Source organism: Kribbella sp. CA-293567 (assembly GCF_027627575.1).
Lineage (GTDB): Bacteria > Actinomycetota > Actinomycetes > Propionibacteriales > Kribbellaceae > Kribbella.
This window is the reverse complement of the sequence record NZ_CP114065.1, coordinates 4,622,503-4,679,689: the sequence shown is the minus strand read 5'-3', so window position 1 is coordinate 4,679,689 and position 57,187 is coordinate 4,622,503. Positions and strand designations below refer to the sequence as shown.

The following is a 57,187-nucleotide window of genomic DNA, read 5'->3' as shown; positions in this document are numbered from 1 at the left end:
CCAGCGTCAGCAGTCCGTCGTAGTTGGCCTGGTAGAGCGCCCGGAGCCCACCAGGGGTGATGGCGTCGCCGCTGTACCGGGAGTCCACGATCATCTCCCGGCGCTTGCCACGGTTGAGTCCCTGCAGGAACTCGATGTGCGACGGCCGGTACAGCTCGTTGGCCATCGGCGAGTCGTCGATGCTGCGGAACCACTGGTTCCGGCCGATCCAGCGGATGTCGGTGAAGCCGGAGCCGAGCAGCCGCAGGACACACTCGAGCCCGGTCTGCCCACCGCCGACGACGGCGATCGGCTCGGCCTTGTGGGCCTCCAGCTCGGGCATCCGGGCGCCGAGCTCGTCGGCGATGAAGGCCCGCTCGCGCGGCAGTCCACGGACGTACTCCGGCCAGACCGGCCGGGTGCCCAGACCGAGCACCAGGTGCTCGGAGACGGCGACCGGCTCGCCGCCGACGGTGACCTGGAAGCCCTCGTCGGTGATCGAGATGGTCTCCACCCGGGAGCTGAAGTTGACCACGCCGAGCTTCTCGGTGGCCCAAGCCAGGTAGCGCTCGTACTCGATCCGGGGGAGCGAGTCGAACTGGGAGTTGATCAGCGCGTAGAGCCGGCCGGAGGTGACCAGGTAGTTCAGGAACGTCAGCTCGTGCCGTGGGTCGACCAGCGACACCAGGTCCTTCATCCAGCCCGTCTGCATCCGCACACCCGGGTAGAGCAGCGGCGTGTGCCAGCCGGCCACCGGGCGGGAGTCGAACAGGGCGAGCTTCTCGGTCGTGACGTTCTTGTACAGGGCCGCCAGGGAGAGGTTCGAGGGACCGGCTCCGATGCCGATCGTGTGGTACCTGGGCGGGCTGCCGCTGGGTCGATCCGTGATGGTCATGCGCTTGTTCTCCGTCCGCGAAGTGGTGTTACGGGTGTCTTCACCGGTGGCCAAGGGCCCGAGCAGGTCGCTCGCCGCCGTCCGGCTGGCGGCCAGCGCGGTTTTCACGCTGCCGCCGGACCCACCGGTGAAAGTGAAGAGCCGATGTGTACTGCCGAGCACCGACCACAGGGTCAGGACCGGCGGATCGGCGTAGCAGTCGGCTGCGTTGACCGTCCTTGCGGTCTCCAGCAGCCTCAGGTGGGGCAGCCGGTCGCCGGCGATCCGGATGGCCTGGTCGGCCAGGTGCTGGATCGGCCGGCTGCTGCCGGGGGGAACGGACCAACGGTTGGAGTCGACGCCGAGCAGGAGCTCGCCGCCGGCCGTCGGCCGTCCGTACAAACCGCTGGTCTCGTCCACGAACATGGTCGGCAGTGCACCGTCGACCTTGTGAACGGCGACCTGGATCGCCTTGGTCCGGTAGGGCTCGGCCGGCAGTGAGCTCCCTGCCAGCAGGCCCGGCGTCCAAGGTCCCGCAGCCACCACCACGACGTCGTACCGGGAGCTGTCGCCGGGAGTGCGGCAGCTGACGGATCCGTCGGGGTGGGGCACCAGCCCGAGGACAGGCCCCGGGATGACGTTGCTGCGCTTGCCGTGCGCCAGGTACTCGACGATGGCGTTGCGCAGGTCGTCGGGCCGGATGAATCCGGCCCGCTTCTCCAGTACGCCGACAGTCCCGTCCGGCAGGCCGTGCCAACCACGGCGCCGCAGGTCCTGACCGTCGACGATCTCCGTCGATCCGGGGTGGAGGTTCTCCACCTCGGCGACGGCGGCTGCCAACCCCACGTGCTCCTCGAGCAGGTAGGTGCAGCCGGTCTCGGTGTAGTGCGCCTGCTCGAGCAGTGCCGGACTCTCCAGCAACTCGGCCAGGCTCTCGGTCGCCAGCCGGCGCTGGACCGGGTGAGTCTCGAAGGCGCGGACGCCGCCGCCTGAGGAGGCAGTGGCGTCCGCGCCGGGCAACCCCGTCACGAGGTCCACCGTGAGACCGGGGTAGCCGCTCAGCCGCCAGGCCAGCAGCGTGCCGGCGATGCCGGAACCGATCACGCAGACTCGCACGGCGTTACTCCTCGCCCGATCCGGTCAGCGCCCTGCGCAACGAACCCGTCTGGGCCCCGCCGGTGAGGAGAGTGATCAGGCTCCGGGCCGCCAGCGCCGGGTCGAACCCCGACGGCCGCAGGGCCGCTTCGCCGCGCGCCAGCTCGACCGCCGCCAGCGACGGGTGCAGTGGGTCGGTCACGGTGTGGGTGCCGTCCAGCAGCGGGCCGACCCGTTCGGCGAACGCCCGGAAGGCTTTCCAGGTGAAGTCGGTCTGGCTGTGGTCGGGCCGGTCCCAGGCGAGGAACAGCCGGACCATCGCGACGTCCTCACCGCGCAGCATGTCGTTCGCCCAGATCGCGTGGTTGCGGCTGGTCGAGAACTTCGATCCGTCCAGCGTGTAGAACTCGTTCACGACCGTTCCGGACAGCGGCAGCGGGCTCACTCCGGCGGCGGCCCAGATGGCTTGCCAGTAGACGGCGTACCAGTAGGCGTTGTCGAGGCCGAAGAAGTGCCACAGCTGGTTCACCCGGCCGAGCGCGGCCAGGTAGCCGGGCAGGTCGTCGGCGGCGGGATCGACGGCCTTGGCGATGTTGTAGAGGTCGGTGAGCGCGACCTCGGAGTACGGGCCGATGCGGAGTCCGGCCAGCGGGCCGTCGCCCTCGATACCCCAGTTGGTCGGGTAGGCGAGCGGGATCTCCGGCAGACCTTGCGCGAGTTGCCGGCCGATCAGCCCGCGGATCTGCGGCGGCAGCTCGGCGCGCAGCCACAGCTCGGTCAACGCGTCGCGGTAGTCCTCCATCCGCAGTACCGGGACTGTCGCCTGGAACGGTTGCGGCGGGCCACCACACCGGCCGCAGACCGGATCGATCATGGTGCTGACCTGGGTGAAGCTGCCGCACTGCTCGCAGGCACCACCGGCGGCCGGCGCGTGGCAGGCGCCGCACAGACCGGTCAGGTAGGACTCGTGCAGCGTCCGGCCGCAGTCCCCGCACGCGTGCAGGGTGAGCTCGCGCAGGGGAGTGGCGCCGGAGGCAACGAGGTGGTTCATCAGGCTGCGGACGATCGGTGCGTGCTCGTCGCCGAGCGGGTCACTGAACCGGTCGAACCCGATCCGGGCCAGCCGGTAGGTGCTCAGGATGTCGGCCTTGAAGTCGGCCATCATCGGGCCGACCTCGAGGTTCTCGTTCTCGGCCCGGGTCAGCACGTAGTTCTGGTGCACGTCCAGACCGCTCGTCACCACCACCCGCTCGCCGCGGGCCCGCGCCGCTCGGGCAGCGATGTCCGCCGCGATGTACGGCCCGGAGAGGTGGCCGACATGCAGCGGTCCGTTGGCGGTCGGCTGCGGGAAGGTGACGACCGTGACCTGTTCACCCATCGGTCGGCATCCAGTAGGCGCTGAAGATGGTCAGCTCCTGGTCGGCGGAGCGGTTCTGCACCACGTGGCTCTCGGTACTGCTCAGTAAGAAGGCGTTGCCGTGCTTGATCTCGTGTTCGGTGCCGCCCGCAAGTACATGGGCGGTGCCGGCAACGACGATCGACAGCTCGAGCTCGGGGTGGGTGTCGAGCGGGCTCTCCGAACCGGGTGGGACGGAGTACCACATCGCCTGGAACGGCATCTGCCGATCCAGCTCGTACTGCTCCCAGCGGACCACGCGAAGGTCTTTCACGAAGAGGCTCTCGCCGGTGATCAGGTCGAATGTACGCATGCTTCACTACCCTCCGTAGCCGGCCCAGGGCGCGGCTCAAGAAGTTGTTTGAAACAAAGGAAAGTACGGACCGGACATTTGCTTCAGCCTTGGATCATCACCGACGGACCACAGCGGCGAAAGCCCTTGTGGTGAAGGTGATTACCCCGGCGACCCCCCAGTCTCCGTGACCGGAAATATATGGAAGGTAGCGCTCTGAGTAAAGGGATGTACGCAACGAATTCCAGATCACCCGTAACCGCGCCGGAAATTATTCGTTATCTACTCGATTTCGCGCCATTAAGTGCCCGGCCGCACACGGTGGGCTACCGGTTCATACCGGATCGGCTCAGTTCGCGCCGGGAAAAGCGGCCGGCCCGCCACCCCAGCGGACCTGGGTCGCGGCGACCGCCAGCAGGTACTCGACGGCCAGCGCGCGGACCGGATCCTGTTCGGCGTTCTCGACCAGGTCGCCGTAGACGGCGGCCAGCCGTCGCTCGATCTGCAGGATCAGTGACGTTGCCGACACTGCGTTCGTCACTGCGAGCGGCAGGTCGTACGCCGGTGCCGCGGCGACCGGCTTCTCGCCGGCGGCGGTCAGCAGGTCGGTGAGCTTGTCCCGCCGCCTGCGGTGCTCCTCGTAGAGCGACTCCGCGGCTCGTGCCTTGGCGCCGGTCAGCTTGCCGCCCGCGACGCCCACGCCGTACTGGGCGGCGTGCTCACCGGCCAGGGCTGATTGGAGCGTTTGAACCTGGCTCATCGACCGGCCTCCTTCTTGACGGTCAAGAAGGAGGCCAGCTGGATCTCGGACGCGGCGACCATGGCCAGCAGACGCGCCGGTACGCCGGACAGCTTCGCCGCGGCGGCGGCATGGGCCACCGAGAGCTTCTGCTCCCGGCCGGCCAGGTCGGCGAGAGCTGCCGCGGAGCTCTTCGGCAGGGCCGGCAACTTCCCGACGGCAGCCGGAGCGACACCGGACAGCTCGTTGAGCTTCGCGAGATGCTGGGCGTGGTACTTCGCTGCGGTGGTGAGCTGGGCGCTGAGCGCGGGGTAGGCCTTGCTCGCCGCGGTGAGGCGTTGAGCTGCCTGAGCCGCCTGACCGGCTGCAGTGGAGATCGCAGCGACCACTGCGGGGTCGGTGCTCGGCTCCGGCTGGGTGGCGCCGTCCGGGCCTTTGGTGCCGCCGCCCGCCGTACCGGTGGCTCCCGGTCCTGGCTGAGCCGGGTCGTCCTTGCAGCCGGCCAGCAGGACCGCGGCTCCGGCTGACAGCGCCGCCGCCCGCAGTGTGGCGCGACGTCCGACCAGCGCCGCCGCGAGGCGGCCAGGGGGCTCAGGATGGTTCGGCACGGCCGAAACCCTATCCCGATCGGAGGCGCGTGCTGGGACACTCCACCGGGCCGGATAAGGTGGACCACTGCCCCTCGGCCGAATCGCCGGGGTGCGACAGGCGTACACAACTGCAGAGAGGCAGGTCCACCTGTGAGCCGGAGAATTGACCACTCGGACCCCGACAGCCTCGTGAAGTTCCTCCAGCCGATCGTGTCCCAGTTCGGCTGCGACCTGGAGGAGTCCGATGTCACGCCGATCGGTAAGAAGCGGCTGCTGCGCGTGCTGATCGACCGCGACGGCGGGATCAACCTGGACGACGTCGCCGAGGTGACCCGGGCGATCTCCAAGGCGCTCGACGCCGACGAGGTGATGGGCAACACGGCGTACACGCTGGAGGTCTCCAGCCCCGGTGTGGACCGGCCGCTGACGCTGCCGCGGCACTGGCGCCGCAACGTGACCCGGCTGGTCGAGGTCACCCTGGTGGCCGGCGGCAAGGTGAACGGCCGGATCACGTCCGTCACCGACGAGGGCGCCGAGCTGGACGTGAAGGGCCGGCCGCGGACGATCGCGTTCGCCGACATCACCAAGGCCAAGATCCAGATCGAGTTCAACCGGCCTGCCGGCAACGACGAACCTGCCGCTGACGGCACGGAGGAGAACTGATGGACATCGACATGGCCGTACTGCGGGCCCTGGAGCGCGAGAAGGACATCGCCTTCGAGATCGTCGTGGAGGCGATCGAGCAGGCGCTGCTGGTGGCCTACCACCGGACCGAGGGCGCCCAGCAGCAGGCCCGGGTCGAGCTCGACCGCAAGACCGGGCACGTCAGCGTGATGGCCAGGGAGCTGGCCGAGGACGGCACGGTGGCGCGTGAGTTCGACGACACGCCCGCCGACTTCGGCCGGATCGCGGCCACCACCGCCAAGCAGGTCATCCTGCAGCGCCTGCGCGACGCCGAGGACGACGTCCGGTACGGCGAGTTCGCCGGCAAGGAGGGCGACATCCTGTCCGGCGTCGTCCAGCAGGGCCGCGACCCGCGCTCGGTGATGATCGACCTGGGCAAGATCGAGGCCGTACTGCCGGCCCCGGAGCAGGTGCCGGGGGAGAAGTACGAGCACGGCTCCCGGCTGCGGGTCTACGTGGTCGGGGTCCGCAAGGGCTTCAAGGGCCCGCAGATCACCGTCTCCCGGACCCACCCGAACCTGGTCAAGAAGCTGTTCGCGCTCGAGGTACCGGAGATCGCCGACGGCACCGTCGAGATCACCGCGATCGCGCGGGAGGCCGGGCACCGGACCAAGATCGCGGTCCGGACGCTGAACCCGTCCGTGAACGGCAAGGGCGCGTGCATCGGCCCGATGGGGCAGCGGGTGCGCAACATCATGCACGAGCTGCACGGCGAGAAGATCGACATCATCGATCACAGCGACGACCCGGCGACCTTCGTCGGCAACGCGCTGTCGCCGGCCCAGGTCTCCTCGGTCGAGGTGATGGACGCCGCCGCGCGCGCCGCGCGGGTCGTCGTACCGGACTACCAGCTGTCGCTGGCGATCGGCAAGGAGGGGCAGAACGCGCGCCTCGCGGCCCGGCTGACGGGCTGGCGGATCGACATCAGGCCGGATACCGATGTGACTGGTGAGAGCGAGAAGGTAGACTGATCTCTCGGTCGGTCGACTGAGTCGTCACCACACCCTGAGGAACCGAAGATTCACACTGCAGACGCGCGCCCTGAGAAGGTTCAGGAACGTACCTGCATCGGGTGTCGGAAGCGAGCCAGTCCGGCTGACCTGCTGCGGATGACGGTGTCCGGAGGACTTGTCCTCCCGGATCCCGCGCATCGGGCACCCGGCCGCGGGGCGCATCTGCACCCGGTGACCGAGTGTCTCGACCTGGCAGAACGGCGAAAGGCGTTCCCGCGGGCCTTCAAGGTCCCGGGCCCGCTTGATACTTCGCAGGTTCGGGCACAGGTGGAGCGGTGAGCAACGAGTTGCACGAACAAGAGCGGCCACCCGGCCGCCCATGGCCTCGGCCGTGAAGCATCAGTTGAACTGGCATGAAGGCGGGTCATCGACTCATGACCACTCGATGAGTGTCGAACGATGAGTGCAATGCGATGAGCATGTACGTCAACTAACGGTCCGCGCCGCCCAGGCTCGGACCAGAGGGAGAGTAGTGGCAAAGGTCCGAGTCTACGAGCTCGCGAAAGAGCTCGGAGTTACCAGCAAGGTCGTTCTGACCAGGCTGAACGACATGGGAGAGTTCGTCCGATCGGCGTCCTCGACGATCGAGGCACCCGTCGTCCGGCGGTTGGCGGAGGAGTTCGAGAAGAACCCGCCGAAGAAGCGCGCGGCCAAGAGTGCCGCCGCCAGCACCTCAGCGGCGCCGCAGGCGACCGCTCCGGTTCCGGCTGCCCCGCAGGCTCCGGCCGCGGAGCGCAGCGCACCGGCCGCGCCGGTGCCGGCCGCACCGGTCAAGGCCGAGCCCACGGCGGTCGAGACCGCCGCGAGCGCGGGCACGTCCGGCGCCGAGGTCACCGAGTCGACTGCCCCGAGCAGCCCGGCCCCGGTCTCCAACGACGCGCCGGCCGCTCCGGCGACGCCGGCTCCGGCCGCGACACCCGGCCCGGCTCGTCCGGGCCCGCGTCCTGGCCCGAAGCCCGGTCCGCGCGTCGAAACCCCTGCTCCGGCCGCGACGCCGGCGTTCGAGGCACCCGCGGCCAAGGCCGCCGAGGCCCCGGCCGCTCCGGCTCCGGCAGCACCGGCTCCGGCCGTGCAGGCGCAGGAAACCCCCGCAGTAGAGGCTCCTGCCGCTTCCGCGGCGCCGTCGGCTCCGGCCGGTCAGCGTCCTGGTCCGGCAGCGCCCCGTCCGTCCGGTGACGGCTCCGCCCGTCCGGGTGCGCCGCGTCCGGCCACGCCGGGTGGCAACGCCCCGCGTCCCGGTGGCGCCCCGCGTCCGGGAGCACCCCGTCCGGGTGGTTCGCCGCGTCCGGGAGCTCCCGGTGGCCAAGGTGCCGCCGGTGGTCGTCCGGGTGCACCGCGTCCGGGCAACAACCCCTTCAGCTCGACCCAGGGCATGCAGCGCGGAGGCGCGCGTCCGGGTCCGGGTGGCGCTCCGGCGGCCCCGGCCCAGGGCGGCCAGGGCCAGGGTGGCAGCCCGGCAGGTATGCCGCCGCGGCCCCCGCAGGCTCGTAGTGGCGGTTCCGACCGTCCTCGTCCGGCCGGCGGCGGTGTTCCGGGCGCTCCGCGTCCGAACCCGGCGATGATGCCGAAGTCCTCAGCCGGTACCTTCACCGGCCGTCCGGCTGGTCCGGGTGGCGGCGGTTCGGGTGGCCCCGGCGGTGGCGGCCGTGGCCGTCCCGGCGGCGGTTCGGGTGGTCCCGGCGGTGCCGGTGGCGCTCGTCCGGGTGGCGGCGGCGGTGGCGGCTTCCGTCCGGGTGGTGGCCCCAGCGGTCCCCCCGGTGGTGGCGGTGGCGGTCGTCCCGGCCCGGGCAACCGTGGCCGTGGCGGAACGCAGGGTGCCTTCGGGCGTCCGGGTGGTCCGGCCCGTCGTGGTCGCAAGTCCAAGCGCGCCAAGCGCCAGGAATTCGACAACATGCAGGCTCCGGCCGTCGGCGGCGTGCGGGTCAAGCACGGTGACGGCGAGATCGTCAGGCTCGCCCGTGGTTCGTCGCTGACGGACTTCGCCGAGAAGGTCGGCGTCGACCCGGCATCGCTGGTCCAGGTGCTGTTCGCCCTGGGCGAGATGGTGACCGCGACGCAGTCGGTCAACGAGGAGACCCTGCAGCTGCTGGGTACCGAGCTGAACTACGACGTTCAGGTCGTCTCCCCCGAGGACGAGGACCGCGAGCTGCTGGAGTCGTTCGACATCGACTTCGGCTCCAACGAGGGCGACGACACCGACCTGGCCGCACGGCCGCCGGTGGTGACCGTGATGGGTCACGTCGACCACGGTAAGACGAAGCTGCTGGACGCGATCCGGCACGCGAACGTCGTGGCCGGCGAGGCCGGTGGCATCACCCAGCACATCGGTGCGTACCAGGTGACCACCGAGGTCGACGGCAAGCAGCGCGCCATCACCTTCGTCGACACCCCGGGTCACGAGGCGTTCACCGCCATGCGTGCTCGTGGTGCGCAGGCCACCGACATCGTCATCCTGGTGGTCGCGGCCGACGACGGCGTGATGCCGCAGACGATCGAGGCCCTGAACCACGCCCGGGCGGCGAACGTGCCGATCGTGGTCGCGGTGAACAAGATCGACGTCGAGGGCGCGGACCCGACCAAGGTCCGTGGCCAGCTGACCGAGTACGGCCTGGTCCCCGAGGAGTACGGCGGCGACACGATGTTCGTCGACGTCTCCGCGAAGGCCCGGTTGAACATCGAGGGTCTGCTCGAGGGTGTCGTGCTGACCGCGGACGCCGCGCTGGATCTCCGGGCCAACCCGGACATGCCGGCGCAGGGTCTGGCGATCGAGGCGCACCTCGACAAGGGCCGTGGTCCGGTCGCGACCGTGCTGGTTCAGCGCGGAACGCTGAAGATCGGCGACTCGATGGTCGCGGGTCCGGCGTACGGCCGGGTCCGGGCGATGCTGGACGAGCACGGCAACTCCGTCGAAGAGGCGCTGCCGTCGCGTCCGGTGCTGGTCCTCGGTCTGACCGCGGTGCCCGGTGCGGGTGACAAGTTCCTGGTGGTGGACGACGACCGGATGGCCCGGCAGATCGCGGAGAAGCGGGAAGCCCGGGCTCGTGCGGCGGCCAACGCCAAGCGGCGCGCGCGTCGTACGCTCGAGGACTTCATGGCTTCCATGGAGAAGGGGCAGACGCAGGAACTGCTGCTCATCCTCAAGGGCGACGGCTCCGGTTCGGTCGAGGCGCTGGAAGACGCGCTGGTCCGGATCGAGGTCAGCGACGAGGTCAACCTGCGGGTGATCGACCGTGGTGTCGGTGCGATCAACGAGAACGACGTCAACCTGGCGATCGCCTCGGACGCCGTCATCATCGGCTTCAACGTCCGGCCCGCGGGCAAGGCCGGCGACGTGGCCGAGCGCGAGGGTGTGGACATCCGGTTCTACTCGGTCATCTACCAGGCGATCGACGACATCGAGGCGGCCCTGAAGGGCATGCTGAAGCCGATCTACGAAGAGGCCGTACTGGGCCAGGCGGAGATCCGCGAGATCTTCCGCTCCTCGAAGGTCGGAAACATCGCCGGTTGCTGGGTCACCAGTGGCGTGATCCGCCGCAACGCCAAGGTCCGGTTGATCCGGGACGGTGCGGTGATCGTCGAGAACGGCGACCTGTCGTCGCTCAAGCGGTTCAAGGACGACGCGTCCGAGGTCCGCGAGGGCTTCGAGTGTGGTCTGACCGTGCAGAACTACAACGACATCAGGGTCGGCGATGTCGTCGAGGCGTTCGAGCTTCGCGAGAAGGCCCGCAGCTAGTCGAAGTACCAAGTGACGGCGCCGGCGGTCCGGGGAGTACCGGACCGGCCGGCGCCCGGCACTGACCTAGTAACGTCCGGGGTGACGGGTCTGCTGACCGTCACCCCGGACGTTACGCATGAGTGATGTGGACATAGAGGGAGTGAGCCCTGATGGGTCAAGCAAGGGCGAAGCAGTTGGCCGACCGGATCCAGGTCCTGGTCGCGGAGTTGCTGGAGCGCCGGGTCAAGGACCCGCGGCTCGGTTTCGTCACCGTGACGGACGCCAAGCTGACCGCCGATCTGGGCGAGGCGAGCGTCTACTACACGGTGTACGGCGGTGAGGAGGAGCGGGTCGCCACCGCGGCCGCGCTGGAGTCGGCCCGTGGGCTGATCCGCAGCGAGGTCGGCAAGTCCCTCGGCCTGCGCCGCGCGCCGACGCTGGCGTTCTACCTGGACGCCGTCCCGGAGACGGCCGGCCAGATCGAGGAGCTGCTCGCGAAGGCTCGCTCGGCCGACGCCGAGGTCGCCAAGGCCGCCGCCGGTGCCAAGCCGGCCGGCGACGCCGACCCGTACAAGCGCCGCGAGGACGATGACTCCGACGACGAGTGACGCGGTGGACGTCTCCGTCGCCGACGGAATCGTCGTCGTCGACAAACCGGCCGGGCTGACGTCGCACACCGTGGTGGCGAAGGTCCGCCGGCTGGCGGGGACCCGCAAGGTCGGGCACGCGGGCACGCTGGACCCGATGGCCACCGGCGTACTGGTGGTCGGCCTCAACCGGGCTACGCGGCTGCTGGGCCATCTGCAGTTGGCCGACAAGTCCTACGACGCGACCGTCTTCCTCGGCGCCACGTCCTCCACGGACGACGCCGAGGGGGAGATCGAGGTTTCTGCGACTGCTTCGGCTCTGGCCGGGGTGACGGCCGCAGTGATCGAGAAAGCCGTGGTCGCCTATCGCGGGCCGATCTCGCAGGTGCCTTCGAAGGTGTCGGCGATCAAGGTCGACGGGAAGCGCGCCTATGAACGCGTCCGGGCCGGCGAAGAGGTCGAGCTGAAGGCGCGGAACGTGACGATCAGCCGGTACGACGTACTGGCGGTCCGTGCTGTTGCCGACGGCATCGAGGTCGACATCTCGGTCGACTGCTCCAGCGGCACCTACATCCGTGCCCTGGCACGTGATCTGGGCGCCGACCTCGGCGTCGGCGGGCACCTCACCGCGCTTCGGCGTACGAGGGTCGGAGCTTTCGGCATGTCTTCCGCCCACACGCTGGAAGCGCTGGGCGAGTCCTTCGCCATGCTCCCGATCGCCGACGTCGCCGCGGACACCTTCCCGCGCTACGACGCCGACGAGGAGCAGGCAGCGGCCATCCGGACCGGCCGTCCGCTGCCCGGGCTGAAGCTCGCGGCCGATCAGCAGACGGCGATGTTCGGCCCGGACGGGACTTTCTTGGCTTTGTACGAGCCGCATGGCCCGCTGGCAAAACCCACTGCTGTTTTCGTTGGCTAAGAACTAGCTGGCCTGGCCGGTGGGCATGATGGTGATCTGCTGGAAGTTCACTCGCGGCGGCAGGCCGGCGATGAAGCCGACCGTCTCGGCGATGTCGCCGGGCGTCAGCCACTCGAGCTGGGTTTTGGCGTCTTCCAGCCAGTCGGTGATGCCGGGGACGGTCACGTGGCTCTGGAGTTCGGTGGTGGTGAAGCCGGGCTCGATCGCGGCCACCCGGACGTTCTTCGAGCCCAGGTCGGCGCGCATCTGCTTGGAGAGCTGGGTGACGTACGCCTTGGTGGCGCAGTACACCGCGAAGCTGGGGTAGGGGTTCTGGGCGCCGATCGAGGACGTGTTGATCAGGTCGGCCACGCCGCGCTCGGTGCCGGCCTTCACCAGTTGCGGGACGAAGGCGCCGATGACGTTCATCAGGCCGGTGATGTTGAGGTCGATCTGCTGCTGCCACTGGTCGGTGGTGACCTCGTCGATCGGTGCCGGCAGCATCACGCCGGCGTTGTTGAAGAGCAGGTCGGCGCCACCGAACTCGGCTGCCACCTGGTCGGCAGCGGCCCGTACGGCGGCGACGTCGGTCACGTCGGCGGCGATGGCCAGCGCGGTACCGCCGTCCTTCTCGATCCGGGCGACCAGGTCGGTCAGCCGGTCGGCACGTCGTGCCAGTACGGCGACGTGAGCGCCGAGGCCGGCCAGGTGCTCGGCCGTGGCTGCGCCGATGCCGCTGGAGGCGCCGGTGATGACAGCGACGCGGCCGGTGAGGGAGTTCGACATTGGAAAGCCTTTCAGAACAAGGAATTGATTCCGGAGATCGCGGTCGGAGGCCGCCTATCCAGAACACCAGTTTCGGAAGCCGTTTTGGGGCCTCGAGCAGGGGCTGTGCAGGCTGGTACCGGCAGGGCTACCCAGACCGGGGGATAGGTCGGCCCGATAGCCGACACTGGGTACATGGACCGCAGTGCAGAGCTATCCGACTTCCTGCGCTCTCGTCGCGCTCGGCTGAGCCCCGACGAGGCAGGCATCGCCGAAGACGGCCGCGCCCGGCGGGTGCCTGGCCTGCGCCGTGACGAGGTCAGCCGCCTCGCGGGCGTGAGTACGGAGTACTACACCCGGCTTGAGCAAGGCCGCGCCGGTTCGCCCTCACCGGAGGTCGTCGAAGGACTCTGCCAAGCACTACGCCTCGACCTGGCGGAGCGGGAGCACCTCAACGACCTGCTGGCCCGGCCCACGCCGGTACGGCGTACCGCGGTCGCGCCGCAGCGTGTCCGGCCAGGGCTGCATCTGCTGCTCCAGACGCTGGACCATGTCCCCGCCTTCATCGTGGGACGGCGTACCGACGTGCTGGCGGCCAACCGCCTGGCCTGTGAGGTCGTCACCGATTTCGAGGCGCTCCCGGTCCCGCAACGCAACCTGGCTCGCTACTACCTGCTCGACCCGGAGGCTCGTCAACGAGTCGGTGACTGGGAGCAGATCGCCGCCGAGACCGTCGCCATGCTCCGGCTGGACGCAGGCCGCTTCCCGAACGACCGGCGGCTGTCGGACCTCCTCGGCGAACTGACCCTGCGGTCGCCCGAGTTCCCGTCGTGGTGGAACAACCACCACGTCCTGCGGCGTACCCACGGCACCAAGCGGTACCACCACCCGGAGGTGGGGGAGCTGCACTTCTCCTACGAGGCGCTGCACCTGCCTGACGATACGGACCAGCTGCTGTGCGTCTACAACGTGGAGCCCGGCTCCGCGACCGCCGACTCCCTGCGGCTACTGGAAGCCTTCTCCGGACGGAACCAGCGAGCCTGATCGAGGTTCCCGCCGCCCATCACGGGGTCCTTATGCACTTCAAGCTCACAAGGAAACGCGGTCGGGATCGGCACACTCGGCCAGTTCGCGTACTACGACGCGCTGGTGATGCATGGCGACGGGCGCGGCCCCACGACGTTCAGCAGCATCCGTAACCGGACGCGCAGGTGGCGACTCCCGCCGAGGGTGAAGACGAAACGACGTACCTGCTCGCGCTTCTGATGCATGCGTGTGGACGATGAAGCAGGAGCTCGCGCACGAGGAGACCAGCCGTGTGGACAGATACCGCTCACCGGGTCTTTCTGAACAACGACAACTTCAACCTCAACACCCCGCGCAGCTGGCAAGTTTATGGGACCCCTTCCACATCGGCGGATGCGTAGTACCGAGGGCCACGGCAGACAGCTGCGGCCTTGGGACATGGACGTGATAGCTCTTGCGGGTGGCAAAAGTGAATCCCAACAGGCCCATCGAGTTGGCTGCGATTCGTGCGGTCACCGCATTGTTCGAGGACCACTCGCACATCGTGGGTCAGATCGCCGGCGTCAACGATCATGGTGAGGACCTGTTCGTCCGGTTCGTCGAGGACCTTCAAACCACTGGTCATACCATCGCGATTCAGGTGAAAGGCGGGAAAACGACGCGGGCGTCCGGTGGGTACCGGGTTCGTGTCGAGAACCACGCAGTGGACTGGTCCAACCCGACGGTGCCGGTGATCTGCGTCGTGCAGGACCCGGACTCGAAGCTCCTCTACTGGGCGAACGCCACCGAGCAACTGAAGAAAGACAAAGGTGGAAGATCGATCTTCGTGCCGTGGTCGGCGCAGTTGGACGGCGGCACCATCGCTGAGTTTGTCACGCGAACAGGGAGGTACCTGAACGAGCGGTCAGGGGTGCGGCAGGCATTGGCAGAACTGAGTGGGGCCAAGTTGGACTCGGCTGACTATCTCGGGTACTTCATGAACACGCACGGCGAGCATCTGATCTTCCGACAGCCTTGGAGGTCGGCAACGGCGGAGCTTCTGCACAGTGATCTCGGCTGGGAGCCGACACCGCTCGGGATCGACATGGTGGACCCAGCAACACGAGCCGAGCGGCTTGGAATCTCGACCATCGCCGAGCTCGGCACCAAGCTAGGGCTTCCGGATCCGTCTGAAGCATTCGCGAAGTTGGGAGTCACCTCGGCAGTGGACTTCTTCGAGCGATTTGTCCACGTCGGCGGTGTAATCCTGGACGTGCAGGAGCGGGCCTGGCTCAAGAATTGCTTCGCAGCCAGTGCCTGGTGGCGGGAGGATCCCACCTTGCTGGACCGTGGATAGGTCGCAGTACACGTCGGGGTGTTGAGAGCGGCTCACTAGCAGGGCTTGGAGTGATCTGCAGAAACGTTGTGACCGTGCGGGCGACAAGGGCGGTTCGTTCCAGGGCAAGGGGGAAGTAGCGTCAGCGAGAGTGCGGCTGCATTGGCAAAGCGGTACGAGGAGTTGCAGGGCAACTACATGCTCAGCCGTCAGTTATCGAAGCGGGCGACGCAGGAGCCCGCGCTTGGGGTGGGTGGGAGCTGGCGCCCGAGTGAGCGACGCAGGAGCGAGCGCCGGCGCGGGCGCGGGGAATCAAGTGAGGGCAGCGAGCACGGCCAGGACGGCAGGACGCGGCGGCGTACCTCGACGCACAGCCGCGGTGATGGCGCGAGAGACCGGTACGACGAGCGGCCTGGTGGCGACCTCGTACCGCGGATCCACCGCGAGACTCGGCAGCATCGCGATCGACAATCCCGCCTCGACATGGCGAAGAAGCGTCGAGTAGTTGCTGAAGCGCCCGACCACCCTGGGTTCGAAACCGGCCTGGCGGCAGAGACGGGTGGTCAGGTTGGACATGTAGGACTGCGGCCGGTCGAAGGCCCACGGCTCGTCCGCGTACGCCGCGAGGTCGGCGGCGCCGAGCCCGGCGGTCGGATGATCAGGTGGGACGACCAGCACGATCAGGTCGCTGGTCAGCGGGACGAGATCGAGGTCAGGTCCCAGCGGTTCCTCGGCGAAGTCCGTGGTGGTGATGACGAGGTCCACCTCGCCACTCCGCAGTGCCGGCAGGCTTTCGTGCGGCTCCAGCTCCGACACCTCGATCTCCAGATGCGGGTACGTCGACGCCAGCCGGATCACCGCCGGCGTGACCAGGGTGTGGATCGCGCTCTGGAAGGCACCGAGCCGCACCAGCCCGGCCGGTTCGGTGCTGAAGCTGCGGAGCTCGGCCTCGACCGCGTCCATGTGGTCGAGGATCGCCGCGGCCCGGCGGGCCAGGATCAGGCCGGCGGGGGTGAGCCGGACGCGGCGGCCGGTCCGCTCGAGGAGTTTGGTCCGCGTCTCCGTCTCGAGCAGCGCGAGTTGCTGGGACACACTCGAGGCGCTCAGGTCGAGGGCGGTGGCGACGGCCCGGATCGTGCCGTGGGCCTCGAGCTTGTTCAGCAGCCGAAGCCGCCACGGGTTGAGCGTCATACCAGCATTGTTGTGCGGTTCTGCCGAACAGCAAGTGCGGAAACGTGTGCTGGACGCGATGGTCGGGCCCGCCCTAGCGTCGGCACCATGACGATCTGGACCGACATCGACCGGCACCTCATCCGCTACGCGGGCCCGGGCAAGTTCAGCCCCGCCATCATCGACCGCGCGGCCGGCAGCTTCCTGTTCACCGAGGACGGCCGGAAGATCCTCGACTTCACCTCCGGCCAGATGAGCGCGATCCTCGGGCACTCGCACCCGGAGATCGTCGCCACCGTGCAGCGCCAGATCGGCACCCTCGACCACCTCTTCAGCGGGATGCTGAGCCGCCCGGTCGTCGACCTCGCCCGCCGGCTGGCGGACACCCTGCCCGATCCGCTGGAGAAGGTGCTGCTGCTGACCACTGGGGCCGAGTCGAACGAAGCCGCGATCCGGATGGCCAAGCTGGTCACCGGCAAGCACGAGATCGTCTCGTTCGCGCGCTCCTGGCACGGTATGACGCACGCCGCCGCCAGCGCGACGTACAGCGCCGGGCGCAAGGGGTACGGACCGTCCTCGCCGGGCAACTTCGCCATTCCCGCGCCCAACACCTTCCGCCCGGACTTCACCACGGCGGACGGCGAACTCGACTGGCGCAAGCAACTGGACTTCGGTTTCGAGCTCATCGACGCGCAGTCGGTCGGCAGCCTGGCCGCCTGCATCGTCGAGCCGATCCTGAGCTCGGGCGGCGTTCTCGAACCTCCCGTGGGCTATCTCCAGGCGCTGCAGGAGAAGTGCCGCGAGCGGGGAATGCTGCTGATCCTCGACGAGGCGCAGACCGGCCTGTGCCGGACCGGGAACTGGTACGCCTTCGAGCGCGACGGCGTCGTACCGGACATCCTGACGCTCTCCAAGACGCTCGGTGCCGGTCTCCCGATCTCCGCCGTCATCACCAGCGCCGAGATCGAGGCCGCCGCCCACGAGCGTGGCTACCTCTTCTTCACCACCCACGTCTCGGACCCGCTGGTCGCGGCGGTCGGCAACACCGTGCTCGATGTCCTCACCCGCGAGCGCCTCGACGAGCGGTCGGCCAAACTCGGGCTGTTCCTCCGCCAAGGCCTCGAGGCACTGGCGGAGAAACACTCCGTCGTCGGCGATGTCCGCGGCCGCGGCCTGCTGGCCGGCCTCGAACTGGTCGCGGAACAGGCCGGCGAACTCGACGCGAAGGTCACCCAGCGCTGCCTCGAACTCGGCCTGCACATGAACATCGTCCAGCTGCCCGCCATGGGCGGGGTCTTCCGGATCGCGCCACCGCTGACCGCCAGTGAGGAGGAGCTCTCGCTCGGGCTGGAGATCCTCGACCAGGCGCTGACCGACGTCAGCTCAGCCGGATCCTGAAGACCGCGACCCGGGCCTCGTGGCTGTCGACACTCATCGGGATCGACTTCGTGCCGGTCAGGTCGAGCTGCACGGTGCCGTCACCGGGCAGCCAGCCGATCCGGTCGATCCCGTTGGCGAACACCTTGCGTTCGTTCGGCTGCCCGGTGGCCTGGTTGTAGTTCGGGTTGTTGGTGTCCGCGGTCCAGATCACCAGCTGGCCCCGGTCGTGGTGAGCCATCACTCGTTCGCGGTGGGTCTTCTTGTGCAGGTCCCACTCGTCGCGCAGGTTCGGGTTCTGCTCGCCGTTGTAGGCACCGGCCAGGTAGTGGGTGTTGATCAGCACGAACTTCAGCCCCGGGTGGTTCTGGTGCTCGACGGTGACCTCGGTGATCCAGCGCGGCGGAGTGACGCCGCCGATCGCGCCGTGCACGAAGGTGGCGTTGGAGTTGGCCACCGTCCAGGGCCGCGGCACCGAGATCGGCACCCGGTACGCCGTGGCGTGGTGCAGGAACGAGTTCTGGTACTGCGTGCCGAAGTACTGCGAGATCATCGCGGGCTCGCCCTCGTCGCCTTCGCGGATCTCCTGCCAGCAGACGAACGGGCGGGTGCCCGGATCGCCGTTACGGACATCGCGGATCGCGGCCTCCCGCGCGCCGAGGTTCTTGCGGCCGATGTTCGCCGTGATGATCGGCAGCCTGAACCAGTCGGTCGCTGCCAAGGCCGATCGCGCGCCGGCCACCGAGCCGAGCGTCGCGGCGCCTGCCAGCGCGCCACCGCCGAGCATCAGGGCTTGCCGTCTACTGAGCTTGTTCTCCATTGCTACCTCCGCTGTGCCTGGCCCAGCGGCCAGGGGGCGACTGTCTTGCGGGTCGCGGAGTACGACGCGGTGGAGCTGCCGACGGTTTCCCCGGATTCAGGCGTCTCGAGGTGGAAGCACCGGTCGCGCGCGAAGGCTGAGGACGACGAAGGCCGCGGTGGCGAAGGTGGTCAGCACGGCCGGCACGAAGAACACGTGGGGGAGGCCGATCGCGGCGACGCCGAGGCCGCCGATCGCGCCCCCGATGGCTGAGCTGACCGGGATCGCGCTGAGGAAGACGCCGGACGCCGTACCGACGCCTTCGGGGTAGAGCTGCTGGGCGATGGAGACGCCGAGGGCGCCGACGCAGGCCCAGAGGCCGGCGGTCAGCGCTTGACCGAGGAAGAGCATGCCGACCGACGTACTGGTCGCGTAGGCGAGGTTTCCGGCCAGACCCAGGACGGCGCCGCCGGTCATCACCGGCATCGCGCCGACGCGATCGGCCAGCCGGGCGACCAGGGGCAGCATCAGCAGTTCGAGCAGCGGCTGGATCCCGATCACCGCGCCCCGCATCGAGTCGGAGATGTGGAGTTCGTCGGCCATGTAGATCGGCAGGTAGCCGAACTTGATCGTGTCACCGGTCATCGCCAGCACGCAGACGGCGGTAAAGACCAGCAGCGGCATCATGTGGTCGATCTGGCGGCGGCTCTCGGCGTGCGGGCGCAGCGTCAGGTCGGCGTACCGCTCGATCCGCTGGCGGCCGAACGGGATGATCTGCGCGAAGACACAGACTGCGGTCGCGACCAGCAGCGCGCGCAGGCCGAAGACCCCACCGAACCAGCTGCCCAGCACCGGTCCGAGCATCCAGCCGACGGTGAACGCCATCCGGATCGCCGCGACGACGCGGTTGTCGGCTTTCGTCGGATGCCGGCTGAGCTCGTCCCGGCAGGCCGCGAACAGCTGCGCCATCGCGCCGCCGCCGACACTCAGGGCCAGCGCGCTGATGACGAACGGGAGCCAGACGGAGTCGGCGAGCGCCATCGCCAGCCAGCCGACGGTCCCGACCACCGCGCACAGCCGGAACCAGAGCATCCGCTCCGGGCTTCGGTCCGACCACCGCCCGATCAGGAACCCGGCGACCGGCGCCGCCAGGTTGGTGACGTAGTACAGCCCGGCCACCGGCAGCGGCGTACCGAGCTCCTTGACCAGGAACAAGGTCAGCTGCGGCGTCGCCGCCGACGTACCGATCCCGGCGATCAGCAACGACAGGAAGGCCGAACGGTAGAACCTCGACCGGACGACGATGCGCAACGCAGACTCGGGCCGGTCGAACATTCAGTTTCCACCTAGGCGAGCAGGACAGTCCCCGAACCCTATCCGCCACCGTCCGCGCCCACCCACCCCGTCTCGGCGCTCGAACGCAACTGGTACTACACGCCGCTTTCCGGCTCTGCGCGGAGGCAAGACGTACTCTGGAGGCGTGCGTTCCCGTCCCACGCTTACCTGGTCTCCCGGGCCAGATGTGCTCTCACTGGCTCCCGGTACGACGGATGTCGCGCCCGTGGCCGACGTACTGCGCGACGGGTGCGTGGTGGTGCTGAGTGGCGCCGGGATCTCGACCGAGTCGGGAATCCCGGACTATCGCGGGGTGACGGGGAGTCTGAGGACCCATACGCCGATGACGTACGGCGACTTCGTGGGAAGCGAGTCGGGGCGGCAGCGGTACTGGGCCCGAAGTCACCTCGGGTGGCGGACGATCGCCCGAGCCGACCCGAACGCCGGGCATCGCGCGGTCGCGACGCTGCAGGCTGGTGGGTACGTCGACGGCGTCATCACCCAGAACGTCGACGGGTTGCACGGCGCGGCCGGTGCGCGGGACGTCATCGAGTTGCACGGCAATCTCGATCGCGTGATCTGCCTCGACTGCCGGCAGACGACCGCGCGCGAAGAACTGGATCGCCGCCTTCAGGCGGCCAACCCGGCCTTCGAGGGCGAGGCGACCAGGATCAACCCCGACGGCGACGTCGAACTGCCCGAGGAGGTCGTCAGAACCTTCCACCTCGTCGGCTGCACGAACTGCGGGTCGCGGCTGCTGAAGCCCGACGTCGTCTTCTTCGGCGAGAACGTCCCGAAGCCTCGCGTCGAGCGCTGCTACCGCCTGATCGACGACGCCCGCGCGATCCTTGTTCTTGGTTCCTCCCTGACGGTCATGTCCGGCTTCCGCTTCGTCCGGTACGCCGCGAAGGCCGCCAAGCCGGTGCTGATCATCAACCAGGGCCACACCCGAGGCGACCTGTACGCCGCTGTCCGGGTGAACCTCCCACTGGGCGAAGCGCTGACCAGCCTGACGGACGCCCTCGGCCGCTGACCGGGCATCGGGGAGCAAAACACCGGGCCAGAACCCCTTGCGTGGAGGGATTCCGGCCCGGTGCCCGCCGTACGGATTGGAAAGGGTCAGCGTTGCGCGCCGGTCCGTAGGCGGTCCAGGTGGGCCTCGACGGCCGGGTTGGATCTGGTCTTGGCGGCCTGCCGGCCGAGTGAGCGGGCTTCGGCAGCCCACCGGGCCTGCTCGGCCGGCGTCACGGTCGCCGGAGCGCCGGTCAGCTTCTTGTAGGTCAGCGACGCCACTCCGGCCTGCCCCTCGTAGCGAGGGTGGTAGTTCAGCGCCCGGAGCAGGTTGATGTCCTTGCCCTGGATCCACGCCTGCCCGTCCGGAGCGCAGGCATCGTGCCCGGTCGACGGCCCGAAGGTGTCCACATAGATCGCCCCGCCTGCCTTGGCCGCGCCCTCCACTGCCTGGTTGAGCTTCTGCTCCACCGAGTACAGATAGGCGTAGTCACCGTCCGAGAACGGCAGGATCGAGGGGCAGACGCCCTTCTCCGGCGCGATCTTCGGATAGCCGACCAGGACGACGGTCGCTCGCGGCGACCGCAGCTTGATCCCCTTCACCACCTCGGTGATCCGGGCCTGCGTCTGGACGATCTTCTCCGCCAGGCTGTCCTTGCCGTTCACCGTGAAGTGCGTCTTGCACGGCGATCCGGCCGGATCCGCGGCCCGCAGACCGGGGCAGGTGCCGGTGATGTCGCCGAAGACCCCGAAATCGTTGCCACCTATCCCGACGGTGACCAGGTCCGTGTCCGGCCTCAGCGCGTTGAACTGCGGCGGGAAGGTGCCGAGCGGGGTGCTCTGGGGCTGGGTCATGTTGGTCGTGTCCGCGCCACCGCAGCTGACATCGGTGAACGAGGTCACCCGCAGCAGCGCGGCGACCTGCTTGGGGTAGTTGCTGCCCGATCGCAGGCAGCCGAGCGACAGCAGTTCGGGCAGCGGCACCAGGGGCGCCGACGTGTAGGAGTCGCCGAGGGCGACGTACCGGGAGAAGGAAACTGGCGCGAAGGCCGGGGCGGCAGCCTGAGCGGTGCTCGTGATGGACATCGAACCGACAAGGGCCACCGAACCGCAGGCGGCGACCAGGCGCTGAACTCTCACAAGACCTCCGAGGGTGCGAAAGATTGCGGGCCCACCCTAAGTTGAGTCACCACCCGATTACAAGGGGTGACCAAGGGACCTCTTGTACGACGCCCGCGGCGCACGTGGAATCCTTCTCGTATGCATGTCTGGCACGGTTTGGGCGAGGTGGACCCCGAGTACGGGCCGTCGGTCGTCACCATCGGCAACTTCGACGGCGTGCACCGCGGTCACCAGGAGGTACTGCGGCACGCCCGGGCGCGGGCCGCCGAACTGGGCGGCCTGCCGGTGGTCGCGATGACGTTCGACCCGCACCCGATGTCCGTACTGCGTCCCGGGCACGCCCCCGCGACGATCAGCGAGCCCGGCCGCCGCGCCGAACTGCTCGGTGCGGCCGGCGCGGACGCGGTGCTGATCCTGCCGTTCGACCGCGACGTCGCATCCTGGTCGCCGGAGGAGTTCATCGCGAAGGTGCTGGTCGGCACGCTGCACGCCAAGGCGGTCGTGGTGGGGGAGAACTTCCGCTTCGGCCACAAGGCTGCCGGGCACGTCGACACGCTCGTCGCCGCGGGTGCGGCCGCCGGGTTCCAGGTAGAAGGGCTGAGCCTGGCGGGCGACGCGCAGCCGTGGTCGTCGACGTACATCCGCGAACTCATCGCCGACGGCGACGTCGAAGGCGCCGCCGAGGCGCTCGGCCGGCCGCTGAGGGTCACCGGTGTCGTCATCGAGGGCGACAAGCGCGGCCGGGAGATGGGCTATCCGACGGCGAACATCCCTGCGGTGCCAGGCGCCGCGGTCCCGCTCGACGGGGTGTACGCCGGCTGGCTGACCGTCCTCGAGCCGGCGCCGGGCGGCCCGCGGTACGCCGAACCGCTGCCCGCCGCGATCAGCGTCGGCAGCAACCCGACCTTCGACGGCGTCGACCGCCGGGTGGAGTCGTACGTGCTGGACCGCGACGACCTGGAGCTGTACGGCGCCCGCATCGCGGTCGACTTCGTCAGCCGGCTGCGGGGCACCCAGATCCGCTTCGACACCATCGACGACCTGCTGGTCCAGATGAAGCTCGACGTCGACCAGGCACGCCGGCTGCTCATCGGGTGACCCGTCAGGGGGCCACGTGATTAGGGTGACGCGTCCACGGACTGGTACCGTGGATGCTGCCGTCTGAACGGCCGCGGATCGAGAGTGCCCGGGTGACCCAAGCCCCGGTGCGCCGCGCAACGGACATCGAGAGGATCACACGTGTCGTCAGCCAATCCTGAGGCGAAGAAGAAGATCATCGGCGAGTACGCCCTGACCGAGGGCGACACCGGTTCCCCCGAGGTCCAGGTCGCGCTCCTCACGCACCGTATCGCCGACCTGACCGAGCACCTGAAGGAGCACAAGCACGACCACCACAGCCGTCGTGGTCTGCTCCTCCTGGTCGGCCAGCGTCGCCGGCTGCTGAACTACCTGTCGAAGAAGGACATCAACCGCTACCGGTCCCTGATCGAGCGGCTCGGCCTTCGCCGATGACTTCGTGAGAAGCGGCCACCGCGTTCCGGGTGGCCGCTTTTCGCGTATCCGTGTTCGGGGCACACGGCCCCGGCCACGGAACAACTGAATAATCAACGACAACGAGACGACGCGATTCGCGTACCGGCCGACGACCGGTCCTCGGTAGTGGCCTTCGGGACAGCGCGAGAGCGCGGCACCCGCGGGCCTCGATCGAAGACCGGCACCCCCCGGAGCTCGCGCCTCACAGTCGTCTCAAGTGAGAGAGGGGTATCCCGTGTCGGGATCCACAAACGCGCCCATGGAGGGCGCAGAGTTCGCTGAAGCCGTCATCGACAACGGCAGCTTCGGCACCCGCACCATCCGCTTCGAGACGGGCCGTCTGGCCCAGCAGGCCGCCGGCTCCGCCGCCGCCTACCTCGACGGCGACACGATGGTGCTCTCGGCCACCACGGCCAGCAAGAAGCCCAAGGACCAGTTCGACTTCTTCCCGTTGACGGTGGACGTCGAGGAGCGGATGTACGCCGCCGGCCGGATCCCGGGCTCGTTCTTCCGTCGCGAGGGCCGTCCCTCCGAGGAGGCCATCCTGACCTGCCGGCTGATCGACCGCCCGCTGCGGCCGTCGTTCGTCTCCGGCCTGCGCAACGAGATCCAGGTCGTCATCACGGTCCTGGCGCTCAACCCGGACAAGCTGTACGACGTGCTCGCGATCAACGCCGCGTCGATGTCCACCCAGATCGCCGGCCTGCCGTTCTCCGGCCCGCTCGGTGCCGTCCGCGTCGCCCTGATCGACGGCCAGTGGGTCGCGTTCCCGACCCACACCGAGATCGAGACGGCCGTCTTCGACATGGTCGTGGCCGGTCGCGTCACCGACGCCGGTGACGTCGCCATCATGATGGTCGAGGCCGAGTCCACCGCGGGCACCTTCGACATGGTTGCCGCTGGCAAGCAGGCGCCGACCGAAGAGGTCGTTGCCGAGGGCCTCGAGGCGGCCAAGGGCTTCATCAAGACCCTGGTCGACGCGCAGTCCGAGCTGGCCGCCAAGGCGTCCAAGCCGACCGGTGAGTTCCCGCTGTTCCCGGACTACGCCGACGACGCCTTCGCCGCCGTCGAGTCCGCTGCCACCGAGGAGCTGACCCAGGCCCTCACGATCACCGGCAAGCACGACCGCGAGGAGGCCACCGACGCCGTCAAGGCCGCCGTGGTGACCAAGCTGGCCGAGACCTTCGAGGGTCGCGAGAAGGAGCTGTCCGCAGCCTTCCGCTCGCTCACCAAGAAGCTCGTCCGCAACCGCGTGCTGACCGAGAAGGTCCGGATGGACGGCCGCGGTCTGGCCGACATCCGTCCGCTCAAGGCGCAGGTCAAGGTGCTGCCGCGGGTGCACGGTTCGGCCATCTTCGAGCGCGGCGAGACCCAGATCATGGGTGTCACCACGCTGAACATGCTCCGGATGGAGCAGCAGCTCGACACGCTCTCCCCGGAGACGCGCAAGCGCTACATGCACAACTACAACTTCCCGCCGTACTCGACCGGTGAGACCGGCCGGGTCGGTTCGCCGAAGCGTCGCGAGATCGGCCACGGCGCCCTCGCCGAGCGCGCCCTGGTGCCGGTGCTGCCGTCGCGGGAGGACTTCCCGTACGCGCTGCGTCAGGTCTCCGAGGCGCTCGGCTCCAACGGCTCCACCTCGATGGGTTCGGTCTGCGCCTCGACGCTGTCCCTGCTCTCGGCCGGTGTGCCGCTGAAGGCTCCCGTCGCCGGTATCGCGATGGGCCTGATCTCCGGTGAGGTCGACGGCAAGCTCGAGTACGTCGCGCTGACCGACATCCTCGGCGCCGAGGACGCGTTCGGCGACATGGACTTCAAGGTCGCCGGTACCAAGGACTTCGTCACGGCTCTGCAGCTGGACACGAAGCTCGACGGCATCCCGGCCAGCGTGCTGGCCGGCGCGCTGACCCAGGCCAAGGAAGCCCGCCTGACCATCCTCGACGTGATGGCCAAGGCCATCGACGCCCCGGGTGAGATGAGCGAGTTCGCGCCGCGGGTCATCTCGGTGAAGGTCCCGGTGGACAAGATCGGAGAGGTCATCGGCCCGAAGGGCAAGATGATCAACCAGATCACCGACGAGACCGGTGCCGACATCTCCATCGAGGACGACGGCACGGTGTACATCGGTGCGACGGACGGCCCCTCGGCCGACGCGGCGCGCGCGATGATCAACGCGATCGCCAACCCGACCATGCCGGAGAAGGGCGAGCGCTACCTGGGAACGGTCGTCAAGACGACCAACTTCGGTGCGTTCATCTCCCTGCTCCCCGGCAAGGACGGTCTGCTGCACATCTCGAAGCTGCGCGGCCTGGCCGGTGGCAAGCGGGTCGAGGCCGTCGAGGACATCCTGTCCGTCGGCCAGAAGCTCCAGGTCGAGATCGCCGAGATCGACGACCGCGGCAAGCTGTCGCTGATCCCCGTCCTGGACGAGGACGCCGCCGCGGCCTCCGACGACGCGGCGAAGGCTGACGACGCAGAGGTCGCTCCCGCCGAGTGACACGTGCCATCACCAGCACCCTGCTGAGCTCGGAGGCAGGCGGTCCGGTCAAACGGACCGTCCTGCCCTCCGGGCTCCGCGTGCTTTCCCAGTCCGTACCGGGCTTCCGCTCGGTCACTTTCGGCGTGTGGGTCGGCGTCGGTTCCCGCGACGAGCCGGTCCACCTGTCCGGCGCGACGCACTTCCTCGAACACCTGCTGTTCAAGGGCACCGAGCGCCGGGACGCACTGGAGATCTCGGCGTCCCTGGACGCCGTCGGTGGCGAGATGAACGCGTTCACCGGCAAGGAGTACACCTGCTACTACGCCCGGGTGCTCGACTCCGACCTTCCGCTGGCCGTCGACGTGATCTGCGACATGATCACCTCGGCGACGCTGACCGAGGAGGACATCGAGAGCGAGCGGGACGTGATCGACGAAGAGATCGCGATGCACGCCGACGAGACGTCGGACCACATCCACGACCTGTTCGCCGAGCAGCTCTGGGGTGAGACCCCGCTCGGCCGCTCGATCACCGGTACGCCGGAGTCGGTGGCCGGCCTGACGCCCCGCCAGGTCCGTGGCTGGTACAAACGACGTTACCTGCCGAAGAACATCGTCGTCTCGGTGGCCGGCAACGTCGAGCACTCCGACGTGGTTCGCCTGGTGCGCAAGGCTTTCGAGCGGCACTGGGTCAGCGAGGAGGCAACGCCGTCACCGGTACGCCGGGGGTCGGCGCGCCGCGTTCCGACGTACGGGGGAGTGGAGGTTCACCACCGCGACGTCGAGCAGGCGCATCTCGTGCTCGGCATGCCGGGGCTGGTGCGCAACGACGAGCGCCGTTACACCGCCGGCGTACTGCACGGCATCGTCGGTGGCGGCATGTCCTCGCGGCTGTTCCAGGAAGTGCGCGAGAAGCGCGGCCTGGCCTACTCCGTCTTCACCTTCGGCGCGGCGTACGCGGACTCCGGCATGGTCGGCGTCTACGCCGGCTGCCTGCCGAAGAAGGCGCCTGAGGTCCTCGAGGTGGTGCGCGCCGAACTGGCGAACATCGCCGACGGCACCATCACGCCGGACGAACTGCTCCGCGGCAAGGGACAGATGCGCGGCTCGGTCGTGATGGGGATGGAGGACACCGGCGCCAAGATGACCCGGATCGCCAAGGCGGAACTCGTCTACGGCGAGCTCCCCACCGTCGACCAGATCCTGCAGCGCATCGACGACGTCACCCTCGACGACGTCCGCGAACTGGCCGCCGAGCTCTACGCCGGCGACCAGACGCTGACCGTGATGGGCCCCTTCGACGACAAGTCGACCTTCACCGTCTGACCCTGCCTGACATCGAAGCCGCAGCCCTTGATCCGGCTGCGGCTTCGTCGTTCAGCGCGCCAACTCCGCACCGAACCGCCGCTCGACCGCTCGACCGTTCGCAGAGTCTGCTCAACCCTCTGACCGTCGACCACGAAGATCCTTGGCACGCAACTACTCAGCGTGACTCCGGCCGCTGAAGGTCTGATGACTTCGGGTAATCGGGCTCAGATCTTGACCACCACGCGCCTGATGTGCCGGGGTGCTCTGAGGTCTCGCTAAGGTAACGCATTTGTTACTTGCCTCAGGTTTGTCGTTGACAACGTTGACATGCGCAGTTTCGACCGGCAAACATGGCGGCTATTCCGCCTACCGGCGCTCCGCCGAGGAAGTTGGTTCGACGTGCGACGAGTCACTGGTGTTCTGGGGGTGACGCTCGGTCTCGCTCTGGTGCTCAGCAGCTGTGGTGACGGCAAGAGCGGTGGTAACGGCTCGGGAGCCGGCGGGGACAAGAGCATGGTGATCGCGATCGCCGCGGACCCGCTGGAGTACATCAATCCGTTGAACGAGAACGGCAGCCCGGGGATTCAGGTGGCGCAGGCGATCTTCGCGCCGCTGGTCACCACCGACCCGCAGAGCGGCAAGACCGTCAACGTGATGGCCGACTCCGTCACCCCGGACAAGAGCAGCCAGACCTGGACGGTGAAGCTGAAGACCGGCAACACCTTCCAGAACGGTCAGCCGCTCACCGCCAAGGACTACGTCGACAGCTGGAACCTCACCGCGCAGGGCTCCACCGCGTGGAAGAACAACGGCTTCTTCTCCAAGATCGAGGGCTACGAGGCACTGAACCCGGAGACCCCCGAGGGCGCGACGCCGAAGCCGACCACGGTGAAGACGCTGAGCGGGCTCAAGCAGGTCGACGACCTGACCTTCACGGTCAAGCTCAAGGTGCCCTTCTCCCAGTTCGGGCTGACCTTGCAGTACCTCGGTCTGGCGCCGCTGCCCGAGGAGGTCCGCAAGGATCCCGACGCCTACAAGCGCAAGCCGATCGGCAACGGCGCCTTCAAGCTGGACGGTGAGTGGACCGCGGGCGGCGACATCAAGCTGGCCAAGTGGGACGGGTACAAGGGCCCGAACGCTCCCGCGGCGACGGCCATCACGTACCGCTTCATCCCCAACGCGGACACGGCGTACAACGAGTTCCTGGCCGGCACGGTCGACTTCGTGGACGTCCCGGCGACCAAGGTGAAGACGTTCAAGACCGATGCGCCCGACGGCTGGGTCACCGGCGAGAGCTCCGGCGCCAACTACCTGACCCTGCCCGCCTGGGACCAGCGCTACAAGAACCCCAAGCTGCGGCACGCGTTCTCGCTGGCGATCGACCGGCAGGCGATGGCCGACCTGGTCGGTCTGGCCACCCCGTCCAAGGGCCTGGTCTCCCCGGACATCGACGGCTACCGCGCCGACGCCTGCAAATTCTGTGACTTCGACGTGGCCAAGGCCAAGACCCTGCTGGCCGAGGCCGGCGGCTTCTCCGGCCCGGTCAACATCAACTACAACACCACCTCGGCGACCGGCCAGATCTTCGCCGAGGCGATCGGCAACATGCTGCGGCAGAACCTCGGCCTGGAGGTGAAGTACACCGGCAAGCAGGGCTCGGAGATCACCGAACTGGCCGACACCCGCAAGCTGGACGGCCTGCGGTTCAGCGGCTGGGGGCACGACTACCCGTCGATCGAGGACTACCTGTCACCGATGTTCAAGTCCACGGGTGACGCGAACTTCTCCGGCTACAACAACCCCGAGCTCGACAGGGTCCTCGCCCAAGGCGACTCGCAGTCCGACTCGGAGGCGGCGATCAAGTTGTACCAGCAGGCCGAGGACATCGCGCTGGAGGATATGCCGCTGATCCCCTTGTACGCCAAGCAGAACGCCTACCTGCACTCGGCCAAGATCGAGCCCCGGGTGTCGAAGTACACCGGCGTTCAGGCGCTCTACTCCACGTTCCAGTGACCCGGTTCGTCCTCCGCCGCGCGCTGGCGGCCGTACCGATCGGCGTGATCGTCACGCTGGGGGTCTTCGCGCTCGTCTTCGCGATGCCTGGAGACCCCCTGCGGGAACTGGCCGGTGACAAGCCGATCCCGGCCGCCGTGCTGGCGGCGAAGCGAGCGCAGTTCCACCTGGATCAGCCCTTCATCGTCCAGTACCTGCTGTCGATGAAGGACATCCTGACCGGCAACTTCGGTACGACGTTCGCGGGCGCGGACATCGCCGACCAGTTGCGGCTGCGGATCCCGGTGACGCTGAAACTGACGCTGCTGGCCAACGCGTTCCAGTGGACGTTCGGCCTGCTGTTCGGGATCTACGCGGGCTTCAAGCGCAACGGCCTGGTCGATCGGTCGCTGTTGCTGGTCACGCTGGTGCTGCTGGCGGTACCGGGCCTGGTGGCGTACTTCGCGGCGCAGTACGTTTTCGGCGTCGAGCTGAAGTGGTTCCCGGTCTCGGGTATCCGGGAGGGCTTTCCGCACGCCTATCTGCTGCCGGCTCTGGTGATCGGGTTGCTCGGCTTCGCCGGGCTGGCCCGGCTGATGCGGACGTCGATCGTGGAGACGGTGAACGCCGACTTCGTGAAGACGGCCCGGGCCAAGGGGCTGGGGGAGCAGCGGGTGCTGTGGCGGCACATCCTGCCGAACGCGATGCTGCCGATCATCACCTTCATCGGAATCGATCTGGCCGGGATGTTCGGTGGCGCGATCATCACCGAGTCCATCTTCAACCTGCCCGGCCTGGGGCAGTTCATGTTCCAGGCGATCAAGCTCAAGGAGGGTGGGGTCGTGGTACTGCTGTCGACGCTGGCGTTCGTCTCCTTCATCGTGATCAACCTGATCGTCGACGTGCTCTACGGTCTGTTCGATCCGAGGGCGCGCAATGTCTGAGCTCCAGGCGGTCGCCGGCGCCGAGAGCCAGGATCTCGCCGACGGCCGGACACTCTCCAACCGCGAACTGCTGCGGGCTCTGCTGCGCAAGCCGCAGTTCATCGTCTGCAGCTTGCTGCTGCTCGTGTTCTTCCTGATGGCGGCCGTGCCGAAACTCTTCACCTCGGTCGATCCACGGCTGTGCGAGCTGGGGAAGTCGCGGCAGGGCAGCGGACCGGGGCATCCGTTCGGCTTCGACATCCAGGGCTGCGACTACTTCGCCAACGTCGTGTACGGCGCCCGCCCGTCGGTGCTGGTCAGCCTGATCGCGAGCTTCGGCATCTTCGTGCTCGCCGGTTCACTCGGTCTGCTGGCCGGGTACTTCCCCGGTGCGGTCGACGCGCTGATCTCGCGCACCGCCGACGTGCTCTTCGCCGTCCCCGGCATCGTGATCCTGATCGTCATCCTGAACTCGGTGCCGAACCGCAGCATCTGGATCATCGTCGGGGTGATCCTGGTGATCGGCTGGCCCGGCGGGATGCGGTTGATGCGCTCGACGGTCTTCACGATCCGCAACCGCGAGTACGTGCTGGCCGCCCGCTCGGTCGGCGTACCGCCGCTGCGGATCCTCCGCAAACACGTGTTCCCCAACGCGATGGCCCCGTTGCTGGCGATGACGACGCTGGGCATCGGCGGCATGGTCGGCCTGGAGGCGGCGCTCACCTTCCTGGGCGTCGGACTGCAGCCGCCGTCGATCTCCTGGGGTTCGCAGTTCGGGGTCGCGGCGTCGTTCCGGGACACCCCACACCTGTTCGTCTGGCCGGCGCTGTTCATCTCGACGATGACGATCTCGTTCATGATCATCGGCGACTCGATCCGCGACGCCCTCGACCCGAAGTTGCTGAGATGACCGACACGATGGGCGAAGTACTGCTCGAGGTCGAGGACCTCAGCGTCGAGTTCGACACCCCCCGGGGGCGGGTGCGGGCGGTCGATGGGGTGTCCTGGCAGGTCCGGGCGGGTGAGACGCTGGCGATTCTCGGGGAATCGGGATCGGGGAAGAGCGTCTCCACCCAGGCACTGACCGGCATCCTGGAGATGCCGCCGGGGCGGATCGTGTCCGGTACGGCGAAGTACCGGGGCGCGGACCTGATCGCGATGACGGTGAAGGAACGGCGCAGGATCGTCGGCGACCGGATCACGATGGTGTTCCAGGACTCGTTGTCGGCGCTCAACCCGGTGCAGTCGGTCGGCAAGCAGATCGCCGAGTGCTACCGGGTGCATCGTGGGCTGTCGAATTCGGACGCGATGAAACGGGCGGCCGAGATGCTCGACCAGGTGCGGATCCCGGCCGCCGCGAAGCGGGTGCACGACTATCCGCACGAGTTCTCCGGTGGGATGCGGCAGCGGGTGATGCTGGCGATGGCGCTGGCGCTGGACCCCGACGTACTGATCGCCGACGAGCCGACGACCGCACTCGACGTGACGGTGCAGGCGCAGATCCTCGAGCTGATCGCGGAACTGCAGGCCGAGCGGGACATGGGCGTCGTGCTGATCACCCACGACCTCGGTGTGGTGGCGGACGTGGCCGACAACGTGGTGGTGATGTACGCCGGGCATGTGGTCGAACGAGCTGCTACGGCGGAGGCCTTGGAGCGTCCGGTTCATCCTTATACGGAAGGGCTGCTGGGCTCGATGCCGTCGGCCGACCTGAAGGGTCAGGAACTGCCGACCATCCCCGGTACGCCGCCTTCGTTGCGGGCGATCCCGTCAGGCTGTGCCTTCCGGACCCGTTGTCCGCACGCGATCGAGGACTGCGCCGTCACGGTGCCGCCGTTGCTGACGGTCGCGCCCGGACGGGACGCGGCCTGCATTCGCCGTACGTCGATGCCTGCGCAGGAGGCGGTCCGATGAATGATGTGTTGCTGAGGGCAACGGAACTGGTGAAGCACTACGACATCAGCCCGGCGTTCTCGTTCGGTCAGAAGACGGTGGTCCGCGCTGTCGACGGCGTGGATCTCGTACTGCGGAAGGGCGAGTCGCTCGGCATCGTGGGGGAGTCGGGCTGCGGCAAGTCGACGCTCGTGCGACTGCTCGCGGCGTTGGAGAAGCCGACCTCCGGGTCGGTGCTCTACGGCGGGGCCGACGTCAGCAAGATGGGCGGGCGCGAGCTGCGGCGGTGGCGTCGCAACGTGCAGGTGGTCTTCCAGGACCCGTACTCGAGTCTGAATCCGCGGATGCGCGTCGGCGAGATCGTGGCTGAGCCGCTCGAGGTGCACCCGGACGTGTCGAAGGGCCTGAACATCCGTTCCCGGGTGCGGGAGCTGCTGGAGCTGGTCGGTCTGCGGGCCGAGGACGAGACGCGGTTCCCGCATCAGTTCTCGGGTGGTCAGCGACAGCGGATCGGGATCGCCCGGGCCATCGCGCTGAACCCCGATGTGCTGCTCTGCGACGAGCCGGTGTCCGCGCTGGACCTCTCCGTGCAGGCGCAGGTGGTGAACCTGTTGATGCGGCTGCAGCGCGAGCTCGGGCTGAGCATCATCTTCGTGGCCCACGACCTGTCGGTGGTGCGGCACGTGTCCGATCGCGTCGCGGTGATGTATCTGGGGCGGGTGGCCGAGCTGGGCGAGCACCACGAGGTGTACGACGTACCGGCTCATCCGTATACCCAGGCGCTGCTGTCGGCCGAGCCCGGTCTCGCGCGCCAGGGCCGCAAACGGATCGTCCTCGCGGGCGACCCGCCGTCCCCGGTCAGCCCGCCTTCCGGCTGCCGCTTCCACACGCGCTGCCTGCGCGCCGAGGCGCGGTGCTCCGTCGAGGTGCCGGAGCTGCGAGAGATCCCGACCGGGCAGACCGTCTCCTGCCACTTCGCCGAAGACGCCCAGTCGAGCTACTCGGCGTCACTCACCTAGTACTGGTTGTCCGAACCACCAGGAACAGTTTTGTCAGCACCGGCTGATCAGAACTGCTGCACCAGCTGCCGGAGCGACCGGCGGCCGAGACTCATATCCGGATTCGTCCGGGATTGCCCTACCGCGGGTTCGGTGGTCACACGATGGGAGCTCAACCAGGTTCGAACCGATCTTCGGAGGAACTGTGCAGATTCGCAAACAAGGAAAGTTCACCTCGGCACGAAAGCTGGTCGGCCTCGTGGCAGCCTCGGGCGTCGCGGCTGTTGGCCTGCTGTCCCCGGCACCGGCGCAGGCGAAGGTGCAGGAAACCTGCTTCGCTCCGCTCGGTTGTCTGTGGCACGACCGGAACTTCAACGGAGACGCGAAGCAGCTCGATCGGTCGGTGCCGGATCTGCACCCCGAGGGCCACGGCGACAAGGCGCACTCGCTGTGGAACAAGTCCCCGTACTGGATGGTCCTGTTCGCCGACAAGAACTACCGGGGCTCCTGCATCAGCATCAAACCGGCCGGCTACCGCGGGACGCCGTCACGGGTGTGGGACCTGAGTGCCTACGAGACCGGTGGTGACGACTGGGGCGACCGCGTCAGTTCGGTGCAGTTCTTCCAGATCAAGCCGGAGGTCTGCCCGGAGGTTGGAAGCGGGTGACGCCGCAGTCTGCTGTTGAACCCGGAGTCCTTGACGGTCGGTCCGCTTGATGCTTCGCCGGGGTCTGCTTGTACGCCGACAAGCAGACCCCGGCAAGTTCACGTGCAGTCCGCGGGCGCTGGATCTGAGCAGTGATCTAGGGTGCTTCGGTGAGCTCTGGTGTGGTTCCGGACGGCGTCACCTCGCGGGTGCGGGGTGGGTTGTGGGCGGTGATCGCTCTCGCCGGTGTGGTGATCGCCGTCTGGGTGGTGACCGCGGCGAGGACCGTCGACCACGGGTTCGACATCACCGATGAGGGCTACTACCTGCTGTCGTACCGGTGGTGGAGTAGCAATCCGCTGGCGTTGACCGGGATCCAGTACATCTACGGGCCGGTCTTCCAGCTTCTCGGCTGGGACATCGTCGGCCTTCGCGTCTTCCGGCTGGTGACGGTGGTGCTGGCGCACGCGTTCTTCGGCTGGAGCTTCATGCGGTGGCTGCGGGTCCGCCGGCCGGAGGCGCCGAAGACGAGAATCTGGGAGGTCGCGGGAGTCGCGGCGATCGCCGCGGCCGGGGGAATGTGTTACAGCTGGCTGCCGCTCAGCCCGGCGTACAACGATGTGGTGCTGCTCGGTTCGATCACCGTGGTCTCGTGCGTGCTCTGGGCCGCCGCGGCGATCGAGCAGGATCGCAAGCCGCCGGTCTGGGCGCTCGTGCTGGCGGGGCTGGTGATCGGCGTGATGGTGGTGGCGAAGTGGTCGTCGGTGGTGGTGATCGGCCTGATCGTGGTGGCCGCGATCGTGGTGCTGAGCGGTCAAGGCGTCAAGGCAGTCGGGCGCGGGATCCTGTGGGCCCTGGCCGGGGTCGTCGTGGTCGCGATCGTGGTTCATCTCTTCGTGGTCAGCCTGACCGTGGCGGTGCCTGGGGTTCTCGCGGTCAATCGCTTCATCGCCGACACCTCCTACACTCCGGCGACCCTGATCCAGATGTACTGGACCACCAGCACCGAGCTGCTCGGCAGGACGGTCAAGCAGCACTTCTCGCTGCTGATCGCCGCAGCGGTCGCCGTCGTCGCCCGCAAGCCCGTACTGCGAATCCCCGCCTGGCTGCTCACCGCGGCCGGTCTGGCGGTCTCGGTCTACCAGGCGCTCGACAAGGGCGGGCTCCAAGGCGGTACGGCGAACAACGGCAAGTTCCAGGTCACCCTGCTGGCCGCCGTACTCGTCGCTCTGATCACGGCCGTCACCGCACTGGTCACCGGGCAATGGTCGCCAGGCAGGGAGAATCTCCGCTCCTGGGTCATCCTCGGCCTGCTCGCCGTACTGCCGTTCGTGCAGGCGTTCGGGACCAACACCCCGCCCTTCATGATCGGCTTCAACGCGTTCGCCGCCTGGGCAGCGCTGATGATCGCGGTGCTCACCAGCATCGGCAAGGCCCCAGCAGTCGCCCGTACGACGACCGCCGTGGTCGCCGCCGGCGCGCTCGTCGCCGTGGCCGCCATCTCGTACGGCGGGCTGATCCTCAACCCCTATCGCTCCGAGCCGTACAGCGAACTCACCACGGCCACTGATCTCAAGCCGCTGGGCGATCTGAAGGTGGCCCCTGCGAAGGCGCGCCGGTTCGACGGGCTGAACAACCTCCTGAAGCCCTATACGACCCCGTCGGGCCGCCCGATCATCGGTTTCGACAAGATGGCCGGCACCATCCTGGTGCTGCGCGGCCGTCCCTTCGGCGAAGCCTGGATCGCGCCCCGGGAGCGTCAGCGGACCGTGGCCGGCATCGTCGAGGTCTGCTCCGGACACCAACCTCGCCCCGACCCGCGCACGCCGCTGCTGATCTTCAACCGGCGGGTCACCCAGCTGGACGTCGAGGCGCTCCGCAGCTGCGGCCTGGACTTCAAGACCGACTACGAACTGGTCGCGCCTCCCAGCGCCACGATGAATCTGCTGGTCTACGTCCCGGCCGCCGAGCTGGCCCGCCAGACTCCCTGAGCGCCGGCCGGCGGCGGCGCAGTGAGATCCTTGCCCGGACGGGTCGGGCGCTAGGAGAGGGTACGGATGATCAAGGTTGCGGTGCTGGGCGCCAAAGGAAAGATGGGGGCTCAGTCGTGCCTGGCCGTCGAGGCGGCGGACGGCCTGGAGCTGGTCGCGGCGCTCGACCATGGCGACGAGCTCGAGGCGCTCGGCACGGCCGGTGCCGAGGTGGTCGTCGACTTCACCCGCCCCGAGGTCGTGATGGACAACCTGGCCTGGTGCATCGAGCACGGCATCCACGCGGTCGTCGGAACCACCGGCTTCACCGAGGAGCGGCTGGCGACGCTGCGCGCGCAGCTCGAGGCAAGCGCCGGCACCGGGGTCCTGATCGCCCCCAACTTCTCCATCGGCGCCGTGCTGATGATGCAGTTCGCCGCCAGGGCCGCGCCGTACTACGAATCGGTCGAGATCATCGAGCTGCACCACCCGGACAAGGTCGACGCCCCGTCCGGTACCGCGGGGCGGACCGCGCAACTCATCGCGCAAGCCCGCAAGGCCGCCGGTTCGGGGCTGCTCCCGGACGCTACGAGCACCGGGATCGAGGGCGCGCGGGGAGCGGCCGTCGACGAGATCCCCGTGCACAGCATCCGGCTGCGCGGGCTGGTCGCGCACCAGGAGGTCCTGCTCGGCGACGTCGGCGAGACGCTGACGATCCGGCACGACTCGATCCACCGCGAGTCGTTCATGCCCGGTGTCCTGCTCGGCGTCCGCAAGATCGTCGAGACGCCCGGGCTCACCGTCGGGCTCGAGCACTTCATGGACCTCGGCTGAGATGTCCGCCAAGAGAGCCGTAGCGGTCATCGCGGTCGTCTTCGTCGCGTACGCCGGTCTGCTCGGCTGGCGCGGCGTGCTGCTGATCGGCACGGGCGACCCGGTGGCGATCGGACTCGGGATCGCGGTTCTGGTGATCCCGCTGGTCGGGCTGTACCTGGTCTGGCGCGAGCTCCAGTTCGGCCGGCAGACCGAACTGCTGGCGGGGGAGCTGGCCGAGTCGGGCGGGCTGCCCGTCGACGATCTGCCGAGGCGCCCGTCGGGCCGGATCGATCGGGCCGCCGCGGATGCCGCGTTCACGAAATACAAGGAAGAGGCCGAGGCGGCGCCGGACGACTGGCGGGTCTGGTTCCGGCTGTCGACCGCCTACGACGCGGCCGGTGACCGCAAGCGGGCCCGCGCCTCGATGCGGACGGCGATCGCGCACCACGCCGGCGGGTCAGGCGGTACCCGGGGGTAATCCGGCAGTTTGCGGCGAGTTGGCGCGAACGGTGCGGGATGGCCTGACAACGCGGCGTGGAACGGGATACCTTCGAAGAGTGCGTGGCGACCGCCATGTACGAGGTCGGAGACTGGGTGGGCCGTCCTTTGCCTTCAGACGGGTCTCGCCGCGGCTCGGACGACGCCCAGGCAACGGGTTTCGGCGATCTGCTGCGCCGGCACCGGCGTGACGCCGGACTGTCGCAGGAGAAACTGGCCGAGCTCGCCGGTCTGAGCGTCGACGCCATCGCGGCGCTGGAGCGAGGTCGCCGGCGAGCGCCCAGACCGCAGACGCTGCGGCTGCTCGCGGACGCCCTTCGTCTCGGCCCGCCCGATCGCGCCCAGCTCACCACCGCGGCCCGCCGCGACGGTGACGTCGGCCCGCGCTCGGCGATGCGCCCGGCCCCTGCCCCGGCCAATGAACTGGTCGGCCGTGCGGACGAGGTGGCCGAGGTCGGCCGGCTGGTCGGTGACCGGATCACTCGCCTGATGACGCTCAGCGGTCCGGGCGGCGTGGGCAAGACGCGGCTCGCGCTGGCGGTCGCGGCCGAGGTCGCTCACTTCTTCGAGGACGGCGTCTGCTGGGTGCCGCTGGCCCCGGTCTCGGATCCGGCCGGAGTCGCCCCGGCGCTGGCCGGGTCGATCGGCCTGCACCCGCTCGACGGGACCCGGCTGGTGCTGGAGATTGCCGAGCAGATCGGCCGGCGTCAGCTGCTGCTAGTGCTCGACAACTGCGAGCACGTCGTCGCCGACGCCGCGGAGATCTGCTCCGTCCTGCTGGAGTACTGCCCGAACCTGTCGGTCCTCGCCGCCAGTCGCGAACTGCTGCGAATCCCCGGCGAGAGCGTGTACGTCGTACCGCCGCTCGGGCTGCCCGAGACCGACGAGCAGCTGGACACTTCGCCCGCGGTGAAGCTCTTCGTGGACCGGGCCACCGCGCGCGGCCAAGCACCGGTCGAGCAACGCGAGCAGATCGCTCGGGTGGTTCGCAGGCTGGAAGGGATGCCGCTGGCGATCGAGCTGGCCGCCGCCCGCACCAACGTGCTGACCGTCGAGGAGCTCGCCGCCGAGCTGGAGACCTCCTTCGGCATCCTGGCCGGCGGCGGCAGCACGGCGGGGCCCCGGCAGCAGTCCCTGTACGGCGCGATCGAGTGGAGCCACGAGCTGCTGACCCCGCCGGAGCGTGAGCTGTTCGCGCTGCTCTCGGTCTTCGTCGGCGGCTGGACCTTGAACGCCGCAGCGGCCGTCCTGTCCGGCGTCGCCGTCCCAGGTCCGCTGGAGCGAGCCCGTGCGCTCGACCTCACCAGCCGGTTGGTGGACAAGTCGTTGATCCGGGTCAGCAGAGATCGCGGGACCGCGCGGTACGACATGCTGGCCGTGATCCGCGAGTTCGCTGCCGACCGGCTGACCGCGAGTGGTCGCGCCGACGAGGTCGCCCGGCAGCACGCGGCCTTCTGCATCGCGCTGGCCGAGGAGGCCGAGAACCACCTGAGAGGTGCGGATCAGGCCGAGTGGCTCGACCGGCTCGATAGCGAGTTCGACAACCTTCGGGCCGCGATGGCGTGGTCCTTGCGCGCCGGTACGGCGGGTGAGCCGGTCCGGCTGGCGGGCGGGCTGTGGCTGTTCTGCTACCTGCGCGGACACTACGCCGAGGGCAGCGGTTGGCTCGAGCGCGCGCTGGGCATGGCGAACACGGCGGGAGTCGAACCGCAGTACCGGGCGAAGGCCACGCTCGGGGCGGGGATGCTCGCCTTCCTGCAATGCGAGTACGAGGTGGCCACGACCCGGCTGGAGTCGGCGCTCACGCAGTACCAGGAGCTGGGGGATACCGCCGGTACCGCGCTGGTGATGCAGCGGCTCGGCGGTGTGGCTCGCGAGCGCGGCGACTATCTGACCGCGGAGAACCTGCACTGCCAGAGCTACGACCTGTTCGAGAGCCTGGGCGATCGGTCGGGGATGTCGTGGGCCCACAACCAGCTCGGGTTCGTTGCTTGGCTGCGCGGAGATCTGGAGATCGGAGCGCGGCGCTGTCGCCGGGCCCGGGACAGCTTCCGCGTGCTGGGCGACGGCGAAGGGCTGGCCTGGTCGCTGATCAGCTTGGGGGCGATCGCGCAGTACAGCGGGGAGCTGGCCGAGGCCGAGGAACTGCTGACGGAGAGCCTGGCGCTGTCGCAGCGGCTCGGCTACCGCGAAGGCGTCGCGTGGTCGCTCAATCAGCTGGGCATCGTCGAGCGGCGGCGGGGTTTCACCGATCGCGCGGTGCACCTGCTGGACGAGAGCCTGGCCGAGCACCGTGACCTCGGCGATCGCTGGCGGACGGCGAGCGTGCTGGAGGAACTGGCGACAGTGGCCCAGCAGCGGGACCGGACGGAGTACGCGGCGTTCCTGCTCGGCGCGGCCGACGGAATCCGCGAGGTCATCGGCGCGCCGGTGCCTGAGATCGAGAAGCCTGATCAGCTCGCCACCCGCCGCTCGATCGAGCAGACCCTCGACCGCCGAGCCTTCCGCACCGCCTGGTCGGCCGGCCGCACGGCGCCCCTCGCCGCGGTCGCCGACGGCTACCCCCGCGGCGACGGCAGCCCGGAACGCACACCCCTGCTCTGATTCCGCCCACCCCGCCGTGAGCTCGCCCCGCCCAGGCCAACCCCCGGTCCGGCTCGCCTCGCCCCGGCTCGCCTCGCCCGGCCGGGTTCCCGCTCGGTCTCGGCCGTCGCGGGAGCCCCCGGAGCTGCACCACTGACTAACCTCCGCTGACCGCGCTGTCCCACGCTCGCCGTCACGCTTTCGACAGCGTGTGACGGAGGTTGATCAGTGGTGCAGGTCCTGCCGATCCGATGAGACCGGCCCCGGCCCGTCTCGACCGCGCCGCCCCCAGGGCCAACCTCGCCCCGCCCCGCCCCGCCTCGCCGGGCTCCCGCTCGGTCGGCCATCGCGGGAGCCCCCGGACCTGCACCACTGACTAACCTCCGCTGACCGCGCTGTCCCACGCTCGCCGTCACGCTCTGGACAGCGCGTGAGGAGGTTGGTCAGTGGTGCAGGTCCGGCCGATCCGGTGAGACCGGGCTCGGAAGAGTTCCATCTGACGGGAAACGGTTCACGACAGGCCGGTAAGCGCTTGCCAAGTCGGCTGACGCACCGCAGGATGGGCCACCTGATCCGCCCATCAGGAAGGTGCTCGATGACGAACGTGTTCAGCAGGAGGAGTCTGCTCGGTGCCGGGGGAGCTGTGGTCGGGGGAGCGGCACTAGGCTCGCTCGGCATGACCCAGGCCTCGGGAGCGACTGCGCCGGCGGGCCTGTGGCAGTCGGACCTGGTCCGGTACGACGCGAAGTACCGGCTGGTCTACGCCGCCGACGCCGAGGGGAACCGGATTCCCGACTTCAGCTACGCCGGCTACAAGTACGGCGACAGCCCGATCCCGCACGTCCGGACCGTGAAGACCGTCCGGCCGATCGCCGGCGACAACACCGCTCACCTGCAGGCGGCGATCGACGAGGTCGGCAGCCGCAAGCCGGATCGCAACGGCTTCCGCGGCGCGCTTTTGCTTGCCCCTGGCAACTACCCGGTGGCCGGTACGCTCCGGGTGAACCAGTCCGGCGTCGTACTGCGTGGCTCCGGCGACGGCGCCGATCCACGGCGGCACACCATCATCCAGGCGACCGGCAACACGCCCGTCTCGCGGGACGTGGTCGTGCTCGGCGGCTCGGTCAGTACCGGGTGGAAGGGGCAGGTCCCCGGCACCCGGACCGACATCACCAGCGACTGGGTGCAGGTCGGATCGCGTTCGTTCGAGGTCGCCGACGCCTCCGCCCTGAAGCCGGGCGACAACATCATCGTGATCCATCCGTGCACGGAGGCTTGGCTCGCCGCGATCGACCACGGCGGTACCGCGACGGACGCCGGCTGGGTCGTCGACAGTCAGCCGATCACCTACAACCGCTACATCCGCTCGATCCGCGGCAACACGGTGACTGTCGACGTGCCACTGTTCGAGCACCTGCGGCGCGACCTGTCGCAGTCCTACCTGTACGTCTGGGATCGGGCCGGCCTGGTGACCGGCGTCGGGGTGGAAAGCTTGCGGATCGACATCCAGTTCGCCGGTGACCCGGATGCGGACGAGGCCCACGCGTGGGTCGGGGTCAAGGTCCGCCAGGTCGAGGACGCCTGGGTTCGGGACAGCACGTTCCTGCACTTCGCGAAGGCAGGCGTCGAGACCACCGAGGCGACCCGGGTGACGGTCCGGAACTGCCGCGCCCTCGATCCGGCCTCGGTCGTCACCGGCGGGCTGCGCTACAACTTCAACTGCGAGTCCTTCTCGCAGCAGGTGCTGTTCGCCGACTGCCGTGCGACCAAGGCCCGGCACGCCTTCATCTCCAACGGCGCCAGCAGTGCCTCGGGCATCGTCTTCCTTCGCGGTACTTCGGAAGGCGCGCTGGCGTCGAGCGAAGGCCACCGGCGCTGGAGCCAAGGCCTGCTCTGGGACAACCACCGCGACATCGCACCGAAGGTCGACCTGGTGCTGGGGATCTACAACCGTGGCGACTACGGCACCGGGCACGGCTGGGCGACCTCGCACTCGGTCGGCTGGAACTGCGACACCGGAACGGCCAGGCTGGTCGTGCAGAAGCCGCCGACAGCGCAGAACTACGCGATCGGATGCCGGGGAGTGATCACCGGTGACGGCCCGTTCAGCCAGCCGGCCGGCCACATCGAAGGCGCCAACCGCGCCGGCCTGTTCCCACCGTCGCTCTACCAGGCGCAGTACGCCGACCGCCATCGCTGACTTGCTTCCAGCGGCACGACAAAGCCTCGCGAGGCACCACGACCTGGGGGATCGAAGGTACCCCGCGAGGGATCTGGAAGCCGGGAACCTCCATCGATGAACGGGTCCCGGCCGGCTGTGTTCTGTCTGACCCCCCAGGCAGTCCCCCCACCTCACAGCCGGCCGAAGCCGCGTTCGGCGATGTCACCCGCACCAGGCCCTCCCCGCCGGTGCACGGTTCTCCCGCGCTGCCTCAAGGTTCCCGTGGTCACGCTGCGTGGCACAGGGACGCAACCCTGACATAGCCCTGACAAGTGGCCGGTGACAACGAACGCCTCGTCACGATCTGGCGGATCGTGACGAGGCGTTTGCTTTCCGTGGCCGGAATATCTCTCGAAAGAGGGCCGGGGCGAATTCTCAGTGCAGGTATCCGGAGACCGCTTTGGTGAATCCGGCGATCCGGTTCAGGGGCGCGCCGGCGCCGTCCTCGTCGGAATGATTCGTGATGGCGGCCGGAATCCCTTCACCCTTGCAACTGAGGTCCTTCGCCGGCGCCACCCCGGTGGCAAGGAAGGTGTTGACGATCTTGTCGGCGCACTTGTTCACCCCGCCGTAGATGCCGTGGTCGCCTTCACCGGTGATGGTGAGCAGCCGGGATCCGGCGTACCGGCGATGGGCGGAGGTGGCCAGCGAGACGTTCGTGGCGGGGTCGTTGACCGACTGCACCATCAACGTCGTGGGCAAGCCTTTGCCGGTCGGTGTGGGCAACTGCAGGTCCGGGCGATCCCAGTAGAGACAGGGATTTTCGTTCATTCCCCAGCCGAGCAGCGGGTACTTCGGACCGAGCCGGGCGGCGAGCTGATCGCCGTACTCGCGGCCCTGCGGCCAGGGCGTGTCGTTGCAGGTGACCGCGGTGAAGGTCGCGTTCTCGGCGTCGTCGGCGAAGGCCGTACCGATCGCGGGGCGCCCGACCGGCGGCAGGCCGACCGGACCGCGGGTCGCGCGCCGGACCAGCTCGTGTTGCCGGGCCAGCGGCAGGGCGTCGACCTTGCGCTGCGCCGCCTTCGGTCCGCCGCGGGTCTGCGCCGCCGACAGTTCGCGCAGGAAAGCGAGATCAAGCGCGAGTGATTGGAAATCGGCCTTGGTGTACATATCACTGGCGACGATCTGGTCCAGCGCGTTCTGGTCGTAGGTGATCTTCACCGAACCGTCCAGGAACTCCTCGACGGCCGGTTGCCTTTTCAGTTCCCGCCGGAGCCGCTCGTAGGTTCTGATCACCAAGCGTGGCGACGCGCCGAGCTTCAGGACGCCGTCGTACCTGGCGGCCCAGGTCGCGAAGTCCTCGCGGAAGCGCCGTTCGAACGCCTCCGGCTGGGCCAGGAAGGTGTCGGTCCACGGCCGGGTGAAGTCGGTGTTCGAGTCGAGCACGAACCGGCCGACGTGCGCGGGGAAGTAGGTCTGGTAGTAGGCGCCGAGCCAAGTGCCGCCCGAGTAGCCGACCCAGTCGATCTTGTCGTAGCCGAGCAACTGACGGATCAGGTCGATGTCCTGAACGGTCTGCGCGGTGTTCACATAGGGCAGCAGGCCGCGCGACTGACGTTCGCAGTACGGCTTGGTGAGGCCCGCCGCCGCGGCGATGAGATCCAGGTTGGCGCTGTCCCGGTCCCGGGCGTCCATCGTGAAGCCGGGCGCGCCTGCACAGGTGACGTTCGAGCTGTCTCCGGTGCCGCGCGGATCGAACCCGACGAAGAGGTGGTTCTTGCCGATGCCCGGCTGGCTCGCCAGGTACGGCGCCATGCCGAGACCCGCACCACCCGGTCCGCCGGGGTTGCCGAAGACAACGCGGCCCGGCTTCGCCTTCCCGGCCGGCGTGACCTTGCTGACCGCCAGTTCGATGTCGTTGCCGGAGTACTGGTTGGACCAGTCGCGCGGCGCGGTGATCTTGGCGCAGTACGTCCGGTACTCCGGGTCCCCGCACTGCTTCCACACAGGTCGCTGCTCGAGATACCGGTTGGCCACCTTGTTGGGACCGGTCTGCGCGCGCTCTATTCCCGACTGCGATGAGGCGGTCGCCCCGGAGCCCGGAATGGCCAGCAGGGCGATACTGATACCCAGGGCGACGGCCAGGGTACGGAACTTCATACGTTCTCCAAGGAATGGCCAAGCGTGATCGGACCGTTGCAATCTGTCACGCCGACCAACGGCCGTCGAGCACCACCCCCGGCCCGTCGCCCGATCGCCCGGCTGATAGTGCGATGACGCCGCGACTACCATCGTCCGGATGCTGACGCTGCTGCGGTACGCCTACCGGGTGGTGCCCAAGGCAACGGTGGCGGCGCTGCTGCTGGCATTGATCTCGGCGGGCACCGGTGCGTTGCTCAACCTGCTGATCGGCCGAGTGGTCGGGGAGATGCCGGCTGTTCTGGACGGTGCTCCGCTCGGCTCCTTCCTGGCGCTGTTCATCATCTTCGGCGTCGTGTTCGTGATCGGCGGTCTGCTGCCGGACCTGCAGGACGTCTCGGAGTGGACCCTGGCCAACGCCACCGCGCACGACCTCTGGCCACGGTTGACCAGGCCGATGCTCGAGCCTCGGCGGATCGCCCATCTCGACGACCCTGCCGTGCTCGACGAGCAGGAGCGTGCGCGCGGCGCTCACGGCTGGGCGATCGGTGCCTCGCTGGTCCACGCGCTCGCCCTCGTCTCCGCCCGGCTCAACCTGATCGCCCAGGCAGTCCTCGTCGGCGTGCTTTTCGACTGGCTGGTGGCCGGCGTGCTCGCGGCTGCCGTGCTGGTGACCGAGCGGTTGCAGTCCCGGCAACTCAGCGGCGAGGTCGATGCGTACTACGGCATCACCGAAGGGCAGCGGCGGGCCCGCTACCTGTTCGAGCTCGGCACCGACGAAGGCGCGAAGGAGCTGAGGGTCTTCGGCTTGCACGGCTGGCTGGTCGAACGCTATCGAGCCGAGTGGACCGCCGCGATCCTGCCGATCTGGCGCGTACGGCGTCGTGGGTCGATCGTGGGGCTGCTGCCGTTGGCCGGATACCAGGTGTTGTTCGCGGCGGCCATCGTGCTGGTCGCGGTACGCGCTTCCGAGGGTTCGTTGACCGTCACCGAGACCGCGTCGGTGCTGCCTGCGGTGCTGACCTTGGCGGTGACCAGTACGCCGTACACCGCGCTGCAGGTGGGGCGCGGGCTGACGGCGTACCGGGCAATGGTCAATGTCTCCCACCTCATCAAGGAGCGGCATCCCGAGCAGGGAGAGGTGGAACGGGACCTGACCGGCGCGCCCCGAGAGGTGGTTCGCTTCGAGCAGGTGAGTTTCGGTTATCCGGGCAGTGACCGGAAGGTGTTCGACGGACTCGACCTGGAGTTACGGACCGGCGAAGCGCTGGCGCTGGTGGGCATCAACGGTGCCGGGAAGTCGACACTGGTGAGGTTGCTGGCCGGTGCGTACCGGCCGACCAGTGGGCGGATCACGGTCGACGGTGTCGATCTGGCCACGCTCACTCCGGCGTCGCTGGCGAGCTGGCAACGGCAGATCGCCGCGATCGTCCAGGACTTCGCGGAGTATCCGCTGCCGGTGCGCGACAACATCGGGTTCGGGGACGTTTCGCGGATCGGCGATCAGGCGGCGTTGGCGGCGGCAGCCGCCCGGGCCGGGGTCGACGAGCTGATTCAGGGATTGCCGAACGGCTGGGACACTGTGCTGGACAAGGCGTGGAAGGGTGGCGTCGACCTGTCGGGCGGCGAGTGGCAGCGGGTGGCGCTGGCTCGCGCGTTGTTCGCGGTCCAGGGCGGTGCGCGGGTGCTGGTGCTCGACGAGCCGGCGGCGGCGCTCGACGTACGGGCGGAGGCACGGCTCGTCTCGGAGTACCTGGAACTCACTCGCGGCGTGAGCTCGCTGATCATCTCGCACCGGTTCTCGGTGGTTCGTGACGCGCACCGGATCTGTGTGCTCGACGAGGGCCGGATCGTCGAGTCGGGCACGCACGACGAGTTGCTGGCGGCAGCCGGCCGGTACGCGACGATGTTCCGGCTGCAGGCGGGTCGTTACCTCGGCGGTGATCTGGATGCGTGACCAGCTCAGGACCGTGCCGCTGTGGTTTTCCACGGCCTTTCGAGCAGCGCCGTTGCACTCGACGTTGAGCTTGTTGCTGTGGTGTGTGCGGGCGGTGCTTGCGCCGATCAGCACCTACGGCGTGAAACTGGTGGTCGACGGCGTTTCGGGCGCAGGCCAGGAAGCGATCCGTTCAGGAGTGCTGCTACTGGTCGGCGCCTCGACGGTGATGCTGATGACCTCGTTCGCCGGCTATCTGCGGGACGCGACCGCGGACCGGGTCGAGCGCGCGGTGGTCGCCGACATCCTGCGGCTCACCACTCAGGTGCCGGGGATCGAGCACCACGAGCGGCCCGATGTCGCCGACCGGCTGTCGCAGTTGCGTGACGACGCGCGGGAGCTCGGGTACTTCGCCGTCCTGCTGATCGACTTGTTGTCGACCGTCGTGAACGTCGTTGTGGTGCTGGTGTTGCTGACCGAGGTGCATCCCGTCTTCGGTGTACTGGTCGTGCTGGCGTTCGGGCAGGTGTGGACGGCTGGAGTGAGTACGCGGTGGCGGCAGGAGGCCGCCGAGCGGATGCAGCCGCACAACCGGCTGGTCCGGCAGTTGATGGCCGTTGCCAAGGATCCACGGCAGGCGGTCGAGCTGCGGGTGTTCGGGCTCGGCGGGACGTTGCTCGACCGGATCGGGGAGCACGCCAGGATGGCGGCCTGGCACGAGCGGCGTGGGCTGTTGCGGGGAATGCTGATCCGGTCGGTCGGCCGGATCGTCTTCCGGCTGGGGTATCTCGCTGCTGTGGTCTACCTGATCGTGCAAGCTCGACGAGGTGCTGTGTCGGTGGGAGACCTCGCACTGGTGGTGCTACTGGCGCCGCAGGTCGACGGTGCCGCGTCGCAGGCGGGGGAGAGCGTCACCTACGTGGGGCAGGCGCTGCGGCAGTTCGGGGTCTATCGCTGGCTGCGGGACTATGCCCGCGATCATGCGTGGGAGGACAGTGTCGAAGTCGCACCGGAGCGGCTCCGGCAGGGGATCGAGTTGCGCGGGGTCTCGTTCTCCTATCCGGGGACCGACGAGCGAGTACTGGAGGCTGTCGATCTGATGATTCCGGCCGGGACGAGTGTCGCGCTGGTGGGCGCGAACGGTGCCGGGAAGTCGACCCTGGTCAAGCTGCTGTCGCGGATGTACGACCCGACGGAGGGCGAGATCCTGGTGGACGGCGTACCGCTGAGTGCTGTTGATCCGGTGAGCTGGCGGCGACGGTTGTCGGCCGGGTATCAGGACTTCGTCCGGTACGAGTTCACGGCGCGGGAGGTGGTGGGTGTCGGCGACCTGCCGCGGGCCGGAGACGACGACGCGATCCGGTCGGCGCTGGTCCGAGGCGAGGCCGAGGCCGTGGTGGCGCAGTTGCCCGCAGGGCTGGACACCCAACTGGGGACGCAGTTCTCCGATAGTGCGGAACTGTCGGGTGGGCAGTGGCAACGGCTCGCGCTGGCCAGAGCCTTCCTCCGTGAGCGGCCGTTGCTGCTACTGCTCGACGAACCGACTGCAGCTCTGGACCCGGAGGCGGAACATGCGCTGTACGAGCGTTTCGCCGAAGCCTCGAAGGAGACCGCGGCCCGAACCGGCGGGATCACCGTGCTGGTCTCGCACCGCTTCTCGACAGTGCGCATGGCGGACCTCATCGTGGTGATCGACGACGGCCGGCTGGTGGAAACCGGAACCCACCGCGACCTGCTCGCCGCCGGCGGCCGCTACGCGGACCTCTTCGAAGTACAAGCCCGCGCCTATCGCTGACGTTCTGTCGGTGCGGGGTTCTAGGGTCGGCGCATGAGTGACTGTGGAGAGTTGCTGATCGGGCAGTTGGAGTTCTACTGGGACTACCACCTGCGGCCGAGACTCGACGGGCTGACCGATGACGAGTACCAGTGGGCGCCGGCGCTGCCGAGTTGGACGGTGCATCCGGACGAGACCGGGAAGGTCGTCCTCGACCTCGAGGAGCCTGAGCCTTCGCCGCCGCCCGTGCCGACGATCGCTTGGCGGCTCGTGCACATCGCGGTCGGTTGTTTCGCCGTCCGCCACAGTGCCTTCTTCGACGACAGGATCGACGCGCCGATGTTCGATCCGCGCCACGTTCCGGACGATCTACCTGTCACCGCCGAGGCCGGGTTGGCCTTCCTCGATCACTGGTACGGCAAGTGGCACGACGCGATCAGGAGCCTCGACAGCGAAGCCCTGGCCGCGCCTCTCGGCCCCAAAGCCGGGCCGTACGCCGATGACTCGATGCTCGCCCTGATCACTCACCTCAACCGCGAGACCATGCACCACGGCGGCGAGATCTGTCTCCTCCGTGACCTCTACCGCGCCGGCCAGGAGACGACATGACCGCTTTCGACCTGCACATCGTCTTCGACTGCACCGATCCGGACCTGGTTGCCGGGTTCTGGCGGCAAGCGCTCGGCGACTACGACTTCCCGATGCCGATTCCCGACGGCTTCACCACTTGGGACGAGTGGGCCGACGCTCAGGGCATCCCGGTCGAGCAGCGGCCCACCGGTCGCACGTTGGTCGACCAGGTGCGTGATCGCCCGGACATCTTCTTCCTCCAGGTGCCGGAGCCGAAGTCGGTCAAGAACCGTCTGCACCTGGATCTCAAGGTCGCCCCAGGCCTCGAGGGCGCCGAACGCCGGGACAGGATCGAAGAGGAAGCCGCTCGGCTGGTGGCCCTCGGTGCCACGATCGCTCGCCCGGCCGACGATGCGGACGGATTCCACCTGGTGCTGCAAGATCCCGAGGGCAACGAGTTCTGCGTGGCCTGACCTGGGTCAGAAGTCGAGGCCCGTGTGGGTCTTGATGTGGTCGGGGAGAGGGTCATGGGTGTCGCCGGTGGTGGGAGTGCCGTCCGGGTCGATCACCAGGATCTGGGCGCCGGAGTCGGAGAAGGGGCGGTGGTAGATGCCCTTCGGGACGACGAAGAGGGTGCCCGCCGGGAGGGCGACGACGCGTTCCTCGGGATCGCGGAGGGCGATGTCGAGATGGCCTTCGAGAACCAGGAAGAGTTCGTCGGTGGTGTCGTGGACGTGCCAGACGTAAGAGCCTCTGACGTGCGTCACCCGGACGTCGTAGTCGTTGATCCGGGCGGCGATGCGCGGGCTCCAGAGCTCGTCGAAGGTGCGGAGGGCGGCGCGGAGGTCGATCGGTTCGTTGGTCACGTCACCAGAGTGAACCGGTGCGCCCTCGGCCCGTGAGTGCTAGGAATGGCGTATGTCGAAACAATCCTCGCATCGGGTCGCGGTGATCGTCGACGCCGGCTCCAACCCGTTCGAGCTCGGGGTCGCGACGGAGCTGTTCGGCCTGCGCCGCCCCGAACTGGATCGCGAGTGGTACGACCTGGTCCTCTGTACTCCGCACCCGGCCATCCCCATGCACAACGGATTCTTCACCCTGACCGGAGTCGCCGGTCTCGACCAGGTCGACGACGCGGACACCGTGATCGTGCCGAACCGCCCGGACCCCGAGGTGCCGCCGGCGCCCGCGGTCCTCGACGCCGTACGCCGGGCCGCCGCGCGCGGCGCGAGGCTGGTGAGCTTCTGCACCGGCGCGTTCACGCTGGCCGCGGCCGGCGTACTCGACGGCAGAAGGGCGACCACCCATTGGCGCTGGGCCGAACTGTTCAGCACCAGCTACCCCGACGTGCTGCTGCAACCCGATGTGCTGTTCGTTGACGATGGCAACGTTCTGACCTCCGCCGGCAGCGCGGCGGCGCTCGACCTCGGCCTGCACCTGATCCGCCGCGACCACGGCGCCGAGGTCGCGAACGCGGTCAGCCGACGACTCGTCTACACGGCCCACCGTGACGGTGGCCAGCGCCAGTTCATCGACCAGCCGGTGCCGCCCGTCGCCGACACCTCGCTGGCTCCACTGCTCGCCTGGATCCGCGATCACCTCGTCGGCCAGTTGACGATCGCGGACATCGCGACCCACGCTGCGATGAGCCAGGCGACGCTGCATCGCCGCTTTCAGTCCGAGCTCGGCACGACACCACTCGCCTGGCTCACCAGCGAGCGGGTCTCGCTGGCCTGCCGGCTGTTGGAGGCAGGCGAGATCCGGCTGGATGCCGTTGCCAGGCAATGCGGGCTAGGGACCGCGACGAACCTGCGGATCCAGCTCAGGCGGCGTACCGGTCTGACCCCCAGCGACTACCGCCGCCGGTTCGCGCTGAAGGTTTAGTCCTCGGCGGGAGAAGGGTCCGTGTGCAGCCGGATCTGCTTCACCCGGACGGTGCCGTCGCCGTAGAGGTCGAGTTCGCGGTGGGCGCCGTCGGGGGCCCAGCCGGAGTCGGCGTAGAAGCTCCGCAGTACATCGTCCGTCGAGTTGATCCAGACGGTCACCCGACGGAAGCCGTCGGCGCGGATCGTGTCGACCACCGCGTTGAGCAGCCGCGAGCCGTGGCCGGCGCGGGTCGCTTCCGGGTCGACCGCGAGTTCGGCGACCACCGCGTCGTGGCGGGGGTCCGAGTCGGGGTCGTCGGAGGCGGTGATCGCGGCGAAGCCGACCAGGGTCCGGCCGGCGAGGGCGACCATCACCCGGTTGCGTGCCTCGCCCGGAGCGATCAGGGCGGCCCGCCACTGCGCGGCGAACTGCGCCGCGTCGAGGTCGGCCAACACGTCGGCGGGCAGCAGCCCGTCGTACGCGCGACGCCAGGCAGCGACCTGGATCTCGCCGATCGCGTCCGCCTCGGCCGGCAGTGCCAGCCGCACGCTCGACTCGGCGATCGGGTCCTCGGCCACGCCCATCGAGGTCAGGCTTTCCGGTTCCGGTACGCCGAAGTCGTCGTGGTTCATACCGGCATCCTTTCAAGCGCGGGGCGACAGGGCTGGTTCGGGGTGCACCTACGGCTTTGGCGGTCAGTAGGTCAGCTTGCGGAGCAGCGTCTCTGCCGGACCACGGTACGAGTGCTTCTTCAGTTGGTACGCCGCCACGACCGAGATCGTCCAGACCAGTACTGCGACCCCCGCGGCGGTGAAGGCGGTGTGGCCGAGCCGGTCACCGAGATTCAAAGTGAAGGGCGCCAGCAGGACCAGCCAGGACACCGACTGGAAGAGATAGCCCGACAGTGACCGCTGCCCGAGCGCCGAGATGGCCTGCACCGGCAGGCTTCGCTTGTTGATCCGGATGACCAGCAGAGCGAAGAGCGCGATGTACCCCGGGCCGCCGTACTGGCCGCTGACGTTGTGCAGGAAGACCATCTTGTCGAAGGCTGCCTCGTCGACGTGCAGCCAGCCGGCGGCGACGAGAGCCTGGGGGAGCCCGCCGAGCACGGTGACGCTCATGCCGACCACCGCGACGCGGGTCAGCAGAGTCTGGTGAGCCTGCGGGTTCTCCAGCAGTTGCTTCCGCGCGGCCCAGATGCCGAGCCAGACGATCACGACGAAGCCGAGCACGTAGGCGGTGTGCGTGGGGTACTCCTGCAGTCGTGCGACCAGGCTGTCGGTGTAGCTCGTCGCCGCCAACGAAGGGTTCGGGCTGTTGGTCATCACGTACGCCGGACCGCTGCTGCTGACGGTCGCCCGCACCGCCGAGGCGGCCACCACCAACACATAGACAACCTGCGCTCCCCAGATCCACAAGACGATCCGGTGAAACCGGTCGCCGCGATTGAGCAGCACCAACGTGCAGACGATGCCGACCAGCCCGTAGGCGCCGAGGAAGTCACCGAAGTACAGCAGGGTCGCGTGGACCAGACCGAAGACAGCCAGCCAGGCGTTCCGCTTCAGCAGGATCCGCCGTACGCCGGTCGCGGTCGTCCCCGCGGCGCGCTGGCGCCGTGCCAGCTGGACCAGGCCGTAGCCGAACATCACCGCGAACACCGGATAGGCCCTGGCGTCCACCAGAGTGAGCTTGAGGAAGTTGAGGATCCGCTCCAGCCCGTGCGGACTGCCGTTCAGGCCAGGCTGGCCGGCGAACGCGAAGTTGGCGGCGTTGGCCAGGCCGATCAGCAGCAGCATCCCGCCACGGATCAGATCCGGGGCCAGGGCCCGCTCGGCGCCGGTGACCGGCCCGCGGTGGTCCGTCGAAGTCAGCATCGTCATGGGAGCTCGTCCTTAACTGTGGAAGGGTTGAACTGTTAACCCTGATCCTGCTGCGCCGCCGGCCGCCGCCCCAGCGGCCTGGCTCCCCTCAAGGGGTGGTGGTAGCACCACTTGTGACACTTCACGTCGATTCTGCAGACGAAGTGTCACAAGTCGGCTATGCTCGGAGTATGGACAGCTTCCAGGCGACGATCGACGCCGACGGCCGGATCGAGCCGCGCGACGCGATGCCCGAGGGATACCGCAAGACCCTGATCCGGCAGATCGCGCAGCACGCGCACTCCGAGATCATCGGCATGCAACCCGAGGGCAACTGGATCAGCCGCGCGCCGTCCCTGCGCCGCAAGGCGATCCTGATGGCGAAGGTGCAGGACGAGGCCGGGCACGGGCTCTACCTGTACGCCGCTGCCGAGACCCTCGGCGTGGACCGGGCCGAACTGCTCGACCTGCTGCACGCCGGCCGGCAGAAGTACTCCAGCATCTTCAACTACCCGACGCTGACCTGGGCCGACATCGGGGCGATCGGCTGGCTGGTCGACGGCGCCGCGATCGTCAACCAGGTGCCGCTGTGCCGCTGCTCGTACGGTCCGTACGCGCGGGCCATGGTCCGGGTCTGCAAGGAGGAGTCGTTCCACCAGCGGCAGGGCTTCGAGATCCTGCACACGCTGTGCAACGGCACCCCGGCCCAGCGGGAGATGGCGCAGGACGCGCTGAATCGCTGGTGGTGGCCGAGCCTGATGATGTTCGGCCCGCCGGACGCGAGCTCGACCCACTCCGAGCAGTCGATGGCGTGGGGGATCAAGCGGCACGGCAACGACGAACTGCGTCAGCGTTTCGTCGACATGACCGTCCCGCAGGCCGACGTGCTGGGCCTCCGGGTGCCCGACGACGGGCTGCGCTACGACCAGGAGAGCGGGCACTACAGCTTCACCGAGCCGGACTTCGCCGAGCTCTACGAAGTTGTCAAGGGCAACGGTCCGTGCAACCAGCAGCGGCTGGCGCACCGGGTGAAGGCGCACGAGGACGGCGCCTGGGTCCGCGAGGCCGCCGCGGCGTACGCCGAGAAGCAGGCCGTGAAGAAGGCGAGCGCCGCATGACCGAAGGCACTGGAGCCCGGGTGACCGTCGAGCCGCTGTGGGAGGTGTTCGTCCGTTCCCGCCGCGGGTTGTCGCACGTGCACGTCGGCAGCCTGCACGCGCCGGACGCCGCGATGGCGCTGCGCAACGCCCGCGACGTCTACACCCGCCGCCAGGAGGGCGTCTCGATCTGGGTGGTGCCGGCCAACGGCATCACCGCGTCGAGCCCGGACGAGAAGGACGAGTTCTTCGACCCGGCCGCCGACAAGGTCTACCGGCACCCGACCTTCTACCAGGTCCCGGAAGGCGTCGAGCACCTGTGAACGAGCCTCTCGCCGACGACCTGTTCGTCTACACCCTGCGGCTCGGTGACGACGCGCTGATCGCCGCGCAGCGGACCGCCGAGTGGATCGCGGCCGCGCCGCAGCTCGAGGAAGACGTTGCCCTGGGCAACATCGGCCTCGACCAGCTGGGCCAGGCCCGATCGCTGCTGCAGTACGCCGGCTCGGTCGAGGGCGCGGGCCGGTCCGAGGACGACCTGGCCTACTTCCGTGACGAGCGCGCGTTCCTCAACGTGCAGCTGTGCGAGCTGCCGAACGGCGACTTCGCGCGGAGCATCGCCCGGCTGCTCTACTTCGCGACCTACCAGCACCTGCTCTACGAGGAGCTGCGTGGCTGCGCCGACGAGACGCTCGCGGGTGTGGCCGGCAAGGCGGTGAAGGAGGTCGCGTACCACGTCGACCACGCGACCCAGTGGGTCCTGCGGCTGGGCGACGGCACCGAGGAGAGCCACGCCCGGATGCAGGCCGGTCTGGCTGCGATGTGGCCCTACACGGCCGAGCTGTTCGCCTCCGACGAGCTGGTGCGGCGGCTGGACGTGGCAGTCGACCCGTCGAAGCTGGAAGAGCAGTGGCTGAGCCGGGTCACGCAGGTGATCGACGAGTCGACGTGCGAGCGGCCGACCTCGGCGTACCAGCACAGCGGTGGCCGCGAGGGCCGTCACACCGAGCACTTCGGGTATCTGCTGGCCGAGCTGCAGCACATCGCGCGGGCCCACCCGGGAGCCTCGTGGTGACCGGGCTGCTGGACGACCGGGCGATCTTCGAGGCGGTCGGCGAGGTTCCGGACCCCGAGGTGCCGGTACTGACGATCGCCGATCTCGGCGTCCTGCGGGGCGTCCGGCGCGAGGGCGACGAGGTGGTCGTCACGATCACCCCGACCTACTCCGGCTGCCCCGCGATGGACCTGATCAAGCACGAGGTCGAGCTGACGCTGCGGTCCCTTCAGCTCGACGGCCGGGTCGAGACCGTGCTGTCGCCGGCCTGGACGACGGACTGGATGAGCGACGAGGGCAAGGCGAAGCTGACGGAGTACGGGATCGCGCCGCCGACCGGTCGGAGCACGGCCGGCGGACCGGTCGCGCTGAACCTGACACTGCGGTGCCCGCTGTGCGGCTCGCCCGACACCAGCGAGCTGAGCCGGTTCGGATCGACGTCCTGCAAGTCGCTCTGGCGGTGCAACTCCTGCCGGGAGCCCTTCGATCATTTCAAGGTGATCTGATGACGACGACGACCAGGCGCCGCGCGACCTTCCATCCGCTGAAGGTGCAGGGGATCGAGGTGCTGACCGACGACTCGGTCGCGATCACCTTCGACGTACCGGCGGAGCTCGCGGCGGAGTACGACTTCACTGCCGGGCAGCACCTGACCGTCCGGCGGCCGGGGGAGGAGCTGCGGCGCAGCTACTCGATCTGTTCACCGGCCGGCTCCGGCGTACTGCGGATCGCCGTCAAGCGGATCCCCGGCGGCGAGTTCTCGTCGTACGCCGCTGCCGGGCTGAAGATCGGCGACACGATCGACGTGATGACCCCGCTGGGCCGGTTCGGTACGCCGCTCGACCCGGCGAACGCGAAGCACTACGCGTTCGTCGCGGCGGGCAGCGGCATCACGCCGGTCCTGTCCCTGGTCGCGACCATCCTGCAGGTCGAGCCGCAGAGCCGGGTCACCCTGCTCTACGGCAACCGCACGGCCGGCACGGTGATGTTCGCCGACGAGCTCGCCGACCTGAAGGACGTGTACGCCGAGCGCTTGCACCTGGTGCACGTGCTGTCGCGGGAGTCGACGGACGTCGAGCTGTTCAACGGCCGGATCGACAGCGAGCGGTTGGGCCGGATGATCAACACGATCCTGCCGGTCAGGTCGGTCGACGAGTGGTTCCTCTGTGGCCCGTACGCGATGGTCGTCGGTGCTCAGGACCTGCTGCTCGACCAAGGTGTGCCGCGCGAGAGCGTTCATGCCGAACTGTTCCACGTCGGTGACGAAGCGCCGGTGGCCCGCGTCGAGGAGAGCGTGGCCGACGCGGAGGCCGCCGAGGTGACGGTGATCCTGGACGGCCGGCGATCGACGTTCCCGCTGGGGGAGCACGCGCGGCCGGTGCTCGACGCGACCCTCGCCGTACGCACGGATGCTCCCTTCGCCTGCAAGGGCGGCGTCTGCGGCACCTGCCGGGCGAAGGTTGTCGAGGGCACCGTCCGGATGGACACCAACTGGGCGCTCGAACCGGACGAGATCCGGGCCGGCTACGTGCTCACCTGCCAGTCCCACCCGACCAGCGAAAAGGTCACCCTCGACTTCGACGCCTGATCGCCGCCGGTCCCGTGTGGCTTCCCGGAAGTGTCGGTGGGCGCTGAAACAATCAGCGCTCACGACTGATGGGGGTGGGGCGCCGTGATGGGGCGTTCGCATGCGTTGTCCGGCTGGGTTGCCGGGTTGGCCGTCGCGCCGATGGTCGGCCTGACCTCGGTCGCGGAGGTGGTTCCGTTCGCCGCCGCGACCGCGGGTTACGCGTTGCTGCCGGATCTCGATCATCCGGGCGCGGGGGCGTCGCGGCTGCTCGGGCCGATCACCGGCTTCGTCTCGAGTGTGGTGCGCGCGTTCTCCAGTTTGCTGTACTCGCTGACGAAGGGCCCGCGCGACGAGGACAGCACCGGCCAGCACCGGCATGCCAGTCACACGTTGGCGGCGGCCGTCCTGCTGGGGATGGCGACGTCGAGCGCGGGCGCGGCCGGTGGTTGGCGCGCAGTACTGGCTGTCGCTCTGCTGGGACTGATCCTGGCTGCCGACGCACTCGGCGACTGGGTCCTGACGGTGGTGCTCGCCGCGGGAGTGTGGACGATCGCCGGCACCTGGCTGCCTGGCGAATCGGCCGCCCACAACCTGCATGCGGGACTGGAGAGTATCGGCAGCTGGATCGGTGTGGCTGTTGCCGTCGGCATGTTCGTGCACTGTCTCGGCGACAGTCTCACCAAGGCCGGCTGCCCGTGGTTGTGGCCGCTGCCGATCCGTGGCGAGACCTGGTACGAGATCCGCCTGCCTCGCCTGCTGCGATTCCGTACCGGCGGCTGGGTCGAGAACCTGCTGATCGCCCCCGCGCTGACCATCGGCGGGGTGCTGTTGGTGCCGGGCGCGCTGCCGATCGCGCAGGACCTGTACGCCGCGATCCTGTCGACCACCCAGGTCTGGATCGCCGGAGGGTGAGGGTGGTGCGCCGCGGTAGGGTCCGGCGGCGGCGCACCACCCTCGGGGAGATCAGCTGATCGCGTCAGGACGGACCAGCTGAGGCAGCACCTTGTCGAACAGCTTGCCGAAGGTCACTGTCGGGAGGACGTAGCGCGGGACGAAGGTGACCGTGGCGAGGGTGAGCCCCCAGGTCGCCGCCCGGCGGCGCTGGTTCGGCGTACCGTGGTGGCCTTCGGCGTCGAAGCCGCAGTCACCGAGGTCGTAGAACGTCTCCAGGTACTGCTGGACCCGCGACCAGCGCAGGTGGGCTCCGCGCTGGTGGGACAGGAAGTACGCCGCGTAGGAGTCGGCCATCAGCTCGGTCCGGCGGGTCGCTTCCGCGCCGGTGAGCGCACTGACGAACTGCTTGCGCTCGTACTGGATGTGGTGGCCGAACTCGTGCGCCAGGATCGCCTTCGACGCGACGTCGCCGAGGCCCAGCGAGCGGAAGCCTTCGAGTACGCCGTCACCCATCACGATCTTGTCGCGCGGCAGACCGGCCCCGGGGATCGGCTCGCCCTCGGCCGACCACGCGAACGCGTTGAAGGTGAAGAGCGGGTGGTTGCCGAAGTCGAACTTCGGCTGGTTCGCGATGGTGGCGATCGAGCCGGCCAGCGAGGCCGCGTCGGCGGCGGAGAAGCCGTGCGCGGCGGTCAGAGCGCGCGCGACCCGGGACTGGTCGAGCAGCGTGTCGCCGTGCGCTGGAACGGTCTCGATGTCGTCGGACCTGATGTCCCAGAACCCTTGCAGGCCCTTGAAGGAGTTCTTGATGGTGGTGGTGTACTCGCCGTCCAGACCGAAGAAC

General features: G+C 68.7%; 52 protein-coding genes (2 of these 52 running past the window's edge). 37 read left to right on the top strand and 15 right to left on the bottom strand.

Annotation, left to right across the window (positions count from 1 at the left end):
* The 5 genes from OX958_RS21400 to OX958_RS21380 all read right to left on the bottom strand — a co-directional run.
* Nucleotides 1-1,969 carry the 5' portion of an FAD-dependent oxidoreductase gene (locus OX958_RS21400; protein WP_270130873.1) on the bottom strand. It extends 413 nt beyond the left edge of the window, so 1,969 of the gene's 2,382 nt are visible here — the first part of the coding sequence; the start codon lies at nt 1,967-1,969; its stop codon lies beyond the left edge, outside the window.
* Nucleotides 1,970-1,973: 4 nt separating this feature from the next.
* Nucleotides 1,974-3,326, bottom strand: coding sequence for a class I tRNA ligase family protein (locus OX958_RS21395; RefSeq protein ID WP_270130871.1), 1,353 nt, complete (start codon nt 3,324-3,326; stop codon nt 1,974-1,976).
* Entirely contained in the window at nt 3,319-3,657 is a 339-nt protein-coding gene (locus tag OX958_RS21390) for a cupin domain-containing protein (protein ID WP_270130869.1), read from the bottom strand. Before OX958_RS21390 ends, OX958_RS21395 begins: the two co-directional genes overlap by 8 nt.
* Nucleotides 3,658-3,985: 328 nt before the next feature.
* Entirely contained in the window at nt 3,986-4,396 is a 411-nt protein-coding gene (locus OX958_RS21385; protein WP_270130867.1) for a ferritin-like domain-containing protein, read from the bottom strand.
* Nucleotides 4,393-4,983, bottom strand: a complete 591-nt coding sequence (locus OX958_RS21380) for a cell division protein FtsK (protein ID WP_270130865.1) — start codon at nt 4,981-4,983, stop codon at nt 4,393-4,395. Before OX958_RS21380 ends, OX958_RS21385 begins: the two co-directional genes overlap by 4 nt.
* Nucleotides 4,984-5,115: 132 nt before the next feature.
* Here OX958_RS21380 and rimP point away from each other — a divergent pair, with 132 nt between their 5' ends.
* The 6 genes from rimP (at nt 5,116) to truB (ending at nt 11,883) form a co-directional block, all read left to right on the top strand.
* On the top strand, nt 5,116-5,628 hold the full coding sequence (rimP, locus tag OX958_RS21375; RefSeq protein WP_270130863.1) for a ribosome maturation factor RimP: 513 nt from the start codon (nt 5,116-5,118) through the stop codon (nt 5,626-5,628).
* Complete coding sequence (gene nusA, locus OX958_RS21370) at nt 5,628-6,620, top strand: transcription termination factor NusA (RefSeq protein WP_270130861.1); 993 nt, start codon at nt 5,628-5,630, stop codon at nt 6,618-6,620. Before rimP ends, nusA begins: the two co-directional genes overlap by 1 nt.
* Before the next feature lie 138 nt (nt 6,621-6,758).
* A complete protein-coding gene (locus OX958_RS21365) occupies nt 6,759-6,941 on the top strand; it encodes a YlxR family protein (protein WP_270130859.1) in 183 nt (60 codons plus the stop codon).
* Nucleotides 6,942-7,134: 193 nt separating this feature from the next.
* Complete coding sequence (infB, locus tag OX958_RS21360) at nt 7,135-10,395, top strand: translation initiation factor IF-2 (RefSeq protein WP_270130857.1); 3,261 nt, start codon at nt 7,135-7,137, stop codon at nt 10,393-10,395.
* A 152-nt stretch (nt 10,396-10,547) separates the two neighbouring features.
* Nucleotides 10,548-10,985, top strand: coding sequence for a 30S ribosome-binding factor RbfA (rbfA, locus tag OX958_RS21355; RefSeq protein WP_270130855.1), 438 nt, complete (start codon nt 10,548-10,550; stop codon nt 10,983-10,985).
* A complete protein-coding gene (gene truB / locus OX958_RS21350; RefSeq protein WP_270130854.1) occupies nt 10,966-11,883 on the top strand; it encodes a tRNA pseudouridine(55) synthase TruB in 918 nt (305 codons plus the stop codon). Before rbfA ends, truB begins: the two co-directional genes overlap by 20 nt.
* A gap of 3 nt (nt 11,884-11,886) precedes the next feature.
* On the opposite strand, the gene OX958_RS21345 is transcribed toward truB, so the two are convergent.
* On the bottom strand, nt 11,887-12,648 hold the full coding sequence (locus tag OX958_RS21345) for an SDR family oxidoreductase (RefSeq protein ID WP_270130852.1): 762 nt from the start codon (nt 12,646-12,648) through the stop codon (nt 11,887-11,889).
* Between the two features lie 174 nt (nt 12,649-12,822).
* On the opposite strand from OX958_RS21345, the gene OX958_RS21340 reads away from it, so the two are divergent.
* From OX958_RS21340 to OX958_RS21335, 3 genes are all read left to right on the top strand, one after another.
* Entirely contained in the window at nt 12,823-13,671 is an 849-nt protein-coding gene (locus tag OX958_RS21340) for a helix-turn-helix transcriptional regulator (RefSeq protein ID WP_270130850.1), read from the top strand.
* A gap of 105 nt (nt 13,672-13,776) precedes the next feature.
* Nucleotides 13,777-13,893, top strand: a complete 117-nt coding sequence (locus OX958_RS35380; RefSeq protein ID WP_442913211.1) for a hypothetical protein — start codon at nt 13,777-13,779, stop codon at nt 13,891-13,893.
* 229 nt (nt 13,894-14,122) lie between these two features.
* A complete protein-coding gene (locus OX958_RS21335; RefSeq protein WP_270130848.1) occupies nt 14,123-14,989 on the top strand; it encodes a DUF4365 domain-containing protein in 867 nt (288 codons plus the stop codon).
* Between the two features lie 291 nt (nt 14,990-15,280).
* Here the strand turns inward: OX958_RS21335 and OX958_RS21330 are convergent, their stop codons facing one another.
* Entirely contained in the window at nt 15,281-16,159 is an 879-nt protein-coding gene (locus tag OX958_RS21330) for a LysR family transcriptional regulator (protein WP_270130846.1), read from the bottom strand.
* An 87-nt stretch (nt 16,160-16,246) separates the two neighbouring features.
* Between OX958_RS21330 and OX958_RS21325 the strand changes: the two genes are divergently transcribed.
* A complete protein-coding gene (locus OX958_RS21325) occupies nt 16,247-17,536 on the top strand; it encodes an aspartate aminotransferase family protein (protein ID WP_270130844.1) in 1,290 nt (429 codons plus the stop codon).
* On the opposite strand, the gene OX958_RS21320 is transcribed toward OX958_RS21325, so the two are convergent.
* Both OX958_RS21320 and OX958_RS21315 read right to left on the bottom strand, forming a co-directional pair.
* Nucleotides 17,517-18,335 carry a hypothetical protein gene (locus OX958_RS21320; RefSeq protein WP_270130842.1) on the bottom strand — a complete coding sequence of 273 codons (819 nt, stop codon included), beginning with the start codon at nt 18,333-18,335 and terminating at the stop codon, nt 17,517-17,519. The genes OX958_RS21325 and OX958_RS21320 overlap by 20 nt on opposite strands.
* A 96-nt stretch (nt 18,336-18,431) precedes the next feature.
* Nucleotides 18,432-19,649 carry an MFS transporter gene (locus OX958_RS21315; RefSeq protein ID WP_270130840.1) on the bottom strand — a complete coding sequence of 406 codons (1,218 nt, stop codon included), beginning with the start codon at nt 19,647-19,649 and terminating at the stop codon, nt 18,432-18,434.
* Nucleotides 19,650-19,794: 145 nt separating this feature from the next.
* On the opposite strand from OX958_RS21315, the gene OX958_RS21310 reads away from it, so the two are divergent.
* Complete coding sequence (locus OX958_RS21310; protein ID WP_270130838.1) at nt 19,795-20,682, top strand: NAD-dependent protein deacetylase; 888 nt, start codon at nt 19,795-19,797, stop codon at nt 20,680-20,682.
* An 86-nt stretch (nt 20,683-20,768) separates the two neighbouring features.
* Here OX958_RS21310 and OX958_RS21305 read toward each other — a convergent pair whose 3' ends face one another.
* Nucleotides 20,769-21,746: an SGNH/GDSL hydrolase family protein gene (locus tag OX958_RS21305; protein WP_270130836.1), complete on the bottom strand. Its 978-nt coding sequence runs from the start codon at nt 21,744-21,746 to the stop codon at nt 20,769-20,771.
* A gap of 174 nt (nt 21,747-21,920) precedes the next feature.
* Between OX958_RS21305 and OX958_RS21300 the strand changes: the two genes are divergently transcribed.
* The 15 genes from OX958_RS21300 to OX958_RS21230 all read left to right on the top strand — a co-directional run bounded on the left by OX958_RS21300 (nt 21,921) and on the right by OX958_RS21230 (nt 41,623).
* A complete protein-coding gene (locus tag OX958_RS21300; RefSeq protein ID WP_270130834.1) occupies nt 21,921-22,880 on the top strand; it encodes a bifunctional riboflavin kinase/FAD synthetase in 960 nt (319 codons plus the stop codon).
* A gap of 141 nt (nt 22,881-23,021) precedes the next feature.
* Nucleotides 23,022-23,294, top strand: coding sequence for a 30S ribosomal protein S15 (rpsO, locus tag OX958_RS21295; protein ID WP_164604166.1), 273 nt, complete (start codon nt 23,022-23,024; stop codon nt 23,292-23,294).
* Between the two features lie 280 nt (nt 23,295-23,574).
* The gene (locus OX958_RS21290; RefSeq protein ID WP_270130830.1) at nt 23,575-25,815 is read left to right on the top strand and encodes a polyribonucleotide nucleotidyltransferase; all 2,241 of its coding nucleotides are present in this window, start codon (nt 23,575-23,577) and stop codon (nt 25,813-25,815) included.
* Nucleotides 25,812-27,122, top strand: coding sequence for a M16 family metallopeptidase (locus OX958_RS21285; protein ID WP_270130828.1), 1,311 nt, complete (start codon nt 25,812-25,814; stop codon nt 27,120-27,122). Before OX958_RS21290 ends, OX958_RS21285 begins: the two co-directional genes overlap by 4 nt.
* Nucleotides 27,123-27,503: 381 nt before the next feature.
* A complete protein-coding gene (locus OX958_RS21280; protein WP_270130826.1) occupies nt 27,504-29,117 on the top strand; it encodes a peptide ABC transporter substrate-binding protein in 1,614 nt (537 codons plus the stop codon).
* A complete protein-coding gene (locus OX958_RS21275; RefSeq protein WP_270130825.1) occupies nt 29,114-30,040 on the top strand; it encodes an ABC transporter permease in 927 nt (308 codons plus the stop codon). Before OX958_RS21280 ends, OX958_RS21275 begins: the two co-directional genes overlap by 4 nt.
* Nucleotides 30,033-30,929, top strand: a complete 897-nt coding sequence (locus OX958_RS21270; RefSeq protein ID WP_270130824.1) for an ABC transporter permease — start codon at nt 30,033-30,035, stop codon at nt 30,927-30,929. The genes OX958_RS21275 and OX958_RS21270 overlap by 8 nt, the downstream gene beginning before the upstream one ends.
* Nucleotides 30,926-31,933, top strand: coding sequence for an ABC transporter ATP-binding protein (locus OX958_RS21265; protein ID WP_270130822.1), 1,008 nt, complete (start codon nt 30,926-30,928; stop codon nt 31,931-31,933). The genes OX958_RS21270 and OX958_RS21265 overlap by 4 nt, the downstream gene beginning before the upstream one ends.
* The gene (locus OX958_RS21260; RefSeq protein ID WP_270130820.1) at nt 31,930-32,931 is read left to right on the top strand and encodes an ABC transporter ATP-binding protein; all 1,002 of its coding nucleotides are present in this window, start codon (nt 31,930-31,932) and stop codon (nt 32,929-32,931) included. The genes OX958_RS21265 and OX958_RS21260 overlap by 4 nt, the downstream gene beginning before the upstream one ends.
* 184 nt (nt 32,932-33,115) lie before the next feature.
* Nucleotides 33,116-33,577 carry a peptidase inhibitor family I36 protein gene (locus OX958_RS21255; RefSeq protein WP_270130818.1) on the top strand — a complete coding sequence of 154 codons (462 nt, stop codon included), beginning with the start codon at nt 33,116-33,118 and terminating at the stop codon, nt 33,575-33,577.
* Between the two features lie 149 nt (nt 33,578-33,726).
* Entirely contained in the window at nt 33,727-35,547 is a 1,821-nt protein-coding gene (locus OX958_RS21250) for a hypothetical protein (protein WP_270130815.1), read from the top strand.
* 66 nt (nt 35,548-35,613) lie between these two features.
* Nucleotides 35,614-36,360 (top strand): 4-hydroxy-tetrahydrodipicolinate reductase, encoded by a 747-nt coding sequence (gene dapB, locus OX958_RS21245; protein ID WP_270130813.1) that lies wholly within the window; start codon nt 35,614-35,616, stop codon nt 36,358-36,360.
* A gap of 1 nt (nt 36,361) precedes the next feature.
* Nucleotides 36,362-36,820: a hypothetical protein gene (locus tag OX958_RS21240; protein WP_270130811.1), complete on the top strand. Its 459-nt coding sequence runs from the start codon at nt 36,362-36,364 to the stop codon at nt 36,818-36,820.
* A 95-nt stretch (nt 36,821-36,915) separates the two neighbouring features.
* Nucleotides 36,916-39,444: an ATP-binding protein gene (locus tag OX958_RS21235; RefSeq protein WP_270130809.1), complete on the top strand. Its 2,529-nt coding sequence runs from the start codon at nt 36,916-36,918 to the stop codon at nt 39,442-39,444.
* Nucleotides 39,445-40,018: 574 nt separating this feature from the next.
* The gene (locus OX958_RS21230) at nt 40,019-41,623 is read left to right on the top strand and encodes a hypothetical protein (protein ID WP_270130807.1); all 1,605 of its coding nucleotides are present in this window, start codon (nt 40,019-40,021) and stop codon (nt 41,621-41,623) included.
* Nucleotides 41,624-42,019: 396 nt separating this feature from the next.
* On the opposite strand, the gene OX958_RS21225 is transcribed toward OX958_RS21230, so the two are convergent.
* The gene (locus OX958_RS21225; RefSeq protein ID WP_270130806.1) at nt 42,020-43,744 is read right to left on the bottom strand and encodes an alpha/beta hydrolase; all 1,725 of its coding nucleotides are present in this window, start codon (nt 43,742-43,744) and stop codon (nt 42,020-42,022) included.
* Nucleotides 43,745-43,883: 139 nt separating this feature from the next.
* Here OX958_RS21225 and OX958_RS21220 point away from each other — a divergent pair, with 139 nt between their 5' ends.
* Genes OX958_RS21220 through OX958_RS21205 form a run of 4 tightly spaced genes read left to right on the top strand, consistent with a single transcriptional unit; the run spans nt 43,884 to nt 48,476 of the window.
* Nucleotides 43,884-45,680 carry an ATP-binding cassette domain-containing protein gene (locus tag OX958_RS21220; protein ID WP_270130804.1) on the top strand — a complete coding sequence of 599 codons (1,797 nt, stop codon included), beginning with the start codon at nt 43,884-43,886 and terminating at the stop codon, nt 45,678-45,680.
* Between the two features lie 52 nt (nt 45,681-45,732).
* On the top strand, nt 45,733-47,454 hold the full coding sequence (locus OX958_RS21215; RefSeq protein ID WP_270130802.1) for an ABC transporter ATP-binding protein: 1,722 nt from the start codon (nt 45,733-45,735) through the stop codon (nt 47,452-47,454).
* Nucleotides 47,455-47,487: 33 nt separating this feature from the next.
* Entirely contained in the window at nt 47,488-48,042 is a 555-nt protein-coding gene (locus OX958_RS21210) for a DinB family protein (RefSeq protein WP_270130800.1), read from the top strand.
* Nucleotides 48,039-48,476, top strand: a complete 438-nt coding sequence (locus tag OX958_RS21205) for a VOC family protein (RefSeq protein ID WP_270130798.1) — start codon at nt 48,039-48,041, stop codon at nt 48,474-48,476. The genes OX958_RS21210 and OX958_RS21205 overlap by 4 nt, the downstream gene beginning before the upstream one ends.
* 6 nt (nt 48,477-48,482) lie before the next feature.
* On the opposite strand, the gene OX958_RS21200 is transcribed toward OX958_RS21205, so the two are convergent.
* Nucleotides 48,483-48,869 carry a cupin domain-containing protein gene (locus OX958_RS21200; protein ID WP_270130797.1) on the bottom strand — a complete coding sequence of 129 codons (387 nt, stop codon included), beginning with the start codon at nt 48,867-48,869 and terminating at the stop codon, nt 48,483-48,485.
* A 52-nt stretch (nt 48,870-48,921) separates the two neighbouring features.
* Here OX958_RS21200 and OX958_RS21195 point away from each other — a divergent pair, with 52 nt between their 5' ends.
* Nucleotides 48,922-49,887 carry a GlxA family transcriptional regulator gene (locus tag OX958_RS21195; RefSeq protein ID WP_270130796.1) on the top strand — a complete coding sequence of 322 codons (966 nt, stop codon included), beginning with the start codon at nt 48,922-48,924 and terminating at the stop codon, nt 49,885-49,887.
* Here the strand turns inward: OX958_RS21195 and OX958_RS21190 are convergent.
* Together OX958_RS21190 and OX958_RS21185 are read right to left on the bottom strand one after the other, a co-directional pair.
* A complete protein-coding gene (locus tag OX958_RS21190; protein WP_270130795.1) occupies nt 49,884-50,501 on the bottom strand; it encodes a GNAT family N-acetyltransferase in 618 nt (205 codons plus the stop codon). The two genes, OX958_RS21195 and OX958_RS21190, sit on opposite strands and share 4 nt — an antisense overlap.
* Before the next feature lie 63 nt (nt 50,502-50,564).
* Nucleotides 50,565-51,749: a DUF418 domain-containing protein gene (locus OX958_RS21185; protein WP_270130794.1), complete on the bottom strand. Its 1,185-nt coding sequence runs from the start codon at nt 51,747-51,749 to the stop codon at nt 50,565-50,567.
* Between the two features lie 170 nt (nt 51,750-51,919).
* Between OX958_RS21185 and paaA the strand changes: the two genes are divergently transcribed.
* From paaA to OX958_RS21155, 6 genes are all read left to right on the top strand, one after another.
* Nucleotides 51,920-52,846, top strand: a complete 927-nt coding sequence (paaA, locus tag OX958_RS21180) for a 1,2-phenylacetyl-CoA epoxidase subunit PaaA (protein ID WP_270130793.1) — start codon at nt 51,920-51,922, stop codon at nt 52,844-52,846.
* Nucleotides 52,843-53,148: a 1,2-phenylacetyl-CoA epoxidase subunit PaaB gene (gene paaB, locus OX958_RS21175; protein ID WP_270130792.1), complete on the top strand. Its 306-nt coding sequence runs from the start codon at nt 52,843-52,845 to the stop codon at nt 53,146-53,148. The genes paaA and paaB overlap by 4 nt, the downstream gene beginning before the upstream one ends.
* The gene (paaC, locus tag OX958_RS21170) at nt 53,145-53,900 is read left to right on the top strand and encodes a 1,2-phenylacetyl-CoA epoxidase subunit PaaC (protein ID WP_270130791.1); all 756 of its coding nucleotides are present in this window, start codon (nt 53,145-53,147) and stop codon (nt 53,898-53,900) included. Before paaB ends, paaC begins: the two co-directional genes overlap by 4 nt.
* Complete coding sequence (gene paaD / locus OX958_RS21165; protein ID WP_270130790.1) at nt 53,897-54,385, top strand: 1,2-phenylacetyl-CoA epoxidase subunit PaaD; 489 nt, start codon at nt 53,897-53,899, stop codon at nt 54,383-54,385. Before paaC ends, paaD begins: the two co-directional genes overlap by 4 nt.
* On the top strand, nt 54,385-55,467 hold the full coding sequence (gene paaE / locus OX958_RS21160; protein WP_270130789.1) for a 1,2-phenylacetyl-CoA epoxidase subunit PaaE: 1,083 nt from the start codon (nt 54,385-54,387) through the stop codon (nt 55,465-55,467). The genes paaD and paaE overlap by 1 nt, the downstream gene beginning before the upstream one ends.
* Nucleotides 55,468-55,554: 87 nt before the next feature.
* The gene (locus OX958_RS21155) at nt 55,555-56,361 is read left to right on the top strand and encodes a metal-dependent hydrolase (protein ID WP_270130787.1); all 807 of its coding nucleotides are present in this window, start codon (nt 55,555-55,557) and stop codon (nt 56,359-56,361) included.
* Between the two features lie 51 nt (nt 56,362-56,412).
* Here the strand turns inward: OX958_RS21155 and OX958_RS21150 are convergent, their stop codons facing one another.
* A protein-coding gene (locus OX958_RS21150; protein ID WP_270130786.1) for a hypothetical protein crosses the window boundary here: on the bottom strand, nt 56,413-57,187 show its 3' portion. It continues 434 nt past the right edge of the window; only the last 775 of its 1,209 coding nucleotides appear in the window; its start codon lies off the right edge, out of view — the gene reads right to left on this strand; it ends in the stop codon at nt 56,413-56,415.

Bases quoted from the DNA above. Each gene is read 5' to 3' on its own strand.
- OX958_RS21210 (WP_270130800.1), top strand. From the start codon at position 47,488: ATGAGTGACTGTGGAGAGTTGCTGATCGGGCAGTTGGAGTTCTACTGG.
- paaB (WP_270130792.1), top strand. From the start codon at position 52,843: ATGACCGAAGGCACTGGAGCCCGGGTGACCGTCGAGCCGCTGTGGGAG.
- OX958_RS21195 (WP_270130796.1), top strand. From the start codon at position 48,922: ATGTCGAAACAATCCTCGCATCGGGTCGCGGTGATCGTCGACGCCGGC.
- OX958_RS21205 (WP_270130798.1), top strand. From the start codon at position 48,039: ATGACCGCTTTCGACCTGCACATCGTCTTCGACTGCACCGATCCGGAC.
- OX958_RS21340 (WP_270130850.1), top strand. From the start codon at position 12,823: ATGGACCGCAGTGCAGAGCTATCCGACTTCCTGCGCTCTCGTCGCGCT.
- OX958_RS21190 (WP_270130795.1), bottom strand. From the start codon at position 50,501: ATGAACCACGACGACTTCGGCGTACCGGAACCGGAAAGCCTGACCTCG.
- OX958_RS21385 (WP_270130867.1), bottom strand. From the start codon at position 4,396: ATGAGCCAGGTTCAAACGCTCCAATCAGCCCTGGCCGGTGAGCACGCC.
- OX958_RS21345 (WP_270130852.1), bottom strand. From the start codon at position 12,648: ATGTCGAACTCCCTCACCGGCCGCGTCGCTGTCATCACCGGCGCCTCC.
- OX958_RS21235 (WP_270130809.1), top strand. From the start codon at position 36,916: ATGTACGAGGTCGGAGACTGGGTGGGCCGTCCTTTGCCTTCAGACGGG.
- OX958_RS21290 (WP_270130830.1), top strand. From the start codon at position 23,575: ATGGAGGGCGCAGAGTTCGCTGAAGCCGTCATCGACAACGGCAGCTTC.
- OX958_RS21300 (WP_270130834.1), top strand. From the start codon at position 21,921: ATGCATGTCTGGCACGGTTTGGGCGAGGTGGACCCCGAGTACGGGCCG.
- nusA (WP_270130861.1), top strand. From the start codon at position 5,628: ATGGACATCGACATGGCCGTACTGCGGGCCCTGGAGCGCGAGAAGGAC.
- OX958_RS21325 (WP_270130844.1), top strand. From the start codon at position 16,247: ATGACGATCTGGACCGACATCGACCGGCACCTCATCCGCTACGCGGGC.
- OX958_RS21320 (WP_270130842.1), bottom strand. From the start codon at position 18,335: ATGGAGAACAAGCTCAGTAGACGGCAAGCCCTGATGCTCGGCGGTGGC.
- OX958_RS21220 (WP_270130804.1), top strand. From the start codon at position 43,884: ATGCTGACGCTGCTGCGGTACGCCTACCGGGTGGTGCCCAAGGCAACG.
- truB (WP_270130854.1), top strand. From the start codon at position 10,966: ATGACTCCGACGACGAGTGACGCGGTGGACGTCTCCGTCGCCGACGGA.
- OX958_RS21270 (WP_270130824.1), top strand. From the start codon at position 30,033: ATGTCTGAGCTCCAGGCGGTCGCCGGCGCCGAGAGCCAGGATCTCGCC.
- OX958_RS21265 (WP_270130822.1), top strand. From the start codon at position 30,926: ATGACCGACACGATGGGCGAAGTACTGCTCGAGGTCGAGGACCTCAGC.
- OX958_RS21305 (WP_270130836.1), bottom strand. From the start codon at position 21,746: ATGTCCATCACGAGCACCGCTCAGGCTGCCGCCCCGGCCTTCGCGCCA.
- paaE (WP_270130789.1), top strand. From the start codon at position 54,385: ATGACGACGACGACCAGGCGCCGCGCGACCTTCCATCCGCTGAAGGTG.
- dapB (WP_270130813.1), top strand. From the start codon at position 35,614: ATGATCAAGGTTGCGGTGCTGGGCGCCAAAGGAAAGATGGGGGCTCAG.
- OX958_RS21390 (WP_270130869.1), bottom strand. From the start codon at position 3,657: ATGCGTACATTCGACCTGATCACCGGCGAGAGCCTCTTCGTGAAAGAC.
- OX958_RS21365 (WP_270130859.1), top strand. From the start codon at position 6,759: ATGACGGTGTCCGGAGGACTTGTCCTCCCGGATCCCGCGCATCGGGCA.
- OX958_RS21330 (WP_270130846.1), bottom strand. From the start codon at position 16,159: ATGACGCTCAACCCGTGGCGGCTTCGGCTGCTGAACAAGCTCGAGGCC.
- OX958_RS21225 (WP_270130806.1), bottom strand. From the start codon at position 43,744: ATGAAGTTCCGTACCCTGGCCGTCGCCCTGGGTATCAGTATCGCCCTG.
- OX958_RS21185 (WP_270130794.1), bottom strand. From the start codon at position 51,749: ATGACGATGCTGACTTCGACGGACCACCGCGGGCCGGTCACCGGCGCC.
- OX958_RS21240 (WP_270130811.1), top strand. From the start codon at position 36,362: ATGTCCGCCAAGAGAGCCGTAGCGGTCATCGCGGTCGTCTTCGTCGCG.
- paaA (WP_270130793.1), top strand. From the start codon at position 51,920: ATGGACAGCTTCCAGGCGACGATCGACGCCGACGGCCGGATCGAGCCG.
- OX958_RS21315 (WP_270130840.1), bottom strand. From the start codon at position 19,649: ATGTTCGACCGGCCCGAGTCTGCGTTGCGCATCGTCGTCCGGTCGAGG.
- rbfA (WP_270130855.1), top strand. From the start codon at position 10,548: ATGGGTCAAGCAAGGGCGAAGCAGTTGGCCGACCGGATCCAGGTCCTG.
- OX958_RS21260 (WP_270130820.1), top strand. From the start codon at position 31,930: ATGAATGATGTGTTGCTGAGGGCAACGGAACTGGTGAAGCACTACGAC.
- OX958_RS21230 (WP_270130807.1), top strand. From the start codon at position 40,019: ATGACGAACGTGTTCAGCAGGAGGAGTCTGCTCGGTGCCGGGGGAGCT.
- OX958_RS21155 (WP_270130787.1), top strand. From the start codon at position 55,555: ATGGGGCGTTCGCATGCGTTGTCCGGCTGGGTTGCCGGGTTGGCCGTC.
- OX958_RS21395 (WP_270130871.1), bottom strand. From the start codon at position 3,326: ATGGGTGAACAGGTCACGGTCGTCACCTTCCCGCAGCCGACCGCCAAC.